Source organism: Thalassotalea sp. HSM 43, from assembly GCF_004752005.1.
Lineage (GTDB): Bacteria > Pseudomonadota > Gammaproteobacteria > Enterobacterales > Alteromonadaceae > Thalassotalea_A.
Genome location: NZ_CP038493.1, coordinates 1,326,443 through 1,382,312, shown reverse-complemented (window position 1 = coordinate 1,382,312; position 55,870 = coordinate 1,326,443). Strand labels below are relative to the sequence as shown.

64 protein-coding genes (1 of these 64 only partly in view) are annotated in these 55,870 nt (G+C 42.9%); 39 read left to right on the top strand and 25 right to left on the bottom strand.

What is annotated here, in order from left to right:
* The 16 genes from rplE to E2K93_RS05790 form a co-directional block, all read left to right on the top strand.
* Window positions 1-406: the 3' portion of a 50S ribosomal protein L5 gene (gene rplE / locus E2K93_RS05865; protein WP_135438200.1), read on the top strand. Its footprint begins 134 nt before the window's first position; the window shows 406 of its 540 coding nt (coding positions 135-540); its start codon lies off the left edge, out of view; its stop codon occupies window positions 404-406.
* 11 nt (window positions 407-417) lie between these two features.
* On the top strand, window positions 418-723 hold the full coding sequence (gene rpsN, locus E2K93_RS05860; protein ID WP_135438199.1) for a 30S ribosomal protein S14: 306 nt from the start codon (window positions 418-420) through the stop codon (window positions 721-723).
* Window positions 724-733: 10 nt separating this feature from the next.
* Window positions 734-1,126: a 30S ribosomal protein S8 gene (gene rpsH, locus E2K93_RS05855; protein ID WP_135438198.1), complete on the top strand. Its 393-nt coding sequence runs from the start codon at window positions 734-736 to the stop codon at window positions 1,124-1,126.
* An 11-nt stretch (window positions 1,127-1,137) separates the two neighbouring features.
* Window positions 1,138-1,671, top strand: a complete 534-nt coding sequence (rplF, locus tag E2K93_RS05850; protein ID WP_135438197.1) for a 50S ribosomal protein L6 — start codon at window positions 1,138-1,140, stop codon at window positions 1,669-1,671.
* 9 nt (window positions 1,672-1,680) lie between these two features.
* A complete protein-coding gene (gene rplR, locus E2K93_RS05845; protein WP_135438196.1) occupies window positions 1,681-2,031 on the top strand; it encodes a 50S ribosomal protein L18 in 351 nt (116 codons plus the stop codon).
* Window positions 2,032-2,040: 9 nt separating this feature from the next.
* Entirely contained in the window at window positions 2,041-2,544 is a 504-nt protein-coding gene (gene rpsE / locus E2K93_RS05840; RefSeq protein WP_135438195.1) for a 30S ribosomal protein S5, read from the top strand.
* A gap of 6 nt (window positions 2,545-2,550) precedes the next feature.
* Complete coding sequence (gene rpmD / locus E2K93_RS05835; protein ID WP_135438194.1) at window positions 2,551-2,730, top strand: 50S ribosomal protein L30; 180 nt, start codon at window positions 2,551-2,553, stop codon at window positions 2,728-2,730.
* Between the two features lie 3 nt (window positions 2,731-2,733).
* Entirely contained in the window at window positions 2,734-3,168 is a 435-nt protein-coding gene (gene rplO / locus E2K93_RS05830) for a 50S ribosomal protein L15 (protein WP_135438193.1), read from the top strand.
* A 7-nt stretch (window positions 3,169-3,175) separates the two neighbouring features.
* Window positions 3,176-4,501 carry a preprotein translocase subunit SecY gene (gene secY, locus E2K93_RS05825; protein WP_135438192.1) on the top strand — a complete coding sequence of 442 codons (1,326 nt, stop codon included), beginning with the start codon at window positions 3,176-3,178 and terminating at the stop codon, window positions 4,499-4,501.
* 17 nt (window positions 4,502-4,518) lie between these two features.
* Window positions 4,519-4,635: a 50S ribosomal protein L36 gene (rpmJ, locus tag E2K93_RS05820; protein ID WP_074496180.1), complete on the top strand. Its 117-nt coding sequence runs from the start codon at window positions 4,519-4,521 to the stop codon at window positions 4,633-4,635.
* Between the two features lie 147 nt (window positions 4,636-4,782).
* On the top strand, window positions 4,783-5,139 hold the full coding sequence (rpsM, locus tag E2K93_RS05815) for a 30S ribosomal protein S13 (RefSeq protein WP_135438191.1): 357 nt from the start codon (window positions 4,783-4,785) through the stop codon (window positions 5,137-5,139).
* Between the two features lie 16 nt (window positions 5,140-5,155).
* Complete coding sequence (gene rpsK / locus E2K93_RS05810; protein WP_135438190.1) at window positions 5,156-5,545, top strand: 30S ribosomal protein S11; 390 nt, start codon at window positions 5,156-5,158, stop codon at window positions 5,543-5,545.
* Window positions 5,546-5,567: 22 nt separating this feature from the next.
* Entirely contained in the window at window positions 5,568-6,188 is a 621-nt protein-coding gene (rpsD, locus tag E2K93_RS05805) for a 30S ribosomal protein S4 (protein ID WP_135438189.1), read from the top strand.
* Between the two features lie 25 nt (window positions 6,189-6,213).
* Window positions 6,214-7,203, top strand: a complete 990-nt coding sequence (locus E2K93_RS05800) for a DNA-directed RNA polymerase subunit alpha (RefSeq protein WP_135438188.1) — start codon at window positions 6,214-6,216, stop codon at window positions 7,201-7,203.
* A 41-nt stretch (window positions 7,204-7,244) separates the two neighbouring features.
* Entirely contained in the window at window positions 7,245-7,649 is a 405-nt protein-coding gene (gene rplQ / locus E2K93_RS05795) for a 50S ribosomal protein L17 (RefSeq protein ID WP_135438187.1), read from the top strand.
* A gap of 322 nt (window positions 7,650-7,971) precedes the next feature.
* Window positions 7,972-8,874, top strand: a complete 903-nt coding sequence (locus tag E2K93_RS05790) for a phosphoribulokinase (protein WP_135438186.1) — start codon at window positions 7,972-7,974, stop codon at window positions 8,872-8,874.
* A 7-nt stretch (window positions 8,875-8,881) separates the two neighbouring features.
* Here the strand turns inward: E2K93_RS05790 and E2K93_RS05785 are convergent, their stop codons facing one another.
* Both E2K93_RS05785 and E2K93_RS05780 read right to left on the bottom strand, forming a co-directional pair.
* Window positions 8,882-9,553, bottom strand: coding sequence for a hypothetical protein (locus tag E2K93_RS05785; RefSeq protein ID WP_135438185.1), 672 nt, complete (start codon window positions 9,551-9,553; stop codon window positions 8,882-8,884).
* Window positions 9,554-9,732: 179 nt separating this feature from the next.
* Window positions 9,733-10,140, bottom strand: coding sequence for an OsmC family protein (locus E2K93_RS05780; RefSeq protein WP_135438184.1), 408 nt, complete (start codon window positions 10,138-10,140; stop codon window positions 9,733-9,735).
* 185 nt (window positions 10,141-10,325) lie between these two features.
* Here E2K93_RS05780 and E2K93_RS05775 point away from each other — a divergent pair, with 185 nt between their 5' ends.
* Entirely contained in the window at window positions 10,326-11,756 is a 1,431-nt protein-coding gene (locus tag E2K93_RS05775; RefSeq protein ID WP_135440417.1) for a carbon starvation protein A, read from the top strand.
* Window positions 11,757-11,865: 109 nt separating this feature from the next.
* On the opposite strand, the gene E2K93_RS05770 is transcribed toward E2K93_RS05775, so the two are convergent.
* The 7 genes from E2K93_RS05770 to E2K93_RS05740 all read right to left on the bottom strand — a co-directional run bounded on the left by E2K93_RS05770 (window position 11,866) and on the right by E2K93_RS05740 (window position 18,796).
* Window positions 11,866-12,666, bottom strand: a complete 801-nt coding sequence (locus E2K93_RS05770) for a DUF1338 domain-containing protein (RefSeq protein WP_135438183.1) — start codon at window positions 12,664-12,666, stop codon at window positions 11,866-11,868.
* Window positions 12,667-12,849: 183 nt separating this feature from the next.
* Window positions 12,850-14,319: a succinylglutamate-semialdehyde dehydrogenase gene (gene astD / locus E2K93_RS05765; protein ID WP_135438182.1), complete on the bottom strand. Its 1,470-nt coding sequence runs from the start codon at window positions 14,317-14,319 to the stop codon at window positions 12,850-12,852.
* Window positions 14,320-14,331: 12 nt separating this feature from the next.
* Window positions 14,332-15,348, bottom strand: coding sequence for an arginine N-succinyltransferase (gene astA / locus E2K93_RS05760; protein ID WP_135438181.1), 1,017 nt, complete (start codon window positions 15,346-15,348; stop codon window positions 14,332-14,334).
* Between the two features lie 21 nt (window positions 15,349-15,369).
* Window positions 15,370-16,587: an aspartate aminotransferase family protein gene (locus tag E2K93_RS05755; RefSeq protein WP_135438180.1), complete on the bottom strand. Its 1,218-nt coding sequence runs from the start codon at window positions 16,585-16,587 to the stop codon at window positions 15,370-15,372.
* 324 nt (window positions 16,588-16,911) lie between these two features.
* Window positions 16,912-17,253 carry a PilZ domain-containing protein gene (locus E2K93_RS05750; protein WP_135438179.1) on the bottom strand — a complete coding sequence of 114 codons (342 nt, stop codon included), beginning with the start codon at window positions 17,251-17,253 and terminating at the stop codon, window positions 16,912-16,914.
* Window positions 17,254-17,328: 75 nt separating this feature from the next.
* The gene (locus E2K93_RS05745) at window positions 17,329-17,910 is read right to left on the bottom strand and encodes an anthranilate synthase component II (RefSeq protein ID WP_135438178.1); all 582 of its coding nucleotides are present in this window, start codon (window positions 17,908-17,910) and stop codon (window positions 17,329-17,331) included.
* A gap of 52 nt (window positions 17,911-17,962) precedes the next feature.
* Complete coding sequence (locus E2K93_RS05740; RefSeq protein WP_135438177.1) at window positions 17,963-18,796, bottom strand: MOSC domain-containing protein; 834 nt, start codon at window positions 18,794-18,796, stop codon at window positions 17,963-17,965.
* Window positions 18,797-18,901: 105 nt separating this feature from the next.
* Between E2K93_RS05740 and E2K93_RS05735 the strand changes: the two genes are divergently transcribed.
* The 3 genes from E2K93_RS05735 (at window position 18,902) to E2K93_RS05725 (ending at window position 25,557) form a co-directional block, all read left to right on the top strand.
* Complete coding sequence (locus tag E2K93_RS05735) at window positions 18,902-20,098, top strand: multidrug effflux MFS transporter (RefSeq protein ID WP_135438176.1); 1,197 nt, start codon at window positions 18,902-18,904, stop codon at window positions 20,096-20,098.
* 723 nt (window positions 20,099-20,821) lie between these two features.
* Complete coding sequence (locus tag E2K93_RS17670; protein ID WP_189637862.1) at window positions 20,822-23,092, top strand: S8 family serine peptidase; 2,271 nt, start codon at window positions 20,822-20,824, stop codon at window positions 23,090-23,092.
* Window positions 23,077-25,557 (top strand): Ig-like domain-containing protein, encoded by a 2,481-nt coding sequence (locus E2K93_RS05725; protein ID WP_135438175.1) that lies wholly within the window; start codon window positions 23,077-23,079, stop codon window positions 25,555-25,557. Before E2K93_RS17670 ends, E2K93_RS05725 begins: the two co-directional genes overlap by 16 nt.
* 81 nt (window positions 25,558-25,638) lie before the next feature.
* Here E2K93_RS05725 and E2K93_RS05720 read toward each other — a convergent pair whose 3' ends face one another.
* The 7 genes from E2K93_RS05720 to cutA all read right to left on the bottom strand — a co-directional run bounded on the left by E2K93_RS05720 (window position 25,639) and on the right by cutA (window position 31,531).
* Complete coding sequence (locus E2K93_RS05720; protein WP_135438174.1) at window positions 25,639-26,256, bottom strand: PEP-CTERM sorting domain-containing protein; 618 nt, start codon at window positions 26,254-26,256, stop codon at window positions 25,639-25,641.
* A 315-nt stretch (window positions 26,257-26,571) separates the two neighbouring features.
* Window positions 26,572-26,739 carry an oxidoreductase-like domain-containing protein gene (locus E2K93_RS05715; protein WP_135438173.1) on the bottom strand — a complete coding sequence of 56 codons (168 nt, stop codon included), beginning with the start codon at window positions 26,737-26,739 and terminating at the stop codon, window positions 26,572-26,574.
* Between the two features lie 117 nt (window positions 26,740-26,856).
* Window positions 26,857-28,203, bottom strand: coding sequence for an acetyl-CoA carboxylase biotin carboxylase subunit (accC, locus tag E2K93_RS05710; protein WP_135438172.1), 1,347 nt, complete (start codon window positions 28,201-28,203; stop codon window positions 26,857-26,859).
* Between the two features lie 22 nt (window positions 28,204-28,225).
* Window positions 28,226-28,678, bottom strand: a complete 453-nt coding sequence (gene accB / locus E2K93_RS05705; RefSeq protein ID WP_135438171.1) for an acetyl-CoA carboxylase biotin carboxyl carrier protein — start codon at window positions 28,676-28,678, stop codon at window positions 28,226-28,228.
* A gap of 26 nt (window positions 28,679-28,704) precedes the next feature.
* Window positions 28,705-29,154, bottom strand: coding sequence for a type II 3-dehydroquinate dehydratase (aroQ, locus tag E2K93_RS05700; protein WP_135438170.1), 450 nt, complete (start codon window positions 29,152-29,154; stop codon window positions 28,705-28,707).
* Between the two features lie 235 nt (window positions 29,155-29,389).
* The gene (locus E2K93_RS05695; protein WP_135438169.1) at window positions 29,390-31,216 is read right to left on the bottom strand and encodes a protein-disulfide reductase DsbD; all 1,827 of its coding nucleotides are present in this window, start codon (window positions 31,214-31,216) and stop codon (window positions 29,390-29,392) included.
* Window positions 31,217-31,219: 3 nt separating this feature from the next.
* Window positions 31,220-31,531 carry a divalent-cation tolerance protein CutA gene (gene cutA / locus E2K93_RS05690; RefSeq protein ID WP_135438168.1) on the bottom strand — a complete coding sequence of 104 codons (312 nt, stop codon included), beginning with the start codon at window positions 31,529-31,531 and terminating at the stop codon, window positions 31,220-31,222.
* A gap of 175 nt (window positions 31,532-31,706) precedes the next feature.
* On the opposite strand from cutA, the gene E2K93_RS05685 reads away from it, so the two are divergent.
* The 5 genes from E2K93_RS05685 to E2K93_RS05665 all read left to right on the top strand — a co-directional run bounded on the left by E2K93_RS05685 (window position 31,707) and on the right by E2K93_RS05665 (window position 35,687).
* The gene (locus tag E2K93_RS05685) at window positions 31,707-32,240 is read left to right on the top strand and encodes an FxsA family protein (RefSeq protein ID WP_135438167.1); all 534 of its coding nucleotides are present in this window, start codon (window positions 31,707-31,709) and stop codon (window positions 32,238-32,240) included.
* A 142-nt stretch (window positions 32,241-32,382) separates the two neighbouring features.
* Window positions 32,383-32,673: a co-chaperone GroES gene (locus E2K93_RS05680; protein ID WP_135438166.1), complete on the top strand. Its 291-nt coding sequence runs from the start codon at window positions 32,383-32,385 to the stop codon at window positions 32,671-32,673.
* Between the two features lie 57 nt (window positions 32,674-32,730).
* Window positions 32,731-34,383, top strand: coding sequence for a chaperonin GroEL (groL, locus tag E2K93_RS05675; protein ID WP_135438165.1), 1,653 nt, complete (start codon window positions 32,731-32,733; stop codon window positions 34,381-34,383).
* 165 nt (window positions 34,384-34,548) lie between these two features.
* Complete coding sequence (locus E2K93_RS05670; protein ID WP_135438164.1) at window positions 34,549-35,079, top strand: DUF4136 domain-containing protein; 531 nt, start codon at window positions 34,549-34,551, stop codon at window positions 35,077-35,079.
* A 98-nt stretch (window positions 35,080-35,177) separates the two neighbouring features.
* On the top strand, window positions 35,178-35,687 hold the full coding sequence (locus tag E2K93_RS05665) for a DUF3016 domain-containing protein (RefSeq protein ID WP_135438163.1): 510 nt from the start codon (window positions 35,178-35,180) through the stop codon (window positions 35,685-35,687).
* Between the two features lie 29 nt (window positions 35,688-35,716).
* On the opposite strand, the gene E2K93_RS05660 is transcribed toward E2K93_RS05665, so the two are convergent.
* The 3 genes from E2K93_RS05660 to epmB all read right to left on the bottom strand — a co-directional run bounded on the left by E2K93_RS05660 (window position 35,717) and on the right by epmB (window position 38,035).
* Window positions 35,717-36,610, bottom strand: coding sequence for a transporter (locus tag E2K93_RS05660; RefSeq protein ID WP_135438162.1), 894 nt, complete (start codon window positions 36,608-36,610; stop codon window positions 35,717-35,719).
* Between the two features lie 82 nt (window positions 36,611-36,692).
* A complete protein-coding gene (locus E2K93_RS05655) occupies window positions 36,693-37,001 on the bottom strand; it encodes a hypothetical protein (RefSeq protein ID WP_135438161.1) in 309 nt (102 codons plus the stop codon).
* Between the two features lie 20 nt (window positions 37,002-37,021).
* A complete protein-coding gene (epmB, locus tag E2K93_RS05650) occupies window positions 37,022-38,035 on the bottom strand; it encodes an EF-P beta-lysylation protein EpmB (protein ID WP_135438160.1) in 1,014 nt (337 codons plus the stop codon).
* 88 nt (window positions 38,036-38,123) lie between these two features.
* Here epmB and efp point away from each other — a divergent pair, with 88 nt between their 5' ends.
* The 3 genes from efp to E2K93_RS05635 all read left to right on the top strand — a co-directional run bounded on the left by efp (window position 38,124) and on the right by E2K93_RS05635 (window position 40,267).
* Window positions 38,124-38,693 (top strand): elongation factor P, encoded by a 570-nt coding sequence (gene efp / locus E2K93_RS05645; RefSeq protein WP_135438159.1) that lies wholly within the window; start codon window positions 38,124-38,126, stop codon window positions 38,691-38,693.
* A 117-nt stretch (window positions 38,694-38,810) separates the two neighbouring features.
* Window positions 38,811-39,803, top strand: a complete 993-nt coding sequence (epmA, locus tag E2K93_RS05640) for an elongation factor P--(R)-beta-lysine ligase (RefSeq protein WP_135438158.1) — start codon at window positions 38,811-38,813, stop codon at window positions 39,801-39,803.
* 77 nt (window positions 39,804-39,880) lie between these two features.
* Window positions 39,881-40,267, top strand: coding sequence for a MerC domain-containing protein (locus tag E2K93_RS05635; RefSeq protein WP_135438157.1), 387 nt, complete (start codon window positions 39,881-39,883; stop codon window positions 40,265-40,267).
* 77 nt (window positions 40,268-40,344) lie between these two features.
* Here E2K93_RS05635 and glnG read toward each other — a convergent pair whose 3' ends face one another.
* The 4 genes from glnG to glnA all read right to left on the bottom strand — a co-directional run bounded on the left by glnG (window position 40,345) and on the right by glnA (window position 45,050).
* Entirely contained in the window at window positions 40,345-41,748 is a 1,404-nt protein-coding gene (gene glnG / locus E2K93_RS05630) for a nitrogen regulation protein NR(I) (RefSeq protein WP_135438156.1), read from the bottom strand.
* Between the two features lies 1 nt (window position 41,749).
* Window positions 41,750-42,862: a nitrogen regulation protein NR(II) gene (gene glnL, locus E2K93_RS05625; RefSeq protein ID WP_323368251.1), complete on the bottom strand. Its 1,113-nt coding sequence runs from the start codon at window positions 42,860-42,862 to the stop codon at window positions 41,750-41,752.
* 56 nt (window positions 42,863-42,918) lie between these two features.
* Entirely contained in the window at window positions 42,919-43,443 is a 525-nt protein-coding gene (locus tag E2K93_RS05620) for a DUF4124 domain-containing protein (RefSeq protein ID WP_135438155.1), read from the bottom strand.
* 200 nt (window positions 43,444-43,643) lie between these two features.
* Window positions 43,644-45,050 (bottom strand): glutamate--ammonia ligase, encoded by a 1,407-nt coding sequence (gene glnA / locus E2K93_RS05615; protein WP_135438154.1) that lies wholly within the window; start codon window positions 45,048-45,050, stop codon window positions 43,644-43,646.
* A gap of 404 nt (window positions 45,051-45,454) precedes the next feature.
* On the opposite strand from glnA, the gene typA reads away from it, so the two are divergent.
* From typA to E2K93_RS05600, 3 genes are all read left to right on the top strand, one after another.
* A complete protein-coding gene (gene typA, locus E2K93_RS05610; protein WP_135438153.1) occupies window positions 45,455-47,272 on the top strand; it encodes a translational GTPase TypA in 1,818 nt (605 codons plus the stop codon).
* A gap of 129 nt (window positions 47,273-47,401) precedes the next feature.
* On the top strand, window positions 47,402-47,869 hold the full coding sequence (locus tag E2K93_RS05605; RefSeq protein ID WP_135438152.1) for a hypothetical protein: 468 nt from the start codon (window positions 47,402-47,404) through the stop codon (window positions 47,867-47,869).
* A 74-nt stretch (window positions 47,870-47,943) separates the two neighbouring features.
* Window positions 47,944-48,414 carry a hypothetical protein gene (locus E2K93_RS05600; protein ID WP_135438151.1) on the top strand — a complete coding sequence of 157 codons (471 nt, stop codon included), beginning with the start codon at window positions 47,944-47,946 and terminating at the stop codon, window positions 48,412-48,414.
* 67 nt (window positions 48,415-48,481) lie between these two features.
* On the opposite strand, the gene E2K93_RS05595 is transcribed toward E2K93_RS05600, so the two are convergent.
* Window positions 48,482-49,066 (bottom strand): Fe-Mn family superoxide dismutase, encoded by a 585-nt coding sequence (locus E2K93_RS05595; RefSeq protein ID WP_135438150.1) that lies wholly within the window; start codon window positions 49,064-49,066, stop codon window positions 48,482-48,484.
* Window positions 49,067-49,406: 340 nt separating this feature from the next.
* Here E2K93_RS05595 and E2K93_RS05590 point away from each other — a divergent pair, with 340 nt between their 5' ends.
* Window positions 49,407-50,033, top strand: a complete 627-nt coding sequence (locus E2K93_RS05590) for a urate hydroxylase PuuD (RefSeq protein ID WP_135438149.1) — start codon at window positions 49,407-49,409, stop codon at window positions 50,031-50,033.
* A 62-nt stretch (window positions 50,034-50,095) separates the two neighbouring features.
* On the opposite strand, the gene E2K93_RS05585 is transcribed toward E2K93_RS05590, so the two are convergent.
* Window positions 50,096-50,305, bottom strand: a complete 210-nt coding sequence (locus E2K93_RS05585) for a hypothetical protein (protein ID WP_135438148.1) — start codon at window positions 50,303-50,305, stop codon at window positions 50,096-50,098.
* 72 nt (window positions 50,306-50,377) lie between these two features.
* Between E2K93_RS05585 and E2K93_RS05580 the strand changes: the two genes are divergently transcribed.
* From E2K93_RS05580 to E2K93_RS05550, 7 genes are read left to right on the top strand one after another with little or no spacing between them, the layout of a single operon-like run.
* On the top strand, window positions 50,378-51,238 hold the full coding sequence (locus E2K93_RS05580; RefSeq protein ID WP_135438147.1) for a virulence factor BrkB family protein: 861 nt from the start codon (window positions 50,378-50,380) through the stop codon (window positions 51,236-51,238).
* A gap of 33 nt (window positions 51,239-51,271) precedes the next feature.
* The gene (pip, locus tag E2K93_RS05575) at window positions 51,272-52,228 is read left to right on the top strand and encodes a prolyl aminopeptidase (protein ID WP_135438146.1); all 957 of its coding nucleotides are present in this window, start codon (window positions 51,272-51,274) and stop codon (window positions 52,226-52,228) included.
* A gap of 17 nt (window positions 52,229-52,245) precedes the next feature.
* Window positions 52,246-52,683, top strand: coding sequence for a D-aminoacyl-tRNA deacylase (gene dtd / locus E2K93_RS05570; protein WP_135438145.1), 438 nt, complete (start codon window positions 52,246-52,248; stop codon window positions 52,681-52,683).
* Between the two features lie 3 nt (window positions 52,684-52,686).
* Complete coding sequence (locus tag E2K93_RS05565) at window positions 52,687-53,577, top strand: bifunctional GNAT family N-acetyltransferase/hotdog fold thioesterase (RefSeq protein WP_135438144.1); 891 nt, start codon at window positions 52,687-52,689, stop codon at window positions 53,575-53,577.
* A 12-nt stretch (window positions 53,578-53,589) separates the two neighbouring features.
* Complete coding sequence (locus E2K93_RS05560) at window positions 53,590-54,438, top strand: NAD(P)H-binding protein (protein ID WP_189637861.1); 849 nt, start codon at window positions 53,590-53,592, stop codon at window positions 54,436-54,438.
* Window positions 54,431-54,664, top strand: a complete 234-nt coding sequence (locus E2K93_RS05555) for a hypothetical protein (protein ID WP_135438142.1) — start codon at window positions 54,431-54,433, stop codon at window positions 54,662-54,664. Before E2K93_RS05560 ends, E2K93_RS05555 begins: the two co-directional genes overlap by 8 nt.
* The gene (locus tag E2K93_RS05550) at window positions 54,661-55,815 is read left to right on the top strand and encodes a PQQ-dependent sugar dehydrogenase (protein ID WP_135438141.1); all 1,155 of its coding nucleotides are present in this window, start codon (window positions 54,661-54,663) and stop codon (window positions 55,813-55,815) included. Before E2K93_RS05555 ends, E2K93_RS05550 begins: the two co-directional genes overlap by 4 nt.
* Window positions 55,816-55,870: the final 55 nt, after the last annotated feature.

Below are 55,870 nucleotides of genomic sequence, written 5' to 3'. Positions count from 1 at the left end.
TGATAAGAAAGTGCTAGACAACGCTACTGGTGATCTTGCTGCAATCTCGGGTCAAAAGCCTCTAGTGACTAAAGCACGCAAATCTGTTGCTGGCTTTAAGATCCGTGAAGGCTACCCAATTGGTGCAAAAGTAACTCTACGCGGCGAGCGCATGTGGGACTTCTTTGAGCGCTTAATCTCAATTTCAGTTCCTCGTATCCGTGACTTCCGTGGCTTGAACCCTAAATCGTTCGACGGCCGTGGTAATTACAGCATGGGTGTGCGTGAGCAAATCATATTTCCTGAAATCGACTACGATAAAGTAGATAAAATTCGCGGTATGGATATCACTATCACTACCACTGCGGGTTCCGATGCGGAAGGTCGTGCTTTGCTGACTGCCTTTAACTTCCCGTTTAAGAAATAAGGTGTAGAGTAATGGCTAAATCATCAATGAAAGCACGTGAAGCTAAACGTGCAAAATTAGTTGCCCAGTACGCTGAAAAGCGTCGTGCACTAAAAGATATCATCTCTAGCCCTGAGTCTACTGACGAAGAGCGTTGGGATGCAGTATTGAAACTTCAGTCTCTACCACGTGACTCGAGCAGCAGCCGTCAACGTAACCGTTGTACAGTTACTGGTCGTCCACACGGTTACTTACGTAAGTTCGGCTTAAGCCGTATCAAGTTACGTGAAGCAACCATGCGTGGTGAAGTACCTGGTCTTAAGAAAGCAAGTTGGTAAGGAGTAAGCGATTATGATGACTGATCCTATCGCGGATATGTTCACACGCATCCGTAACGGTCAATCTGCAACTAAGGTTGCGGTAACTATGCCATCTTCAAAGCTGAAAGTTGCTATTGCAAACTTGCTTAAAGAAGAAGGTTACATTAACGACTTTAACGTAATGGACGGCAAAAAGCCGGAACTATCTGTTACTTTGAAGTACTTCGAAGGTAAAGAAGTTATCGAAACGATCAAGCGTGTTTCACGTCCTGGTCTTCGTGTATACAAAGGCAGCAATGATCTTCCACAAGTTCTAGCTGGTCTTGGTATTGCGATTGTTTCAACTTCTAAAGGTCTTATGACTGACCGCGCTGCACGTAATGCAGGTTTAGGCGGTGAGATCATCGGTATCGTAGCGTAAGGAGCAAGAATATGTCTCGTGTTGCAAAAGCACCTGTGGCTGTACCTGCTGGCGTTACTGTTACGTTATCTGGTCAAGAGATCACAGTTAAAGGTCCTAAAGGCGAACTTTCTCGCTCTATCAATGCTCTTGTTGCAGTTTCTCAAGAAGAAAACTCAATCAAGACTGGTGTAGCTACAGAAAGCAAAGCTGCTTGGATGCAAGCCGGTACTGCTCGTGCACTAATCAACAGTATGGTTGTTGGTGTGAGCGAAGGCTTCGAAAAACGTCTTATTCTTAACGGTGTTGGTTACCGTGCAAAAGCTGCTGGTCAGAACTTAAACCTATCTTTAGGTTTCTCTCACCCAGTAGAGCACGCTATCCCAGCAGGTGTTAAGTGTGAAACTCCTAGTCAAACTGAAATCGTACTTACGGGTGCTGATAAGCAGGTGATTGGTCAAGTTGCTGCGAACATTCGCGCTTACCGTAAGCCAGAGCCTTATAAAGGTAAAGGTATTCGTTATAGCGATGAAGTTGTTCGTCGTAAAGAAGCTAAGAAGAAGTAGGGTAATACAATGGATAAGAAAACATCTCGTTTACGTCGTGCAAAACGCACGCGCGCAAAAATCAGCGAGTTGGGTGCGAATCGCTTAGTTGTACACCGTACTCCTCGTCACATTTATGCTCAGCTAATCAGTGCTACATCTGAAGTACTTGCTTCTGCATCTACTTTAGATAAAGAAGTACGTGAGCAAGTTAAAGCTACTGGCAATAAAGACGCCGCTGCTGCTGTAGGTAAAACTATCGCAGAACGCGCTGCTGCCAAAGGCATTGAATCAGTTGCTTTCGATCGTTCGGGTTTCTTATACCACGGTCGAGTTGAAGCTCTAGCTGAAGCAGCTCGTGAAGCTGGCCTTAAATTCTAGGAGTAGATAATGGCTAATGTAGAAAACACACAACAAAGTGAATTCGCTGAAAAGCTAATCGCTGTTAACCGCGTATCAAAAGTGGTTAAAGGTGGTCGTATCTTCAGCTTCACTGCACTAACTGTCGTTGGTGACGGTAACGGCCGTGTTGGTTTTGGTTACGGTAAGGCACGTGAAGTTCCTGCTGCAATCCAAAAAGCAATGGAAAAGGCTCGCCGTAATATCGTAAACGTAGACCTTAAAGGTACTACCTTGCAGCATGCTGTTAAAGGTAAGCACTCAGGTTCTAAAGTTTACATGCAACCTGCTGCTGAAGGTACAGGTATCATCGCCGGTGGTGCGATGCGTGCAGTACTAGAAGTTGCGGGCGTACAGAACGTATTGTCAAAAGCATACGGTTCTACTAACCCAATTAACGTTGTTCGCGCTACTATCGGCGCTCTGGCAAATATGAAATCGCCAGAGTCTGTTGCAGCTAAGCGTGGTCTAAACGTTACTGAAATACTGGGGTAATGAACAATGGCTAAGACTGTTAAAGTAACTCAAGTTAAAAGCTCAATTGGTCGTCTTCCGACGCACCGTGCGACTTTGAAAGGTTTAGGTTTACGTCGTATCAATCATACTGTAGAGTTAGAAGATACTCCATCAGTACGTGGTATGATCAACAAAGTTCATTACATGATTAAGGTGGAGGACTAAACAATGCATTTAAACACATTATCCCCTGCACCTGGTTCTAAATCAGCTAAGAAACGTGTTGGTCGTGGTATTGGTTCTGGCCTAGGTAAAACCGGTGGTCGTGGTCACAAAGGTCAGAAGTCTCGTTCTGGCGGTGGCATACGCGTAGGTTTTGAAGGTGGTCAGATGCCACTTAAGCAACGTTTGCCTAAGTTTGGTTTCACTTCTCGTAAGTCTTTAGTTCGCGCTGAAGTACGTTTACACGAATTGAATACTATGACTGCAGATGTTGTTGACATTCACGCGCTAAAAGAAGCAGGCATCATCTCTCGCAACATGGAAACTGCAAAGATCATGTTGTCTGGTGAGATTAACCGTAAGATTACGGTTCGTGGCCTAGCAGTAACTAAAGGTGCACGTGCAGCGATTGAAGCTGCCGGTGGTACAGTAGAGGAATAGTACTAAAATGGCTACACCAGGAATGGAAAATAAAGGCGCAGGCGGTTTGTCTGAGCTGAAGCAAAGATTGTTGTTCGTACTCGGCGCACTTATCGTGTTCCGTTTAGGTTCATTTGTACCAATCCCTGGTATTGACGCCGCTGTACTAGCTCAGTTGTTTGATCAACAAAAGGGCACCATTGTAGAAATGTTTAACATGTTCTCTGGTGGTGCACTTGAGCGAGCCTCTGTATTGGCTCTTGGTATTATGCCGTACATCTCAGCCTCGATTATCATGCAAATTTCGACTCACGTCGTACCGAGCATGATGGAATTGAAAAAAGAGGGTGAAGCTGGACGTCGTAAGATCAGTCAATACACTCGCTACGGCACACTGCTTCTGGCAACAGTTCAGTCAATTGCGATTGCGAAAAGTTTACCTGGTATGATGCCTGGTCTTGTGGTTAACACAGGATTTGGTTTCTACTTTACTGCGGTAGTATCTCTAGTAACCGGTACCATGTTCTTAATGTGGTTAGGTGAACAGATTACTGAACGCGGTATTGGTAACGGTATCTCAATCTTAATTTTCGCTGGTATTGTTGCAGGCATGCCATCTGCAGTTGGTCAAACTGCTGAAATGGCGCGTCAAGGTGAACTGCACCCACTAGCATTATTGTTTATTGGTGGTATCGTTGCTGTTGTAACCTGGTTTGTGGTATTTGTAGAGCGCGGCCAACGCCGCATTGTGGTAAACTACGCCAAACGCCAACAAGGTCGTAAGGTGTTTGCCGCACAAAGCACGCATTTACCATTGAAAGTAAATATGGCGGGTGTAATCCCACCTATCTTTGCTTCAAGTATTATCTTGTTCCCTGGAACCATCGCAAGTTGGTTCGGACAAGGTACAGGCCCGGTTGCTGACTTCTTGCAAGAGATTTCTCTAGCGATGTCTCCAGGTCAACCTTTGTATGTAATGCTATATGCTGCAGCAATAATCTTTTTCTGCTTTTTCTACACGGCTCTTGTTTTCAACCCGCGTGAAACAGCAGATAATTTGAAGAAATCTGGTGCGTTTATCCCAGGCATTCGCCCTGGTGAGCAAACCTCTAGGTATATTGATAAAGTAATGACCCGCCTTACTCTGGCAGGTGCACTATACATTACTTTAATTTGTTTGGTTCCTGAGTTTATGATGATATTCATGGACGTACAATTCTACTTCGGTGGAACGTCTCTACTAATCATAGTAGTTGTTATCATGGACTTTATGGCGCAAGTACAAACTCATTTGATGTCTCATCAATATGACAGCGTACTGAAGAAAGCCAATCTTAAAGGCTATGGTCGATAAGACCAACGGAGTATAAAATGAAAGTTCGTGCATCCGTTAAAAAGATTTGCCGTAACTGTAAAGTTGTTAAACGTGCTGGTGTCGTTCGTGTAATTTGCAAGACCGACCCTAAACACAAACAACGTCAAGGTTAATTCTCGGTTAATCTTTTATTCAAGTGTCACAGGTTGTAATATAATGCAATTTGTGACACTTTATATTGCAAAAATGTTGCTGGTTGAGTATCCTTACGGGCTTTTCAACCGGTTTTCTTTTAACCCTAATTTATAGGAGATGTGTTAGTGGCCCGTATAGCTGGCATTAACATCCCTGATCGTAAGCACGCAGTAATCGCCATTACTGCAATCTACGGCATCGGCGCAACAAGAGCAAAGGCAATTTGTTCAGGCGCAGGTATTGCTGAAGATACTAAGATCAGTGAACTAGACGAAGCTCAAATCGATTTGCTTCGCGCAGAAGTGGCTAAATTTACCGTAGAAGGTGATTTACGTCGTGAAATTTCAATGAACATCAAGCGTCTGATGGACCTTGGCTGTTATCGTGGTTTACGCCATCGTCGCAGTCTTCCTCTACGTGGGCAACGCACTAAAACTAATGCGCGCACTCGTAAAGGTCCTCGTAAGCCGATTAAAAAGTAGATCGAGGTAATTAGACATGGCTAAAACACCAACTCGCGCTCGTAAGCGCGTGAAAAAACAAGTTGCTGATGGCATGGCTCATATCCATGCTTCTTTCAACAACACAATCGTAACTCTTACAGATCGTCAAGGTAATGCGTTATCTTGGGCAACTGCAGGTGGTTCAGGTTTCCGTGGTTCACGTAAATCTACTCCATTCGCTGCACAGGTTGCTGCTGATCGTGCTGGTAAAGTAGCACAAGAGTTTGGTTTGAAGAATATTGAAGTGTTCGTTAAGGGTCCGGGTCCAGGTCGTGAATCTGCAATCCGTGCTTTAAATGCTGCTGGTTTTAAAATCACCAACATTACTGACGTGACACCTATTCCTCATAATGGTTGTCGTCCTCCTAAGAAACGTCGCGTTTAATTAGGATAGTTGGAGAAAGAAAATGGCAAGATATTTAGGTCCTAAGCTTAAGCTTAGCCGTCGTGAAGGTACTGACTTATTCCTTAAGTCTGGTGTTCGCGCGATCGATACTAAATGTAAAATCGAAACTATTCCTGGTCAGCACGGCGCGCGTCGCGGTCGTTTATCTGACTATGGTGTTCAGCTTCGTGAGAAGCAAAAAGTTCGTCGTATCTACGGTGTTCTTGAGAAACAGTTCCGTAATTACTATAAAGAAGCTGCTCGTCTAAAAGGTAACACAGGTGAAAACTTGTTACAGCTTTTAGAAAAGCGTTTAGACAACGTTGTTTACCGTATGGGTTATGCGTCAACTCGCGCTGAAGCTCGTCAACTAGTTAGCCACAAAGCTATCGTAGTTAACGGTCAAGTTGTTAACATTCCATCTTTCGCTGTTAAAGCAGACGATGTGATCTCAATTCGTGAAAAAGCGAAATCTCAAGCGCGTATTGTTGCTGCACTTGAAATCGCTGATCAACGTGAGAAACCAGTCTGGGTTGAAGTTGATGGTAAGAAAATGGAAGGTACGTTTAAACGTCTACCTGACCGTTCTGACCTATCAGCCGAAATCAACGAACAGTTGATTGTCGAGCTTTACTCGAAATAAAGCTGAACTTTAAGAGAGGACAATAATGCAGGGTTCTGTAACCGAATTCCTTAAGCCGAAATTGGTAGGTATTGAAAACGTATCTGACACTCGTGCTAAGGTAACTTTAGAACCACTTGAACGTGGTTTTGGTCATACTTTAGGTAACGCACTACGTCGTATCCTTTTGTCATCTATGCCTGGTTGCGCAGTGACAGAAGTAGAAATTGACGGTGTATTGCATGAATACAGCTCTAAAGAAGGTGTTCAAGAGGACATCATCGAGATCTTGTTGAATCTAAAAGGTTTGGCGGTAGGTTTAGAAGGCAAAACTGAAGCGGTTTTAACTTTAACTAAGTCGGGTGAAGGCCCTGTTACGGCAGCTGATATCCAACACGATGGCGATGTTACTATCGCTAATCCAGAACATGTTATCTGTACTCTTACTGGTGACGGTTCTATCAGCATGCGCATTAAAGTAGAAATGGGTCGTGGTTACGTTCCAGCATCTACTCGTCGCAACGCCGAAGAGGAAGAGCGCGCAATTGGCCGCTTGCTAGTTGACGCTTCTTTCAGTCCTGTTCATAGAATTGCTTATGATGTTGATTCAGCACGTGTTGAGCAACGCACTGACTTGGATAAGCTAGTTATCGACATGGAAACTAACGGTACGTTAGATCCTGAAGAAGCTATCCGTCGTGCATCAACAATTCTTGCTGAGCAACTAGATGCATTTGTTGACTTACGTGACGTTAAAGAAGAAGAAGTTAAGGAAGAAAAACCTGCGTTTGATCCTATTCTTCTGCGTCCAGTTGACGATCTAGAATTAACAGTTCGTTCAGCTAACTGTCTAAAAGCAGAAGCGATTCAGTATATTGGTGACTTAGTACAACGTGCAGAGGTTGAGCTTCTTAAAACACCTAACTTAGGTAAGAAGTCTTTAACTGAAATCAAAGATGTTCTAGCATCTCGTGGCTTATCTCTAGGCATGCGCCTAGAAAACTGGCCACCAGCTAGCATTGCTGATAACGACTAAGTCGATCACATTAATAGTTTATAGAGAAGAAGGATTAACTTATGCGCCATCGTAAAAGCGGTCGCCAGTTAAACCGTAATAGCAGTCATCGTCAGGCGATGTTCCGCAATATGGCAAGCTCTCTAGTTAAGCACGGTACTATCAAAACTACCGTTGCTAAAGCTAAAGAACTACGTCGCGTTGTTGAGCCATTAATCACTTTGGCAAAAACTGACAGCGTTGCAAACCGTCGTTTAGCGTTTGCTCGTACACGCGATCAAGAAGTAGTAGGTCTTTTATTCAACGAACTTGGTCCTCGTTACCAAGAACGTCCAGGTGGTTACACTCGCATTCTTAAATGCGGTTTCCGTACTGGTGATAAAGCTCCTATGGCTTACATCCAGCTAGTTGATCTACCAGCAGTTGAAGAAACTGTTGAAGTAGAAGAGACTTCAGCTGAAGCTTAATTGAAAGCTTAAATATTAAAAAAGGCACCTTCGGGTGCCTTTTTTATTTTTAAGAGTAAATTCATTTTCTCTCACTCTCTGTTTCGCAGTGTTAGAAAAATAGCACCGTCACCGCCATAAAACATTCATCCATGAATCTGCTGGCATTCGTATGTCCTTATACGTCATCCCATCATGTTGTTGGATGGGAGCTCTTTAATAACCGAAGTGACTTCACACTTCGCACTTCGCACTTCGTACCTCAGCTAGAGGCCGCTAACTTGACCTAAAACCCAATACCCCGTATAAAAGTAGATTGTATTAATAACCTATTAGCCCATTAATGTCTGAACGTAATCCAATTATTGCTGTAACCGGTTCTTCTGGCGCAGGTACTTCTACCACGTCGGAAGCGTTTGCTCATATGTTCCGTAGTTTGGACATTAACCCTGCTATGGTCGAAGGCGATAGCTTTCATCGTTTTACTCGTCCAGAGATGGAGCTAGAAAAGCGTAAAGCCAAAGAAGGCGGTCGTGCGGTCAGTTATTTTGGTGATATCGCCAATGACTTTAGTGCGCTGGAAAATCTGTTTAGGGATTTTGGTGAAAAAGGTGAGGGCACCATACGTCGCTATTTACACACCTTTGATGAGGCGGTGCCATATAACCAGATGCCAGGTACGTTTACACCTTGGGAGCCGATAGGAGCTGATTCTGACTTGTTATTCTATGAAGGCCTACATGGCGGTGTCGTCACTGAGCAGAACGACGTTGCGCGTCACGTAGACCTACTTATTGGCTTGGTACCGATTGTTAACTTGGAATGGATCCAAAAAATCGTTCGTGATACCAATCAACGTGGCCATTCTCGTGAAGCGGTAAACGAAAGTATCGTCCGTTCTATGGAAGACTACTTTAGCTTTATCACCCCGCAGTTTTCGCGTACCCATATTAACTTCCAACGCGTACCGACTGTTGATACCTCAAATCCGTTTTCTGCAAAAGCAATACCGACCGCGGATGAAAGTTTTGTTGTGATTCGCTTTCGTGAAAATAAGAACGTCGACTTTCCTTATTATTTGCGCATGATAGATGGCGCATTTATGTCACGTATTAATACCTTGGTGGTACCAGGCGGTAAGATGGGTTTGGCAATGGAGCTTATTTTAACGCCGCTTATCGAGCAGCTGATGGAAAAAAAGCAAGCCGCAAGTCAGCAAATGGATTGGATGCAAACCTATAAGTAGTCTGCCGTTAGGCGTAAAAGCTATAGGTCACCGAAAATAGACCGGTTATTAACATGATTTTCTTGGTTGGCAGCTTCAATACTCTGACTAACCAAGACATGGGTATCATAATATAAGGCATTATCCAGGCGAACACGACGAGTAATAGCACCGACAATGGCGCAATATAAAAGCCCAGGAACACCAAAAAGCCCAACATACTCAAATATAGGGCGAACTCTGTATAGGTACCATTGATGGTCAACAGTACGCCTATGCCGAGTAACGTCACACCAATACCAATAATCGTGCTTGAAAAAAAGCAGCAGTAATAGGCGAGCTTTTGCGAGAAAGGCAGTTCCGCACTATATAAGGCTTTAAGTAGTTTGTGCTGATCCGTATTGGTGCGATTTCGAATACTATGAAAATGGCCTTTGACAATATTCTTTTTAATTTTCTTTACACTGGTAATGGCTTTACCGCTGAGTTGTTTCGGTTTTTTGCCTAATTGGAATAGTTTATTTTCTCTAGATGGCGCATTTAAATCGGCGAGACTGCGCAAAAATACTTTAGCCCCACCTTTTATTTTATCCGGTGCACTGGTGCTCAATTCAATTATGCAGCGCTCAATCAGCAACACTGACCAACGCCAGGAAAATAAGAAACATATAACACCAACCACTAAGAATAGGTTGTTCATTTTCTCACCAATAGATTACTTGCTTAGAGTATGGTGTAGATTTGCAAAAAGTCTACTGTAGGGCAGTTATCGCAGCGGGTTAGTGGGCAATCGACGTCGAGTTTTGCGCTTGAAGATAATCGTAAAAGAGAATAAATGAAGCAGTCAACGGGGTGCTGACTGCTAGGTAATCGCCAATATTAAGACGCTTGCTCAATGGCAAAGTCGTGGCTGATGTTAACCGCTTTGTTTAACATTAACGCCACCGAACAATACTTGTCTGCCGATAACGCAACCGCGCGCTCAACATGCTTTTCAGCGACATCGGTTCCTGTGATAACAAAATGTAGATGGATATCGGTAAATAAGCGCGGTACAGAATCTGCACGTTTTGCTTCGATCTCAACTACACAATCACGAACGTTTTGACGCGCTTTTTGTAGAATGCTCACCACATCTACTGAAGAACAGCCACCTAGAGACAATAAAACGTTTTCTAATGGGCTAACCGCATTGTTACCGCCATTGGCGTCCATTAACATGCTATGACCACTTTCTGACGTGCCCATAAACATTTCGTCGCCAACCCATTTCACTTGTGCTTTCATGTTGAATCCTTAATTTATTTAACGGCGCTATTTTACCTAACTAATTTGTATTAACCAAGGCGCTAAATGCGATTGTTTGTGTATAAAAAGTGTGCAAAATTCACCTGAAAAATAACATTGGATAACAGATTTAACATTCGATTAAAGATATTATCAGCGCGTTAATGGCAACTGGTAATTTTACTATGCTCTATTTTTTGCTCGCAGTAGGTTTGCTTATCGCCGGTTATTTTATCTACGGTAGCTTTGTAGAAAAAGTATTCGGTATCAATCGCAATCGTCAAACCCCAGCACATACCCACACCGATGGGGTTGATTATGTGCCAATGTCGAAATCCAAAGTTTATCTGATTCAATTACTTAATATCGCCGGTGTGGGGCCAATTTTTGGTCCAATTTTAGGTGCCTTATATGGTCCAGCGGCAATGCTTTGGATTGTCATTGGTTGTATTTTTGCCGGTGCTGTTCACGATTATTTTTCTGGTATGATTTCCGTTAGGAATGATGGTCAGTCGGTACCCAACCTTGCTGGTAAATATTTAGGCAAAGGTGCCAAGCACTTTATGAATGTGTTTGCCGTGATCTTATTACTGCTCGTTGGTGTGGTATTTATCTCAGCACCAGCAGGTTTGTTAAACAAACTAACCGGCGTTGATGTTGCTGTCTTCTTAGCGATTATTTTTGTTTATTACCTCATTGCAACTTTACTGCCCGTGGACAAGTTAATCGGCCGCTTTTACCCGTTCTTCGGTGCCATGTTGGTGTTTATGTCCGTCGGTTTAACTTTAGCCTTGGTGTTTTCATCAGACTATTCGATGCTACCGGGTGTTACCAGTGCTGACTTCTTTAGCAATTTGAACCCTAATGATATGCCACTGTGGCCAGCATTATTTATCACTATCGCCTGTGGCGCTGTGTCTGGTTTTCATGCAACACAATCACCGCTGATGGCTCGCTGCGTCGAAAACGAACAAAATGGTCGTTTCGTGTTTTACGGCGCGATGATCGGAGAAGGTATTATTGCCCTTATTTGGTGTGCGTTAGCCTTGTCTTTCTTTGGTGGTGTTGATGCCTTAAACAGTGCCATGAACGGCAATCCTGCCAATGTCGTATATGACGTATCGAATGGTTTGCTTGGTGCTGTTGGTGGTTTTATGGCTATTTTGGGTGTTATCGTACTACCCATTACCTCAGGCGATACTGCGTTTCGTTCAGCACGACTGATTTTAAGTGAATTTTTTGATATGCCACAGCAAAAGATCAGTAAACGCCTTTTGCTAGCCCTACCGTTATTCGCCATTGGTGCTGCTTTAACGCAAATAGATTTCGGTATTATCTGGCGTTATTTCGGTGTTGCTAATCAGGCGACGGCAGCGCTTATGTTGTGGACTGCAGCAGCGTATCTATTGAGACAGCAGAAGTTGCATTGGATCTGTACGCTACCAGCAATGTTTATGACAACAGTGGTGTTTGCATTCTTATTAAGCTCAACCACTTTAGGCTTTGGTTTACCTATTCAATTGTCGACCATTGCAGCAGCGCTTGCGACCTTAGTGATCACCGTTATGGTGTTACAACTGGGTAAAAAGCCAATACCTGTATTGGAAAAACTATAGGCATCAATGTCTGATAAACATAAAAAAGGCACCTTTAAGGTGCCTTTTTTATTTACCGTGTCATACCTGTATAAGTACAGATTTAAGCCCTTGTTTAAAGAAAGCTTAGTTATTTGCCGTTGTTGGTGCTTTCAAAAATTTTGTCAGCGGATGCGGCAACAAACCCCGTGTAAATTTGGCCATTTAACTTAGGGTAGCGTTTAGCAAATTCATAAAAGCAGCTTGGGATTTCCACCATACCTTCTTTAAAGCGAACCTGGGCTTTATCGGCCATAGTCGATGATTGCTCAAGCATTACCGTTTCATCACCTTTAATTTCACCACCAACGTTATTTAAGCGGAAGCCACCATCTTTAATCGCTTGGTTGACTTCTTTTATACAATTAAAGTCGTTTAAGTGATTAATGCTGACGGTAAAATGATTGGCTCTAAAGCCCCAAGCCGATAACCAAGCGGCATATTCGCTTTCTTTCGCTAACAGTTGATATTCGTCGTGACTAATATCCCAAATACGACCGGCATAAAGGATGTTGGCATCATCCATAAGCTTGTGATCAATATCAGCAACAATGCGATTAATAATGATTTGTGCTTCAGGTGATAACTTCTCGACTAATAACTCACTGATAAACACCTTAGGTAAAGTGCTATCTGCGTGTTCAAAATGTTTGGCATAAAGCTTTTTTGCTTCGAAATGGTATTCGCCGCATTCTTTATAACCGAGCTCAATTAAATGGTGAGCTAGAGTGTCTAAGTTGACCTTAGATAAGTTAAAGGTACGGTAGGCAACATGGTCATTAATGACTTCTTTGCCATTGGCTAATAACGCGTGCACGCGTTCAGCTGATGGTGTCACTTCGACGTATTGGTTCCAAATTTTTTCGAATAATTGTTTGACGTTGGTGCTCATAGTCTCCCCCAAATAGGCAAAATATATATAGGCAATAAAACAAATTTGGCGAAGATGCTCAGGCGAGTTAATACAAATTAACAGGCGAAGGTGAGCCCCTTCGCCTGTTAAATTAAAGGTTATCGACGGCTTTAAAAAAGCCGGGTCTGATACTAGCTACTTGGAGCTGGTAACTCAGTCGCATTAGATGCTTAAACCTGGGCTTAAGTTTTCAGGCAAACTGACTTTTTCAGCTTCAACAGATGCTACTGGGAATGCACAGTAGTCAGCGGCATAGTATGCGCTCGCTCTGTGATTACCACTATCACCAATACCGCCAAATGGCGCGGCGCTGCTGGCACCGGTAATTGGTTTGTTCCAGTTAACAATACCGGCACGAATGCGTTTGAAAAAGTGCTGGTAAGTCGCTTCACTGTCACTAAGTAGGCCCGCAGACAAACCAAAACTGGTGTTGTTTGCTTCGTTGATGGCAAGATCAAGGTCATCGTAGCGATAGACTTTCAATAGAGGACCAAAGTGCTCTTCATCAGGCAGCTTGTCGATATTGCTGACATTAATAATACCTGGCGTGACAAAACCTTGGTCGGCGTTTGGTTGGCTAAGTTCAACTAACACTTCACCACCAAGTTCAACGATTTTTTGTTGTGCTGCAACCATACCTGACGCGGCACGGCTACTGATCATTGAGCCAATAAACGGTTGTTCAGCATCATCGTAATGACCAATCTTAATCGCTTTTGTCGCAGCAATTAGTTTGTTCAAGATGGCGTCACCATTGGCATTGTTTTTAATAAACAAGCGACGAGCACATGTACAACGCTGACCGGTAGAAATAAATGCTGACTGGACAATATCATGAACAGCAGCATCAACATCGGCCACATCACTGACGATAAGTGGGTTATTACCACCCATCTCTAGGGCTAATATTTTACCGGGCTGACCGGCAAATTGTTCGTGCAATAGCTTACCTGTGGTTGAGCTACCGGTGAAAAACAAACCATCAATACCCGGATGTGAAGCCAAGGCTTTACCGGTTTCGACTTCACCTTGAACCATGTTAATAACACCTTCAGGTAAACCGGCTTGTTGCCATAGTTTCATGGTCAATTCGGCAACCATCGGCGTTAATTCCGACGGTTTAAATACCACGGTATTACCAGCAATGAGTGCTGGCACGATATGACCGTTTGGCAAATGACCAGGAAAATTATATGGACCAAATACTGCAACCACACCATGTGGCTTATGGCGAATAAAGGCTTTGGCACCTGGCATTGGGTTTTCAACCGTACCTGTGCGGTCTTCATAGGCCTTAATCGAAATATTGATTTTACCAACCATAGCACCAGCTTCAGTACGGGTTTCCCATAATGGTTTACCTGTTTCTTGGGCGATGGCGATTGCAATATCTTCTTTGTTGTCAGTAAGCACTTGCGCAAAACGAGTCACTAACTCAAGACGTTCTGCAACACTTAGAAAACCCCAAGTTTCAAACGCGCGTCTGGCGCTTGCAATAGCGTCATTGACCTGATCTGGTGTCGCGGTTTGACCTTGCCAGATAACGTCATTAATCGCAGGGTTTAGTGATTGCATGTCAGTACCTTGACCGGCAAGCCACTGATTATTTATAAATTGAACCTTATGTGTCATAACTTCTCCACATTATGCTTTAGCAAGACGCACTGTATCACCGGCTTCAATTTGCAACGCTTTTGCAGCATCGGCGGTCATTGTGGCAATACGAGTGTCTTTATTAATGTTGATACTTTGGTAAACGGCACGGAAATCGCGAACATCTTGGTTGATTATCATTCGACGTTCGCCATCAATAACATCGCCAATGGCAACTTGATATTGCGCTGAGTTACGTACCGTTTTGATGTTTTCCAGCTCGCATTCAACGGTAGGGCCGGCATCAAAGATATCTACGTAACCACGACTTACAAAACCTTCACTATTAAGGAGACGCAACGCTGGCACGGTATCTTCATGAACTTTACCAATAACTTGTTGGGCTTCTTTACTTAACAAGTTGACGTAGATAGGGTACTTAGGCATTAATTCTGCAATGAACGATTTTTTGCCTATACCGGTTAAATAATCGGCAGTCGGAAAGTCCATAGAGAAAAAGTGCTCTTCTAGCCATTGCCAAAAGGGTGAATCGCCGTTTTCATCAGAAACACCACGCATTTCAGCGATCACGGTATTATTAAAACGCGCTTTATGTTCCGCCATAAATAAGAAACGGAATTTCGATAAAAAGCGGCCATTATTATTGGCGCGATAATCGTTGCGTAAAAATAAGGTACACAGTTCAGTTGTGCCGGTGTAATCGTTGTTCAGCGCCAGAATTTCAACATTGTTGTATATGTTTAATTCTCTTGATGAGTGCACGACTTTGCCAACATGATAGTGATAAAACGCATCATGTAGGCCAACCGCTGCTTCGATACCACTGGTACCAACAACTTCACCGGTTTCACTGTCTTCCATAACGAATAAATAGCTTTCACTACCATCAAAATTAGTTTCTTGATGAAATGACTGATTGGCACCATTAATACGGTTTAACAGCAGCCCTTCATTAACAGGCAAACTGGTAAATCCATGCCCAGATTCTACAGCGATTTGATGTAAGGCATCATAATCACTGCTACGAATTGGTCTGATAATAATCATAGTTGCGTCCTGGCTCGTTGATTAACCGTTTACGATGGCATCTACCGCCTTTTCAAAACGGTTCATACCTTCCAGAATATCTGCATCTGGAATAACCAATGATGGCGTGAAACGAATAATGCTAGCACCGGCAACCAGTGTCATTAAACCGTGTTCCATAGCCGCATTCAAAAAGTCTTTACTACGACCTTGGTATTCATCGTTCAGCACCGCACCGATAAGTAAACCTTTACCACGGATTTCTTTGAACACGTTGTATTTTTCATTCACTGCCGCTAGAGCTTGCTTGAACATCGCTTCTTTGGCTTTAACGCCTTGCAATGTAGCTGGGTCATTTACTGTGTCAAATGCCGCTTCGGCAACCGCACATGCCAATGGGTTACCACCGTATGTACTGCCGTGGGTACCAATTTTAAGATGCTTAGCAATGTCGTTAGTCGTTAGCATGGCACCCACTGGGAAACCACCACCTAAAGCTTTCGCCGTCGTCATAATGTCAGGTGCAACACCTAAACCCATGTAGGCGTATAATTCACCGGTACGGCCAACACCTGTTTGCACTTCATCAAAAATAAGTAGCGCGTTGTGTTTGTCACATAATGCACGAACACCTTCAGCAAATTCTTGTGTTGGTGATACGATTCCGCCTTCGCCTTGCAGTGGCTCCATTACAACGGCACAGGTGTTATCACTGATTAACGCTTCAAGTGATTCTAGGTTGTTGTATTCAGCGTGTTCGATATCACCTGGTTTAGGACCGAAACCATCTGAATAGGCTTCTTGACCACCAACAGTTACGGTGAAGAACGTACGACCGTGGAAACCTTGTTTGAAAGAGATTATCTGTGATTTGTGTTCACCGTATACATCTAATGCCCAACGACGCGCCAGTTTAAATGCCGCTTCGTTTGATTCAGCACCTGAGTTGGCAAAGTAAACTTTTTCAGCGAAGGTGTTATCAACCAATTTTTTAGCTAGGCGCAAGGCCGGCTCATTGGTCATCACGTTCGATAAATGCCAAAGCTTTTCGCCTTGAGTTTTTAGGGCTTCGACTAGAGCTGGGTGACAGTGACCCAAGCAGCTAACCGCGATACCACCAGCAAAATCGATCAGTTCATTGTTGTTTTGGTCCCAAACACGTGAACCTTTACCACGTACAGGAATAACAGCAGAAGGTGAATAGTTAGGCACCATCACGTGATCAAATAATTCGCGATTTACTGAAAATTGCTCAGTCATATTCGAAATCCTCATTCTAAAATGCAAGTTAGTGAACCTTGTAGTGCATCGCACTTGCTCTTGTTTTACAGCGGTTCTACTAAAAAAGAGACAATATTATGTCAGAATTTAACCATTTTGTCTTTAGCGAAATTCGCTGAAAGCCAATAAAAATAAGGGGTTGCAGGGTTTTATTCAGTTTGAATGCATAACTATTTTAGCCGTAGTGGGACGAACTCAGTTGTTAACGGCGATTGAATAAAACGATAAAGACTTGCTCCAAAGTATAGGGCATGCGGTTATTTTCGTTGCGATAAGTTGAACAATTAATCGGCGATTGTGGATTTAATCTGTGCTTAGTAGCTGTTGTATTAATTTTGTATGCTCAAGGCTGTTATTCATAAACTTAATGCCGAGTAAAAAATCGTTATGGGAAATGCGACGATTAACCACTAAACGGCAATGAAACGATAAGTCAGGGTGACCATCAAAACACAAATCAAAATGAACAGGGCGTTGCTCTTGTTGCAACAGATGATCGACAAGAGCTTTGTCTGCTGAGATTTGAATACCAGACAAAGATAGGTTTCGGCTTGACGTTGTTAAGCGAACATCATCACCTAAAAGCATGACGTCTACGTCAATTTCAAGCTCTTTACGAGGATAAATGCGTCTATCTGAAAACATGTTTTTTTATTATTGTTATGTGTTTTTCTATAATTTACCGAATTTGACGACAGATGTCACTGATTTGTATAGAGATCAATACTTGTTAATGAAATTAGCCAGTAGTTGGTGGCCTTGCTCCGTCAGTATCGATTCGGGATGAAATTGAACGCCCATAATGGCTAAGGTGTTATGTTCTATAGCCATAATTTCATCAAAATTACCTTGCGCATCTTCGGTCCAGGCGGTAATTGACAAACATTCAGGCAGGCTGCTTTTATTGACCACCAATGAGTGATAACGGGTTACCTGCAATGGCAAATTTAAGTCGGCAAATAAATTACGTTGGTTATGTTGGATAAGGGATGTTTTGCCATGCATAACCTGTTTTGCTTTTTCGACCACTCCGCCAAAATGTTGAGCGATACATTGATGCCCTAAGCAGACACCTAAAATAGGGATTTTACCGGCAAAACTGGCAATGATCTGCAACGATAGGCCGGCCTTGTCGGGATCACATGGGCCGGGAGAGATGACAATTTTCTGCGGTTGCATGGCGCTAATATCATCTATGGTAATTTCATCATTACGGGCAACAACCACTTCTTCGTTTAAGTGCTGAAAATAGTGCACCAAATTGTAGGTAAACGAATCGTAGTTATCGATCATCAATAGCATAATGAATTTTCGCTGAGGCTATAAAGGTCGCCATTATACCGTGTCGTTTTCGCTAAACAAATGCTAATGGCGTTTGCGTGCTTATGATTTCAACTTTGTCACCACGTTTTATCTCTCCCGCATTTAGTGGCACCAGATTTTGACCAAAATAGATTTGCTTATCGGCCGCCTTGCGATAACTCGCTAATGTGTTTAACGGCTCGCGTTGCGGATCTCTTGCTGCTGTGCTGGCATCTACTGTGGTAAATATGCAACGACTACACGGTTTAGCAAGTTCAAACAGCACCTCACCAATTTTAATTTGATGCCATTGGTCTTCTCTATAGGCTGGGCAATTATCGACGACAATATTGGGACGAAATTGAGCCATGGTTACGGCTTGGCTGGGACGTTGGCTGAGGCGTTGATTTAGATCGTCTAACGATCCTTGAGATATCAATAATACAGGGTAACCGTCGGCATAGCTTAATTTGTTCGGGTAATCTTTTAGTGGTCTGTTTGATTGTGTGCCGAGAAAATATAAACGGCATGGCTGGCCAAGGTACTGACTAAACCACAGATTCGCCTGCTCCGATGTTTGTTGCCCAGCAATTTCATCTTGCCAAACCTGCACTGTATCATAGGCGGGTGTAAACTCATTTAATCGTAAATGCAGTGCCGGCATATTCGCAGCGGTAATGGTGATCACATCTTGCTCAATCCAACTTGACACTTTTACCAGCTTTGATTTGGTGCGTCCGGTAATGAACTTGCCCTCGGTATCGGTAATGACAAAGTGACGATCAAATATAAGTCCATGCTCGCTGACTGCTGAGGTGGTTAGTTCAATGCCGGCGGTAGACTTAATTGGATAGGTGTATAAATTACTAATTGATGGCTGTGTCATGACTAAACCTGTATTAAAACAACGTTATTTTCTAACTAAAATCCGTTATACTGTAACATCTAGAATAACTTAATTTCATTCAAACCGTTAGGTGCACCCCCAAGCATGTCCCAAGTCGCTTTTGAGCAATCTTCTCCACGCATGGCGATATTGCTGCCGTTGCTCGCATCGATTGTCGCTATTACCCCGCTTGCTTTAGATTTGTATTTGCCTGGCATGTTAACCATCGCTAAGCATTTCAATACATCTATTGCCATTATTCAAAACTCATTAAGTGTGTATTTGGCTGGTTATGCGATGGGTTTATTGTTGTTTGGCCCTATGGTGGACAGTATTGGCCGACGTGGTTTGGCTTTGATTGGTTTATTTACCTTTAGCATCTGCTCTTTGTTATTGCCTTTGGTTGAAACTGCGCAGCAATTTAATATGTTGCGCTTCTTGCAAGCCTTTTGTGGCAGTGCTGCGACTGTTGTTGTGCCTGGAGTCATTCGTCAATTTTATGGCAAAGATACAGCCAAAGGCATGTCTTATGTCTCCATGATCATGATGTTGGCACCGCTCATTGCTCCGACCCTTGGCAGCCTAGTCATGTATTTCGTCAACTGGCAGGCAATGTTTTATTTTCTCTCTGGCTACGCCTTGCTTATATTTATTGGCAGTTATTTAAAGCTACCGGAAAGCACAGCACAAGAAACCGGCACCCGTAAAAAAATCGATATCATCGGCAGCTACAAAATTGTCTTGGGCTCTAAAGAGGCGCGTAAATACATTATTACCTCAATGCTGGTGTCGCTATCATTTTTTGCCTATCTCACGGCGATACCTTTTGTCTATCTAGAGATTTACCAAACCAGTGAGTTTGTGTTTAGCTTCTTATTCGGTATTAATGTTGTGTCTTTGATGATGGCGCAGTTTTTTAATAGCCGTTATGTATCAAGGCTAGGTTCAGAACGCATTCTTGTTGTTGCCTTTTATTTAGGCGTCTGCGCGGCAAGTGTCCTGGTGTTGGTGAATATCCTGCAGATGTCATTATTTTGGACTGTGATCTCTATCCTGCCGCTTATGGGGGCGATTTCATTGATCGCTGTTAATTCGGACTCACTTATTTTGATTGCCTTTGCTAATAATACCGGTACCGCGACCGCCGTCATTGGTACTTTAAGGTTTGGTATCGGCGCTTTGGCGGGGCCGATATTAACATTCTTTCATAATGACACGGCTTTGCCGTTTACTTTATTGATGTTTTCGGCCTTGATTTTAATAGGTATTTTTCAGTGGCAAAACATCAGAAAAGGCCTGTAGGCCGCGTGTTTGCTGCTATTTTTAACTATTTTGTTAATATTTTGTTTGAAAACCTCCATTTTGGGCTAAAACTCCGCTGGAGGCCTTATGTTTCATATCTTTTACAAAAAAAAATTAAATTTTTTTTTCTCCTTCCTAAACTTATTACGCCTTGAAAATTAATGACTTACCGAACCCTGTGTTCTGTAAGTTACGAACGAGTTGTTAACGACTGTATAATAACTGTACAAGTGGTTTGACTATTTGTTAATCTTTGCTTTATTGTGTTGCTGACAATAAAAACAATAACAAATGCGCTAATAATGCTTGGTGCGTAGAGATCATAAGGTCTCTATGCTTTTTTTTATCATTGAATAAGAGAAAGCGTACTCAACATTTTCAAATGAATTGTATAAGTAGTTAATTTGTTTTTAATTGGATGTCTACGATAGCTTTCCTAGTTTGCAGGGTGTTCTTTATTTTTGGTGTTACGTCGCCGTTAGTTTTAACGGTATAAACATAAGAATAATAGACAAATAATGCGTTAGGTTTTGTGTTGTGGGCTCCTCCTTTGGAGTCTGAATGATTAATTTATTTTCGCGCTCTCCGCGCAGGCCTCGTTTCGTGACTAAAAGGCGAGGTTCTTCATCATTATCAGTGTCAAAGCTGATTTTCTCCTTAGTCGTTATAGGAAGTTCAACTCAGGTCGCAGTAGCGAAACCTGACAACAGTAGATTGGACGTTTTGTTTAAGGCAAAAGCTGGCGTTAGTGACAAGCAAGTCAAAAAGCTGCTTAAGAAATTGCACGTTAAACAACTGAAAAAGTTCTCTAATATTAAAGCTGAGCTTATTTCAGTAGAGCAACAAAACGCTGAAGAAATCGTTTATCAATTAAATCAAAGTGAATTAATTGATTACGCAGAACTTGATTTGCCTATTAAAAATAGCGAAATCACTGCCAACGATACTTATTACACTAATGCTTGGCATTTACCTAAAGTGAATATGCCAGACGCATGGAGTATCTCAAAGGGCGACAATATCGTCGTCGCTGTCCTCGACTCAGGTGTTGACTCAAGTCACCCAGATCTTGCCGCTAATATGATCAGTGGTCGTAATGTCGTGGATGATAATTCAAATACCTCTGATATCTTCGGTCACGGAACCAAGGTAGCCGGTGTAGTTGCTGCTGCAAGTAACAACAGTCGCGGTGTTACATCTATAGCCTGGGACGCACAAATTATGCCGGTACGTGTAAGTACCGCCAGTAATGGTGTCGCTTATACCAGTCATATTGTTGAAGGCCTTACTTGGGCTGCCGAAAATGGCGCAGATGTCGTTAACATCAGTTATGATGCCGCTGATAGCACGTCTTTAGCTGACGCTGCTAATTACCTACGCTCGAAAGGTGGTTTGGCGGTGGTTGCTGCGGGTAACAACGGCAAATTACGTGACTGGAAAGATAATGCTAATTTAATCGTTGTGTCAGGCACCGATAGTAGCGATAACAAGGCCTCTTGGTCTAATTATGGTGACTATATCGATATTGCCGCTCCAGGTAATGGCATCTACACCACCAACTTAAGTTCTGGCGGTTACGGCAAACACAGCGGCACGTCGTTTGCGACTCCTGTCGTTGCGGGCGCTTTGGCATTATTAAAGTCATATGATACACGTGCTTCGGCTAGTCAAATCGAGTCTGCTTTATTTGCCGGTGCTGATGATTCAGTCCATTCAGGCAGCAAGTCTCAAGAATTTGGTCATGGTCGTCTAGACGTTTACGCATCGCTACAAAAACTTGGTGCAAACGGTCCAGCACCGGATCAAGAACCGCCTCAAGTAGATATCGTAAACGTAACTGACGGTCAGGAATTTGACCAAGATTATAAGGTTGTCGTATCGGCAACAGATAATGAAGAAGTTGCCTCAGTAATCTTATATGTCAATGGCGCATCTATTGGTACAGATACAAGTGCACCGTATGAATTCATTATTGAGCAAGAAAAATATCAAGATAGCACCATTGATCTTGAAGCCTTAGCGACTGATGCCTCAGATAACCAAGCAAGTTCAGATACCGTTCGCGCTCACGTCATCATTACAACGCCTACCGATAGTGATGGCGATGGTGTTCCTGATGATGAAGATGCGTTCCCTAATGATCCTGATGAAAGCAAAGATACCGATGGCGACGGTGTCGGTGATAATGCTGACGCGTTTCCAGAAGATCCAAATGAAACTAAAGACTCAGATGGTGATGGTGTAGGCGATAACGCTGATGCCTTTCCAAATGACCCGAAAGAACAACAAGATTCAGATGGTGATGGTGTAGGCGACAATGCTGATGCCTTTCCAAATGATGCAAAAGAAACAAAAGATTCAGACGGTGACGGTGTAGGCGATAACGCTGACGCATTTCCTAATGACCCGAATGAGCAAAAAGATTCAGACGGTGATGGTATCGGCGACAATGCAGACCCATACCCTAATGATCCTAGCAAGCCTAGCGATCCAGAGCCAACGCCTGAGCCAGAGCCAACGCCTGAGCCAGAGCCAACGCCTGAGCCAGAGCCAACGCCTGAGCCAGAGCCTAAGCCTGAACCAGAGCCAACGCCTGAACCAGAGCCAACGCCTGAACCAGAGCCAACGCCTGAACCAGAGCCAACGCCTGAACCAGAGCCAACGCCTGAGCCAGCGCCAGAACCAGAGCCAGCGCCAGAGCCTACACCAGATCCGGGCAATGGTGGTGTTGTCACACCAACACCTAACCCTGGTAACGGTAACACCAATCCAGATAATGGTGGTGACAATACCAATCCGAACAACGGTGGAGAAAATAACGGTGCCGACGATACCGAACCAACTGAGGGGACAGGTGGTGAAAATAGTCAACCAGATAATGGTGGCACAAACGATGACGACGGCCTACGAGAAATCGATGTAGGTGCCGGTAGTCTTTATTACTTACTAACATTATTAGCGCTATTCAGAGGACTAAAATGGCTACGAAAATAATAACTAAATTGCCTTGTACAATAACATTATTGTCGAGCTTGATTGCAGGCTCAGTATTAGCAAAAGATAAGCCTTTTGCTGAAGGGGAACTACTTATCGCACCTAAAGCAGGTGTTTCAGAAAAAGACTTTCAAGAAGTCATCGGCGGCAAAGGTGGCTCTGTTTATCGCAAACTAAAGCTACATAAACAGCAGATTGCCCGTATTAAAGTTCCAAAAGGCCAAGAAAAGAAGTTGATGGCTGAATTAAGCGAAAATCAACTCATCGATTTTGTTGAACCAAATTATTTGGTTGAAACATCAGAAGTAACACCTAACGATAACTATTATTCTAACGGCTGGCATTTATCGACGTTAGGTATGAGCCATGTATGGGGTCAAACGACCGGTCAAGGCATAACCGTTGCGGTACTTGACTCTGGTGTTATGAATAATCATCAGGATTTATCTGGTCAGGTATTGAGTGGTTATAACACCGCTAATAATACCACCGATACATCACCGATTACCGATCATGGTACCAAAGTTGCTGGTGTTATTGCGGCATTAAGTAACAATTCTCAAGGTGTCACGTCAATTGCGTGGGACAGTAAAATTCTGCCGGTACGTGTGACTAACGCAAGCAATGGTGCTGCTTATACCAGTGATATTGCTGAAGGTCTTATCTGGGCCGCTGATAACGGTGCTGACATTGCTAATATCAGTTACCGTATGTCTGATAGCAGCAGCTTTCTTAACGCTGCGAAATATTTTTACGATAAAGGCGGTATTGTCAGTGTTTCGGCTGGTAATGATGGTAACCATCTAAGCTGTAGTGAAAACCCACACATGCTTAAAATTTCCGCTACCGATAAAAATGGTAATCTAGCGTCATGGTCAAATTATGGTAACTGTATTGATGTCGCAGCCCCTGGTGTAGGCATTTATACCACCAAGCTATCACACGGTTATGGTTCAGTTAGTGGTACATCTTTTGCCGCGCCAGTTGTATCTGGTGTAGCCGCGGTGTTAATGGCAAAGAACCCACATTGGAGCAACGCTGATATCGAAGAAGCTATCAAGCAAACCGCTGATAAGTCTTCAAACAGTGGTAATTTTGATCCTAAGTTTGGCTACGGAATCATTGATGCGCAAGCAGCGCTTGCGTATAACAGTTCGGGCTCGGGCTCTGGTGACCAAACGGCACCTGAGGTGAGTATCGTTACTCCGACTAAATGGCAAACGGTTAACGGCATGGTCTCAGTTGAGGTTGATGCATCAGATAACGAGTCAATGGCTAATGTTGAATTACGTGTAGGTAACGAAGTTATCGGTACAGACAGCACCGCACCTTACGAGTTTGTGTTTGATAGTACTGAATTTAACAATGGTAGCTGGCAATTAACAGCAACAGCCAAAGATTCTACTGGTAACGAAGCTCAATCACAGGTTGGCGTTAACATTAATAATGACGACTCTGATCCAGAGCCAACACCAGACCCAGACCCAGATCCGGAACCAAATCCAAATGATAATGTCGCTCCTGAAGTGAGCTTTATTACCCCAGCTCGTTGGGAAAAAATCAGTGGCCATGTTCCAGTGAAAATCGCTGCAACGGACAATAACGATATCGCTAAAGTAGAGCTTAAGATTGGTAAAGAGGTTGTTGGTACCGATACCAGCGCGCCGTATGAGATGTCTTTAAACAGCTACAACTATAAAAATGGTAGCTGGTACTTGACGGCAATCGCGACGGATACCGCAGGTAATACGTCAGAAGTTCAAGTTGGTGTGAATATTAACAATGATGGTTCTGAACCAGAGCCTGAGCCGGATCCAGATCCAGATCCAACACCAAACCCAGATGATAATGTTGCCCCTGAAGTAAGTTTTATTACGCCGACTCGTTGGGAAAAAATCAGCGGTAGCGTACCAGTAAATGTTTCTGCGACAGACAACCATTCGATTGCTAAAGTTGAATTTCGAATTGGCGGCGAATTGGTAGGTACTGATACCAGTGCACCATATTCATTCACTTTGAATAGTAATGACTATAAAAATGGTAGCTGGTATTTAACGGCAATTGCGACGGACAGCGCAGGCAATGAATCTGAAGTTCAAGTTGGTGTCAACATCAATAATGATGGTTCACAACCTGATCCAGATCCGACGCCAGATCCTGATCCAACACCAGATCCGGGTGGAGATGATAATATCGCGCCAGAAGTTAGCTTTGTTACACCAACACGTTGGCAAAAAGTCAGTGGCACGATCACTGTCAAAGTTAACGCATCAGATAATGATTCAATGGAAGATGTCGAATTACGTATCGGTAAACACTATATTGGTACGGACACAAAAGCACCGTATGAATTTGAAGTGGATACCAATGATTTTGTAAACGGCAGTTGGTACTTAAAGGCAACCGCAACAGATGCCTCTGGTAATGCAACGGAAGTGCAAATGGGTGTGAATATCAATAACTAATCATTTGATTTTAAACATCAGATATAAAAAAGCCCCACTTATGTGGGGCTTTTGTTTATTTATTTCGTTCTAATGCTGAGACTATAGTTTCGCTGCGATCTTTTTGCGAGATATCAAACCCAGCAAAGCAAGTGACATTATAACCAATGAGCTTGGCTCAGGCACTTCGGTAGGTGGTTCTTGACACTCAGATAGCGGTTGTACTGAATCGTTGTCACATAATGGCGCGCCACTCCAAATCGCAATATGCGAAATAGAATTGTTCTCAGGCCAGAAGTTTCTCATCACGATATCCATCATGCCATCCCAACCGGTAATATCAAATAGATATCTAGCAGGGTCGCCGCTACCGCCTTTCACCTCGAAGAAACAACCATTGTCTTGGCAATTCGCTGCATCGCCACCATCAAACGACACGGTGCCGCCTTCAGGGTCTACAGCAGGATTGTATACCGTTGAATAGTAATCGGCATAGCTGCCTTCATCACTACCACCGACGTTGCTCTTATATAAAAGTTCATCAACTTTTACACCGAATAATTCATAAATATCTTCGGGCTTGTTACCACTATTGTCATCTGACGTGGCACAGAAACTAGATCCTGTCTCACAAGCTGCTGGGTCTAAAATTAACTCAGCATAAGCCTGGCTGGTGAAAGCCGTCAAAATAAACAAGGCCAGTAACCTTATTGTTTTCATAATTAACCTCTTTTCGGATTTATCTGTCTTTTAAGAGCAAATATCAGACCAGAAATATAATTACCTTAAATATCAATGCATTAAGGCGTCGTTTTCTATGTGTTCTTTTGTATCTGTAAAGAAAGCTGACAGTAGAAAAGTCGCTGAAAAACTTAGCTTTTTTTAGCTGTAAATTAATTATGGTAGGTATTTTTATAAAGCGCCAATAAAGGCGACAAGTAAAAACTAGCCAACACCAAATCTGCAATATTTTACGGCGTTGACTAGAGTGTTGATTTTCAGAGGGATTAAAGCGAGTGCAGGTATTTAGTTGAACTAGCTATCAGCTTGTTGCTGGGCTTTAAGTTCGGCTTGTTGAACACGCCATTGTTGTAATTCGGCGTAATAACGATCCCATACACACGGGTTACAGGCACCGCTTTCACAACATTCTCCATCTGCGGGAGGGTAAGGTTTCTCGACAATGTTTATTTCATTAGACATTTTATAACCGCTTGTCTGTTTGTCATAGCTGATGTATCTATAATAACCTGTCTATTAAACAGAAAAAACCCTGCCAAAGCAGGGTTTTTATCAATTTATCAACAACAGGAATTGGGCTTATTCAATTTCAGCCAATTTCTTTTCAAGGTAATGGATATTCGCACCGCCGCGGCCAAAACCAGCGTCAGCCATAATATCTTCTTGTAGTGCGATATTGGTTTTAATGCCATCGATAACCAATTCATCCAGAGCATTTTTCATGCGGGCAATAGCCACTTCGCGGGTCTCACCGTAGGTGATCAGCTTACCAATCATAGAATCATAGTGAGGCGGCACTGAGTAATCCGTGTACACATGTGAATCCCAACGCACGCCCATACCACCTGGTGAATGGAAGCGAGTGATTTTACCCGGTGAAGGAATAAAAGTACGTGGGTCTTCGGCGTTAATACGACACTCAATAGCGTGACCAGTTACTTTGATATCGTCTTGAGTAAGCGTAAGTTTTAGACCAGAGGCAACACGTAATTGCTCTTTGATTAAATCCACGCCAGTAACCATTTCCGTAACTGGGTGTTCAACCTGAATACGGGTATTCATCTCAATAAAGTAGAATTCACCGTTTTCAAATAAAAACTCAAACGTACCGGCGCCGCGATAGCCAATTTCAACACAGGCGTTACAACAACGAGCACCAATTGCCGCACGAATTTCTTCTGTGATGCCTGGTGCAGGCGCTTCTTCAACGACTTTTTGATGACGACGTTGCATAGAACAATCACGCTCACCTAGGTGAATCGCACCGCCTTGTCCGTCAGCCATAACTTGAATTTCAACGTGACGTGGGTTCTCAAGGAATTTCTCCATGTAAACGACGTCATTGTTAAAGGCAGCACGTGCTTCTGCTTTGGTCAATTGAATAGACTCAAGCAAATCTGCTTCTTCGCGCACAACACGCATACCACGACCACCGCCGCCACCAGATGCTTTGATGATAACAGGGTAACCAATACGACGACCATGAGCTAAATTAGCTTCTTCATCTTCGGTTAACGGGCCATCTGAACCAGGTACACAAGGAACACCAGCTTTCTTCATTGCTTCGATTGCTGAAACCTTGTCACCCATTAAGCGAATAGCGTCAGCTTTTGGACCAATAAATGCGAAGCCTGAATCTTCAACTTGCTCGGCAAAATCAGCATTTTCTGCCAAAAAGCCGTAACCTGGGTGAATACCATCAGCGTCAGTTACTTCAGCAGCAGTGATGATACGTGGAATATCCAAGTAGCTCTCTGTGGCTGCAGGTTTACCGATACAAATGGTTTCATCTGCTAATAGAACATGTTTAAGGTTTCTATCAGCTGTTGAGTGAATAGCAACCGTTTTGATGTCTAGCTCTTTACAAGCGCGTAAAATACGCAGAGCAATTTCACCACGGTTGGCAATAACAACTTTTTTTAACATGGAATCAATCTTCCCTTGTTGTTTATTCGATTACGAATAGTGGCTGATCAAATTCAATAGTGTCTTCGTTTTCTGCAAGAATCTGTTTGATCACGCCAGACTTATCAGCTTCAATTTGGTTCATCATTTTCATTGCTTCTACGATACAAAGTGTATCGCCAGCATTTACGTGTTGACCAACTTCAACAAAGTTTGCTGTTTCAGGAGATGACGCTGCGTAAAAAGTACCAACCATTGGAGAACGCACAACGTGACCTGATAATGCGTCACTTGCTGCAGGTGCTTCAGCCGCTGGAGCAACTGGTGCAGCAGCAGGCGCTGCTACTGGAGCAGCCATCGGAGCAGCCATTGGAGCAGCTACCATAGTAGCGCCACGGCTGATGCGTACTGACTCTTCACCTTCAGCAATTTCCAGTTCACTGATACCTGAGTCTTCAACCAGCTCGATTAGTTTTTTGATTTTACGAATATCCATTGGTACACCTTTAATAATGTTTTTATCTAATTTTTATTCAAAGTTTGATGCGCGTATTGCAGTGCATAGTGATAACCCGATGCACCCAATCCACATATAACCCCGTCAGCAATATCTGACAGGAATGAATGATGTCTGAATTCCTCGCGTGCATGAACATTGGATAAATGCACTTCAACAAACGGTATGTTGACGGATAACAAAGCGTCTCGCAGAGCCACACTCGTATGCGTAAATGCCGCTGGATTGATGATAATAAAGTCGACCTGATTAAAGGCGCTATGTATCGCATCTATCAATTCATGTTCAGCATTGCTTTGCGTGTGCAACAATTCAATATTTAAGTTGTCGGCACTGGCCTGCAATTGATTGACAATGTCAGTTAACGAGTGAGAACCGTATACTTCTGGCTCACGTTTACCCAACATATTTAAGTTGGGGCCATTTAACAGCAAAACTTTAAACTTTGTCGTCATTTGCAGAGAAATCCCTGTTATTTTTTGTTATTGGAAAATTCAGTCTATTTTATATACAAAAGTTTGCTTAATTTCTTAATAAATCGCAACTTTTTTCCAAGATTGCGCACATTATAGTTATTTTCGAAGAAATTAGCAGCAAAATACTGGTCTAATCACTCAGTTAGGTCGCCGCAAAGAAAAAAGCTCTGCCAATTATTATCTGACAGAGCTTTTGCTTGAATGGTGCTTAAATTTAATTAAAAATTCGATTTATATGAGCGGCAAATTCATCCGCGCCCATAAATCCGGTTACTCTTTGTTGTGTTAATTCATTACCTTGTTTGTCAAAAAACAAAATAGAAGGTAAGCCAAACACGTCAAAATGTTCCATAAGTTCAATGCTTGAATCGGTGCCGGTATCCGTCAAATCTATTTGAATCATGACGGTGTTATGCAAAGCTTGTTGCACATTATTTTTTGGAAAAGTGTACTTTTCAAACTCTTTACAGGCGATACACCAATCAGCATAAAGGTCGACCATAACCGTCTGTCCTTCGCTGTTCGCTATTGCAACTTGTTGATTTAGCTCGCTCAGAGTCGATACCTTAACGAATTCTTTGTGTGCTGCTGCGGCACTATGCTGCGGCGTAAATACCGTTTGATAGGCCAAATTGGCACCAAAAAACAACATCACAAAAATCGCTAGCGAGCGCAGTCCAAACCAAAATCCTTTGGCGTCATTATTGGTGTTGGAATTAACCACATAAAAATACGTCGCGGTGGCCAACAGCAATGCGGCCCATAGTAGCTGACTCGCGACCACTGGCAAGAAGCGCTCTAACAAGAATACCGGTACAGCTAACAGCAAGAAACCGAAGATGTTTTTAATAACCGTCATCCAATTACCAGCTTTCGGCAACAACTTACCGCCTGAACTACCTAGCACCAATAACGGTAAGCCCATACCTAAACTTAATGCATACAGCGCAGATGCACCGACGATGACATCCCCTGATTGGGCAATATAAATTAACGCGCCGGTTAACGGGGCCGTGGTACAAGGCGAGGCAACCAAACCTGATATTGCCCCCATTGAAAACACCGATGACATGGCGCCGCCTTTTTGGCTATTGCTGAGCTCTGTCAGTTTATTTTGCCAAGACGCAGGTAGGGCCAAATTAAACACACCAAACATCGACAGTGCTAAAAATATAAACAGTAAGCTCAGCACGATTAATACGATAGGGTGCTGAAAGGCGGCCTGAAATTGCGCACCAGCTAGGGCTACAACGACACCTAATATGGTGTAGGTGATGGCCATACCTTGTACGTATGAAAATGACAAACTAAACGCCCGACGCGTGGTTAGTCCTTCACCTTGACCGACTATGATACCGGTCAATATTGGGTACATAGGAAACACACACGGCGTAAATGACAGCAATATACCCAAACCAAAAAAGGTTAATAACACCCAAAATAAGTTGTCCGAATCTAAGCTTGCTGCCAGCGTGTCTTGTTCACTCACTTGAGTGGTTAGGCTGTTATCGCTAAGTTTGGTCGACGTTAGTGGTTGATTGCCGCCACTGATACTATCAAGTACCGCGGCAGCAGGTTGCTCAGTAAAGGCATCGATGGGTACTTGCTTTTTGGTTGGTGGATAACACAAACCTTTTTCAGCACAGCCTTGGTAGGTGATGCTAAGCTGTGCATCGCGACTAACCGAGGTTAAATCAATAGTGAATTTCAGTTGTTGGTAATAAACCTGTTGAACGCCGAAGTACTCGTCTTCATGTTCTTCACCTTGAGGCAAAGTCGGCATTGTAAATTCAGCATTGTCAGCGCTAAATTTAAATTTATCACGGTAAATATAGTAGCCTTCTGCGATAGAAAAATAGACTTCCAGCTTTTGCTCGTGCTGATTAAAGTCAAAGCGAAATGCTTCATCTACCGGTAGAAACTCTTGATCATTGGAGAGCAGATTATCGACTGCGGATGTATCAAAGATTGAGTCTTGTCCCTTCACATTAGCGGAGGTGACAAGCAATAAAACAGATAATATTAAACTTATTAGGCGCATGGTTTACTTCACAGATTCGTTTATCCAAGCCAAGTATTGTTGGCTCCCTTGCGTGATATCCAAAGCAATTATTTCTACGACATCGTAGGGGTGTAGTGCCTTGATAGTCGACTCGAGTTCACTGAATAAGCAAGATTTGCTTTTTATAATCAGCGTAATTTCGTCGTCTTCTACTATATCACCTTGCCATTGATAAACCGATTTTACATTGGTCATTATATTAACACAGGCGGCAAGTTTATCATGTACCAAGCGCTTGGCAATCTTTGATGCCACCTCGTTATTGGGGCAATTACACAATACAATTTGATACATTATTCCTGTTACTCCATGTTGTACGTATTAACTATTGATTTTACTCACCAAAATGTCATTTTGGTAATGTTTTTCGTTACTACTTTTATCGCATGTCCTTGCTTGTTGCTTGAAAAAGACCCGAAAAGCCCAATATTAGTTTCATAGATTTATTTTTTGAGTGAAGTTGCACACCATGTTTAGAGTGTTGTTTTTGTTATTTATCATCATGCCGATTATCGAAATTATGGTATTGATGAATGTCGGTGCCTTGATTGGCGCATTGCCAACCATTGTTCTGGTTATTGTTACCGCTTGGCTTGGTGCCAAAATGGTGCGCCAGCAAGGATTAGCAACCTATCAATCGGTACAACACAAACTTGCTCAAGGACAAATGCCATCAGATGAAATCATCGCGGCCTTATTGCTGCTTGTTGCCGGTGTGTTGCTGCTGACACCAGGTTTTATTACTGATGGCTTTGGTTTGGCGTTACTGTGGCCTGTGTCACGCGGGGCTATTGTTAAGCTGGTGCAGCAACAATTAGCAAAATCGCAAAAAAATGGTTCGGCGTTTTTCTATACCAATGTCAATCAACAACAGGATTTTCAAGACTTTTATCAACAGCAAGGTTCGCAAGCCAACCCATTCCAACAAAATGATGACGTTATCGATATCGAAGCCGATAGCAAGACTATCGATGCGGATAAAAATAACAAGCGTATAGAATAATTGCAGTAACGCTTCTGATTGAATGGCTTGGCTAAAAAAATTGCAAATTTTTAGGCCTAGCCCTTGAAAAGATGGCGACCAACCCCTATCTGCTTTAAACATAAATACTTAAAAATTCTCAAAAGAATATCAGGAGAAATAAATGAGCATTCGTCCTTTACATGATCGTGTGATTATCAAGCGTAAAGAAGTTGAAACCAAATCTGCTGGTGGCATTGTCTTAACGGGTAGTGCGGCTGAAAAGTCGACTCGTGGTGAAGTAATTGCCGTTGGTAACGGTCGCATTCTTGAAAGCGGTGAAGTTCGTCCTTTGGATGTGAAAATCGGTGATCAAGTGATCTTCTCTGAAGGTTACGGCGCAAAAACCGAAAAAATCGATGGTGAAGAAGTTCTGATCCTAAGCGAAGCCGACATTTTGGCTATCGTAGAATAAGCCTAAACTCATTTATACATCCCTTTGCGGATAAAAAAGATTTAAAGGAAAATAAAAATGGCAGCAAAAGACGTTTTATTTGGTAATGACGCACGCACTAAGATGCTAAGCGGCGTAAACATTCTTGCAGATGCAGTTAAGGTAACATTGGGACCAAAAGGTCGCAATGTGGTATTGGATAAGAGCTTTGGTGGTCCAACAATCACTAAAGACGGTGTTAGCGTTGCAAAAGAAATCGAACTTGCAGACAAGTTTGAAAACATGGGCGCGCAAATGGTTAAAGAAGTTGCTTCTAAAGCCAATGATGAAGCGGGTGACGGTACAACAACCGCAACCGTGTTAGCACAAGCTATTGTAAACGAAGGTTTAAAATCAATTGCTGCCGGCATGAACCCAATGGATCTTAAACGTGGTATCGACCAAGCAGTTATCGCTGCCGTTGCCGAGCTAAAAGATCTATCTACGGCATGTGCTGATAACAAAGCGATTGAGCAAGTTGGTACCATTTCAGCTAACTCTGATACTACTGTTGGCTCTATCATCGCTACGGCAATGGATAAAGTTGGTACAGAAGGTGTTATTACCGTTGAAGAAGGTCAAGCCCTTACTGATGAGCTAGACGTTGTTGAAGGTATGCAATTTGACCGTGGTTACCTATCGCCATACTTCATTAATAATCAAGAAAACGGCAGTGTTGAACTTGAAAGCCCGTTTATCTTACTTGTTGATAAGAAAATTTCTAATATCCGTGAATTGCTAACAACCCTTGAAGGCGTTGCTAAAGCGGGTAAGCCATTGCTTATTATTGCTGAAGACGTTGAAGGCGAAGCCTTAGCAACTTTAGTTGTTAACAACATGCGTGGCATTGTCAAAGTGGCTGCGGTTAAAGCACCTGGTTTTGGTGACCGTCGTAAAGCGATGTTACAAGATATCGCTGTGTTGACAGCTGGTACTGTTATTTCTGAAGAAATCGGTATGGAGCTTGAAAAAGCAACATTAGAAGATCTTGGTCAAGCTAAGCGCGTGGTTATCTCTAAAGATAACACCACTATCATCGATGGTATCGGTGAAGAAGCTGAAATCAATGGTCGTGTCACGCAAATTCGTGGCCAAATCGAAGACACAACGTCAGACTACGATCGCGAAAAACTGCAAGAGCGTCTAGCTAAATTGGCTGGCGGTGTTGCGGTAATCAAAGTTGGCGCGGCGACTGAAGTTGAAATGAAAGAAAAGAAAGCCCGTGTTGAAGATGCATTGCATGCAACACGTGCCGCGGTTGAAGAAGGTGTGGTTGCCGGTGGTGGTACAGCCCTTGTTCGTGTTGCTGACAAGATCAAAGATCTTGAAGGTGCTAACGAAGATCAAACCCACGGTATCAACGTGGCTCTTCGTGCCATGGAAGCACCCCTTCGTCAAATCGTAAGTAACTGTGGTGATGAAGCATCCGTGGTTCTTAATGAAGTGCGCAATGGCGAAGGTAACTATGGTTACAACGCCGCTAACAGCACCTACGGTGATATGTTGGAAATGGGTATCCTAGATCCGACCAAAGTAACTCGTAGTGCACTTCAGTTCGCAGCCTCAGTAGCAAGTTTGATGCTAACTACCGAAGCTATGGTGACCGAAGCGCCACAAGATGCAGCAGCTGCACCTGCAATGCCTGATATGGGCGGCATGGGTGGCATGGGCGGTATGGGCGGCATGATGTAATCTGCGCCACGCTATGTGCTGAAAAAGCCTCGTCTTAGACGGGGCTTTTTTGTGAGTTACAGTCAATAACAAATTAATAGCAAAGGGCTACACATAATCATTACGCAAATTGTAAAGTTATTGTTATTATTGACATAAGTAGCAAACTTAGCCGAGATAATAATAATGCGTAATATTCTAATTTTACTTTTTGTCACCACCCTAGCTGCCTGTGTTCAGGTTACCGATGAAGAAGCAATGGCAGAAAGACAACTAGCTATTTCCAGCAGTCACGATAAAGACCTAGTGCTGGACAGTAATACCACCTACGCCTTTACCCCATTACAAGAAACCGATCATGGCCAGCGCTTTCCAGCGTTTACCGCAGAAATTGAGCGCTACCTTAACAGCCAAGGATTTCGCCAAGTTGAAGCCGATCAACAGCCAACGTTTTTTATTGGCTATATTCTCGAACGTGAAGAAGATTTCAGTGATGAACAGTTATCTGAAACATTTGGTTTAAATCCAGGATTACCTGACTTGCCAAATCTAGAAAAAGGCACAATGTTGATGTTCGTGTTAGACGGTGAAACCAAACAATTTGCATGGCGCGGTGCGGCGCAAGGGTTTGTTATCGACGATATTGATGAACAAGAGCGCCAACACCGTATTCAGATTATTGTTGGCTCTATGTTAAGACAGTTTGTAGGCAATTAATTACCATACGACAACGAACTATTACAATTTCGATTAAACTTTACTAAACAAGGTGTTGTCTACTTATTAAACGCTGATGTAAAGATAAGGTGATAGAGATGAAATTAGTGAACAAGTTTATTTCGGTTATATGCGCAACCATGCTGGTATCAACCTATGCGATGGCTGGACAGGCCAAAGTAAATTGGGTTGACCCAGACAGTTATACCGACATTGAACCAGGCGATGAGCCACGTAGCCGTTTTGAGGCACGAGTGTTTAAAGAACTGGAAGAGCATATTGCGGAACTCGCGGCAAAGTTGCCAGAAGGGCAAACGCTAACAATGGACATTACCAATGTCGATTTAGCCGGTGATGTGCGCTATATGGTTGGACCAAATAACGCGACTATTCGTGTGATTGAAGATTTGTATTTCCCGAAAATGCGTTTTAAGTACCAGCTAACCGATGCCAGCGGTGCAAAGCTCAGCTCAGGTGAAGAGCATATTAAAGATATGGGCTTTTTTAACTCACCAGGCAGCGGTATGCATCATGAGAATTTCAAGTATGAAAAAGTCATGTTAACGGACTGGTTTAAAGAAACGTTTATGCGAGATACGAAACAATAATACTCAATAGGTGGCGATAGCCACCTTTTTTATTGCCAACGATACGCCCACGCGACAGCGACCACATCAACATCATTACCTCGCTTGGTGGTAATGCCTTTATTGGCTATAAACTTAACACTGTGTTGCGAATTTATTGCGTAGCTGTAGGTTATACCGCCACGAAAATTGCCGGTTTTATCCGCTCGTTTATCACCATCGACATAGGTATCACCACCGAAATAGTAATTGGCATTAAAGGAGATCCAGTGGCCGGGTTGAAAGTCGTAGATAAGGTGAGACTGAATATTATAAACCGGGTCTTGTTCAAAAGTTTGATCGTATAACAGCTCGGTATTATTGGTAAAAAACTTAGCTGAGACGGCAGCGTCGAATTCCCAATTACCAAATGGGATGGACATGCCTATTTCCGGTTTAAAGAACCAACGATTAGAGCCGATGTTGAGTACATATTGCTTGTCGTAAGCGCCGGTTGGTATACCAACTTGTAAACTGGCGCCAATAACCATGGTTTTTGGTTGTTTAACAAATTCTGATAATTCCATGGCTTTGGCACCATAGAAGTTGTAATTGAGGCGCATAAAGGTGTCAGTCATGCCACAGTAACGACGTTCAACCCGATCACCGAGATATATCGCTTCACCGTCAGCACATGCTTGTCCGCCGGCGATATCAAATTTACTGGCATTGCCAAACATTGAAAAGGTATAAGCATAGGCAACCCCAGGACCGTCAATGTCTAGGGTTAAGTCTTCGACCGGCACGTCCGGTGTGGTATACACATCACCTTTGGTTTTTATGTATAAAGCACCAATAAAATTTTGATCGATAGGGATGTTTATGTACGAGCGAGGATCCAGTTCCTTAGCAAAGGATTGCTGACTGACAGCGAGTAAAGGTAGCAGCCAAAACCGACGACACATGCTCATAATTTCCTGAGGTTTTATATTATTGTTAACCCCAGTATGATCGCTTTATCGTCGATTTTGCAACTTTAAGTCTGCTTTATTGTTGTTGGTACAAAGATTCAAATTTACCAATCAGTGAATACAACAACTCAATCTTTTTCACCATGGTCGCTAGTAATTCATTGTTTTGCGTTTGTTGCCACACCAACAACTCATTGGCGATCTCTTCGATATACGGCTGAAAGGTGTCGGCCTTTACCGTAAAGTCGCCGTTTTGGGGAAAGATGGATTGGAAGTTGGCCTGTTTATCCGCACGTAATTCTGTCAGCGTTGCATCGACTTTTAAAGATCGCTTTAGTAACTGTGAGATGTTTTCAATCAGGTGTTTTTCAATCGATTTGTTCATAAAAATATACTTTTCTTTGTCTATAAATTCAGTGGGGTTTTATTGGCTTCACCAGCAAGTTCCTGCACAACTTTAGGCATTAAAAAGCCTGGCAAGTTGGCCATCATTTTTTTGGCTATTGATTTCGCTTGGTGTAAGTCTACATGAAAATGGGCAGCGCCTTTCACCGGATCGAGTAAGTGCAGATAATACGGCAAAATATCGACACTAAATAGCTTTTCCGACAAGTCACATAATGTTTGCGCATCATCATTAATACCTTTTAATAACACGCTCTGATTGAGCACCAAAATATCGTGTTGCTTTAACATCATGACCGCTCGGCTCAAATCATCACAAATTTCATTGCTGTGATTAATATGCAACACCATTATTATGCGCAAGCGGGATTCACTTAATGTAGAGAGTAATGCTGGATTGATTCGACTGGGTATTACCACCGGTAGGCGCGTGTGGATTCGCAGTCGAGTGATATGAGCAATGTTATTTATTTGCTCAATTAACCACTGCAAATGACTGTCTTTTGCCATCAGTGGATCGCCGCCGGAAAAAATCACTTCATTGATTTCTTCGTGCTGCTTAATGTAATCGATAGCCTCTTGCCAACGTTGTTTATTGGGGCTGTTATCTTGATAGGGGAAATGACGGCGAAAACAATAACGACAATTCACCGCGCAACCGGCCTTAACAATCATTAGCACACGGTTTTTGTATTTGTGCAATAACCCTTCAGCCACGGTGTCGTGTTCTTGCAATGGATCACTGACAAAACCCTCGACATCGCTAAACTCTTCACTGCGCGGCATCACTTGTTGCAGTAGAGGATCTTCGATGTTGTTTTTCTGCATTTTTTCGATAAACGGTCGCGGTACTCGCACCGGAAATAACTTTCTTGCTGGAAAGTGTGAACTGTATTTGTTCTCGTCTATATTTAGCATAGACAAGAGTTGTTTGGGGTCGGTGACAACATTCGCCAACTCTTTTTCCCAAAAGCTATGCACATTGTCTTCAATTCGGGTTATTATTTGCGTCATCAAAAATCTCTACGGGTAAATACCTTGCGTATTTATCTTGGTGACAGATTTTAATCTATTAGAGAACACAAATACATAAGAGAACACTATGGGCAATTATAGTACTAATGAATTTAAAAATGGCCTTAAGTTAATGATTGACGGTGAGCCATGCAATATTCTGGAAAATGAGATTGTAAAGCCAGGTAAAGGTCAGGCCTTTAACCGCGTTAAAATCCGTAAATTAATATCAGGTAAAGTTTTAGAAAAGACTTTCAAATCAGGTGAATCTGTTGAAGGTGCCGATGTGATGGAAACGGATTTAGGCTATTTATATGCCGATGGCGAATTCTGGCACTTTATGAACAATGATACCTTTGAGCAAATTGCCGCCGATGAAAAAGCGGTTGGTGATAATGTTAAATGGCTGAAAGAAGGTGACATGTGTACCATCACTTTGTGGGATGGCAATCCGATTTCAGTTACCCCACCTAACTTTGTTGAATTGGAAATCATTGAAACCGATCCTGGTCTAAAAGGTGATACTGCAGGCACTGGCGGTAAACCAGCGACCTTGAGTACAGGCGCTGTGGTTCGTGTTCCTTTATTCGTGCAAATTGGCGAAGTGGTTAAGGTAGATACACGCAGTGGCGAGTATGTATCTCGCGCTGGTAAGTAATTACTTACATATCATAAAGCAAATACCAAAGAGGTTAGCATAAGGCTAACCTTTTTCATTTGTGTCATTAGCGTACGTGGCACAAGGTGACGGCAAGATAAAATTTGGAACAAGGCTATGGCAAGCAATAACCCCCATGATTGGCAACCAAGTGCGACTCGACAAGTACTGAAACAACGCGCCGAGCTAATGGCAAAAATACGTCAATTTTTTGCCGAGCGTGATGTTATGGAAGTGGAAACGCCAAGCTTGTCAGCGGCAACGGTAACCGATGTTCACCTTGAAAGTTTTAGCACCGAATTGCTCGCCAGTGCACACCAAAGTAATGATGCACAAACTTTGTATTTACAGACGTCGCCAGAATTTGCCATGAAACGCTTACTCGCTGATGGCAGTGGTTGTATTTACCAAATCTGTAAAGCGTTCCGCAATGAGCTTGCTGGTCGTTTTCATAACCCAGAATTTACCATGCTTGAATGGTACCGTGTTGGTTTTGATCATTTTCAATTGATGGCGGAACTTGATCAGTTAATGCAAACGGTGTTGTCTTGCCAAGCGGCGCAATCTTTGACTTATCAGCAGGCGTTTATCGATTATGTTGGCGTTGATCCATTAACTGCCGATATCGAGCAACTTAAGCAGCAAGTTAATCGACATAACTTAGATGCCGACTGGATATTGGCTGAATCTGATTTCGATACAATATTACAATATCTATTTGCCGAGTTAGTTGAGACCAATATTGGTCAAAAAAGCCCTTGTTTTATTTATAATTTCCCTGCATCTCAAAGTGCTTTGGCACGAATTGATGACCAAGATGAGCGTGTCTCGAGGCGCTTTGAGTTGTATTTTAAAGGCATTGAATTGGCGAATGGGTTCCATGAATTGACCGACGCTGATGAGCAAGCAAGGCGCTTTACTAAAGACAATGCTTGGCGTAAGCAACATGGCCTAGCAGAAAAACCTATCGATGATCGTTTATTGGCGGCATTACAATCCGGTTTGCCCGATTGTGCTGGCGTTGCATTGGGGCTTGATCGGTTGGTAATGCTGGCGCTACAACAAACACATATTGACAACGTTATTAGCTTTTCCGTTAACAAGGCGTAACAAAAAATACCTGTTATACTGTTCAAGTTGTGATATTATCACTTTTTTAAAATTCACGTTCTTAATGGGTAGACAATATGTTGGACAGACTTGGCATTACAGCGACATCACTTTGCGCACTGCATTGTATTTTGTTGCCTGTGTTATTGCCGGTATTGTCATTGTTAGGACTTGAAGCGTGGGCCTCTCACGAAGCAGAGCATATGTTTCTGTTTGCTACCTTGGTTTTGGGCTCAGTAGCGTTGTTTTCGGGTTTTAAACGTTATCACCGCAAAATATACCCTTTTTACCTGTTGTTCCTTGGTGGTTTCATCTATTGGCATAAGCACAGTGTCGACGAAAGCGTGCAACCGTTGATGATCATTGTCGGCGCAGTATTGTTGGTCGCAGCGCATGTCGTTAATTTAAAACTGTGTAATAACTGTCGCAGTTGCAGTGACCATGAATGTGGCGCACAAAGTTAGTCGAAGCAAACGCAAATGAATTTCAAAAAAGGGGAAGCTTAGCTTCCCCTTTTTGCGTCTATTATTGCCGTCGTAGGCTAATACAATTCTTTTAACTTACGAGTTAAGGTGTTGCGACCCCAGCCTAATTTCTTCGCTGCTTCTTGTTTATGGCCATGGGTAAAGTTCAATGCTCTGTCTAAACAAATTCGTTCAAATTCAGGTACCGCATTGGCGAGGATATCACGTTCACCACTTTGCAATTGTTTGTCGACCCAAATAGATAATAGCTGTTGCCAATCACCAATACCGTTGTCGTCGCTTTGCACTTGCGGTGCGGCAGAGATTTCCGCTGGCATGTCACTGACTAGGATTTCCTTACCACTGGCCATAACGGTTAAATAGCGACAGGTATTTTCCAGTTGGCGCACATTACCTGGCCAATCACATTGCTGCATAAACTTAATGGATTCTTTGGCGATAGACTTACTTTCAACACCAAGTTCACTTGCCGCTAGGCTAAGAAAATGCTTGGCCAATTGTTCAATGTCCTCTTTACGTTCACGCAAACTTGGCAATTGCACACGTATGACGTTTAAACGGTGGAATAAATCTTCACGAAATTCACCTTTTGCCACTCTGTCTTCTAGGTTCTGATGAGTCGCGGCAATAATACGTACATCGACTTTGATCGGATTATGACCACCGACTCGGTAAAACTCACCGTCCGCTAATACTCGCAATAAACGAGTTTGCACGTCAATCGGCATATCGCCAATTTCATCAAGAAACAAGGTACCGCCATGGGCTTGCTCAAACCGCCCTTGGCGCACAGAATTGGCGCCAGTAAAGGCGCCTTTTTCATGACCAAATAATTCCGATTCAATCAAATCTTTCGGTATCGCCGCCATATTCAATGGGATAAAAGGTGCATTTTGGCGCGGACTGTGTGAGTGCAAGGCATTGGCTACCAGCTCTTTACCTGTGCCTGATTCACCATTAATCAACACGCTGATGCTAGAGCGTGACAAGCGACCTATGGCACGAAAAACCTCTTGCATGGCCGGTGCTTCACCGATGATGCCAACCCCAGCAGGTTTGCTGGTTGACGCACTTTTCTTGGCGCTCTGTTCTTGTACGTGATCGAGTGCTCGCTGCGATAATGACACTGCTTCATCAATATCAAAAGGTTTTGGTAAATACTCGAATGCGCCACCTTGATAGGCGTTTACCGCACTGTCTAAATCGGAATGGGCGGTCATGATGATGACTGGCATATCTGGGAAAGCATCATTGATGCGAGATAATAATGTCATGCCATCCATATTAGGCATACGAATGTCAGAAATAATCACTTGCGGCTGACTAAAGTCTAGCGCCGATAGTATGTCGTTTGCGTTACTAAATGAGGTACAACTGATGTCAGCACTTTTTAAGGCTTTCTCCAATACCCAGCGAATTGAGCTGTCATCATCTACAATCCATACTTGTTCTGCGTTCATCTTAGGTTCTCTTAGGTAAAGGTAAAATAATGGAAAATTCGGTACGGCCTGGGTAGCTGTGGCACACCAGTTTGCCATGATGTTGGTGCACAAGCGTTTGCGCTATCGATAGACCTAAACCAGTACCATCACTGCGTCCTGACACCATGGGATAGAATATGGTGTCTTGAATGTCGGCAGGAATGCCTGGACCATTGTCGATTATCGATAATTTCACCGCTAATTTGATCTTCTTACCATTAACGGTTTGATTGGTCGCTATGCGTGTTTTGATTTTGATTTTGCCGTTTTCGGGTAATACTTGAATGGCGTTACCAATAATGTTGAGCAATGTTTGTTGTAGCTTTTCCGTATCGATTTCAATATCTGGAATCGACGGATCATAGTCACGAATAAATTCGATATTTTTATCGTTATCAAGACTGACCAACTGATGCACTTTTTCGGCTATTTCATGGATATTATGCAGACTCAGAGTGGGTAATTGATTTGGGCCAAGTAGCTGGTCAACAAGATTGGTTAAGCGATCCGCTTGCTCGATGATCATTGCCGTGAACTCGCGTTGTTCTGGCAGAATTTCTTTATCCAACAATTGTGCCGCGCCGCGCAAGCCGCCTAACGGGTTTTTAATTTCATGAGCTAGGCCACGTATCAAATCTCGTGCTGCTTCCCATTGTTGCTCTTGAAATACTTCAAGAGAAATCTCTTTTTGCTTATCGATACGACGACATTCTAACAACAGGTGTTCTTGATCATTAAAGAGAGCGACTGAGGCGGTGACTTCGACGGTAATGTGATGACCTTCGATAAATTCAAATACCACATCTGAATCAGTAAAGTCTTGTCCGCTGCTTAGCACTTGCTGCAGGCGTTCGTCGGTGACGCTGCAATGGGTGAATACCTCAAGAACTTTTTGTTGATAGAGCCTGTTCAAGCTTTTACTAAGTAATGCTTCAGCGGCGGTATTGAGGTATTGAACCTTGAGATTTTCGTCAAGCACTATCACAGCGGTAACCATCTGCGATACCATCTGATTGGCGTAAAATTGACGTATTTCTTTTAAACTGTTGTTGGTAAACAAGGTTTTCTCCATTGCACCAATGTGGTGCGGCATTTATTGTAGTGTAATAAAATGCCTAGGCTTTTGCACCTAAATGGAAGAGTAAATGGTTAATTTACCCTTGCACGGTGCAAATAAACGGTTCTTTCCTTGGATGATGCAATAACCTTGCCTTGATTGTTCAATAGTTCTAATTTTATTTTGTGCTCGCCACGATCAACGTCACGCAGAATAAATACCGAACGGGTTTGCGGTTCACCATAGACTTCGCCATTAAATATCAGGCGTACAGAGAAGCCTCGTTTAAAGACTGGTGCTACTCGACCTGAAATATAGATAGATCCTGAATTGTCGCGAATCGTTGCATGATCTTCAGGTTGTGATATTTCAACCTGATACTCTTCTTCAACAACGCGAGGACTGATGTCGAGTACCGAGGTATCGACAGATGAGATGATGGTTTGCTTGTTATTAACTTCGATTTCTTCAGCAACTTCTTCAGCACCTGGCTTTGGGCTATCTGAAAACACTAAATCACCGTTTTCATTGCGCCACACGTAAACCTTGTCCGCTGCGTCTACGAGAGGCGCAATGGCGGCAAACAACAGGGCGAATAACAATGCATACCTAAACATTTACTTTCCTTTGTATGAATGCGCTTTTCACTTCATTAGCGCGTTGGTCGTTATTGTACCTATCCTATAACAATAACGATATTTCTAATTTAACCAAATATTTAGCGAGACGCCAGTAAATTTTATTGGCGACCGCGAGGATTAAATATGTGCCCCACAAAAAAGCCCGCAGAAGCGGGCTTTTCTAAAGGAGTAAGCGATTAAACGCTGTAGTACATTTCGAACTCAACTGGGTGAGTTGTCATGTTAAGTTGCTCAACTTCTTCACGCTTAAGACCAACGTAAGCGTCAATCATGTCGCTGTCCATTACGCCACCAGCAGTCAAGAATTCTTTGTCAGCTTCTAGAGCGTCAAGAGCTTCTTCTAGTGATGATGCAACTTGTGGGATAGCAGCTGCTTCTTCAGCTGGTAGGTCGTACAAGTCTTTGTCCATAGCGTCGCCAGGGTGAATCTTGTTTTTGATACCGTCAAGGCCAGCCATAAGCATTGCAGTGAATGCTAGGTATGGGTTACCAGTTGGATCAGGGAAACGTACTTCGATACGACGTGCTTTTGGTGAAGGTACTACCGGGATACGGATAGAAGCAGAACGGTTACGAGCAGAGTAAGCTAGCATAACTGGTGCTTCGAAACCTGGAACCAAACGCTTGTATGAGTTAGTCGACGCGTTAGTAAATGCGTTGATTGCTTTAGCGTGCTTGATGATACCGCCAATGTAGTAAAGAGCCGTTTCAGACAGGCCGCCGTACAAATCACCAGAGAAAAGGTTAACACCGTCTTTAGCTAGTGATTGGTGAACGTGCATACCAGTACCGTTGTCACCAACTAGTGGCTTAGGCATGAAAGTCGCTGTTTTACCGTATGCGTGTGCAACGTTGTGAACAACATACTTGTAGATTTGAACTTCATCAGCTTTGTTAACCATGGTGTTGAAACGACAAGCAATTTCGTTTTGACCAGCGGTTGCTACTTCATGGTGATGCGCTTCAACAACAAGACCCATCTCTTCCATTACAAGACACATAGCTGAACGCAAGTCTTGTGATGAATCTACTGGAGCTACTGGGAAGTAACCACCTTTAACGCGAGGACGGTGACCGTGGTTGCCATCTTCGTATTCGGTAGCGCTGTTCCAGTGAGCTTCTTTATCGTCAATGCTGTACATTGCGCCAGCCATGTTAACGCTGAATTTAACGTCATCAAATACGAAGAACTCTGGCTCTGGACCAACAAGGATGCTGTCAGCAATACCTGTAGAGCGCATGTACTCTTCAGCGCGCTTAGCTACTGAACGAGGGTCACGGCTGTAACCTTGCATGGTTGCAGGCTCTACGATGTCACAACGGATGTTAAGAGTAACTTCTTCAGTGAACGGGTCAAGAACTGCAGTAGATGCGTCAGGCATCAATACCATGTCAGATTCGTTAATACCTTTCCAACCAGCGATAGAAGAACCATCGAACATTTTACCATCTTCGAAGAAGTCTTCATCAATTTGATGATAAGGAAGAGAAACGTGTTGCTCTTTACCTTTTGAATCAGTGAAGCGCAGGTCAACGAACTTAACGTCGTTTTCTTTGATTAAATCTAAAACTGCTTGTGACATGGAAGTCTCCGTATTTATTGCAGGTTAATTATTAAAATAACTTGTTAGTCGATTAACGACCGGATTGGCTAAAGATAAGCTAAATTCGTGCCAACTTTTTAACGCCTTAATATATAAGGGTTTAGCAAAATCACCATAATTTACACTAATTATAATGGATCTTTCTGGTGCGGTCGCGCACTAATATGGTGCGTCGCCCGTATTCGGTGCATAGTGTTGTTGATGAGGGCAATTATACCTGTAGTTGCTGACAGTTTCATTACGCTGTTTGTACACTTTTGTTATTTTGCCGACCATGTAACAAAAAACTTCGGCTTATTGCAAGGATTTAGTTTATAATACGCGCCAATTTTATTTGTAAGACATTAAAAGCCCCGAACCGGGCTACATTAAAGGCGAATACAGTGTTAGATAAACTACGTAATATTGCGATCATCGCTCACGTTGACCATGGTAAAACTACCTTGGTTGATAAACTTCTACAGCAATCTGGTACTTTGGATTCTCGTGCCGATCTAGACGATCGCGTAATGGACTCTAACGATATCGAGAAAGAGCGTGGTATCACCATCTTGGCAAAAAACACTGCCATTAACTGGAATGATTACCGTGTAAACATTGTAGACACCCCTGGCCATGCTGACTTCGGTGGTGAAGTTGAACGTGTTATGTCAATGGTTGACTCTGTATTGCTTATCGTTGATGCGCAAGAAGGTCCTATGCCGCAAACACGCTTCGTAACCAAGAAAGCGTTTGCTCAAGGTTTGAAGCCTATCGTTGTTATCAATAAAATCGACAAGCCTGGTGCTCGCCCTGATTGGGTAATGGACCAAGTATTTGATTTATTCGACAACCTTGGTGCAACCGATGAACAATTGGATTTCCAAGTTGTTTACGCATCGGCTATCAATGGTTGGGCATCTCACGAAGAAGGCGAAGTTGGTACCGACATGACGCCTTTATTTGAAACCATCATTGACTCAGTGCCAGCGCCAGATGCTGACGTAGACGGTCCTTTCCAGATGCAGATATCACAACTGGATTACAACTCATACGTTGGTGTAATCGGTGTTGGTCGTGTAACTCGTGGTACGGTTAAGCCTAACCAGCAGGTTACGATTAATGGTGCCAATGGCATTATTCATAATGGTAAAGTGGGTACCGTATTAGGTTACCTAGGTTTAGACCGTTACGAAGCCGAATCTGCGCAAGCAGGTGACATCATCGCCATTACCGGTCTAGGTGAGCTTAAGATTTCTGACACCATTTGTTGTCCAAACGAAGTTGAACCTCTTCCTGCTCTTTCTGTTGATGAGCCAACGGTTACCATGACGTTCCAAGTAAACACCTCGCCGTTTGCCGGTAAAGAAGGTAAATATGTAACGTCACGTAATATTCTTGACCGTCTAGAAAAAGAATTGGTGCATAACGTTGCCCTTCGAGTTGAGCAATTAGACGATCCAGATAAGTTTAAAGTATCCGGTCGTGGTGAGCTTCACTTAGGTATCTTAATTGAAAACATGCGTCGTGAAGGTTACGAGTTAGCCGTATCTCGTCCAGAAGTTATCATGCGCGAAGTTGATGGTCAGGTTCAAGAACCATATGAAACAGTAACCATTGATGTTGAAGAAGAGCATCAAGGTTCTATTATGGAAAAATTAGGTCTACGTAAAGCAGAGCTAACTGATATGTCTCCAGATGGCAAAGGTCGTATTCGTATGGACTTTATCATGCCGAGTCGTGGTCTTATCGGTTTCCAAACTGAATTTATGACACTAACCTCTGGTTCAGGTCTAATTTACCACACCTTCTTACAGTACGGTCCGCACAAAGGTGGCGAGATTGGTCAGCGTATTAACGGTGTTCTTATTGCTAACGCAACAGGTAAAGCATTAACCAACGCACTGTTCAACTTACAAGAACGTGGTCGCCTAATGATTGGTCACGGTGTTGAAGTCTACGAAGGTATGGTTATTGGTATTCACTCGCGTGACAACGATCTTACGGTTAACGCCCTTAAAGGTAAGCAGTTAACAAACGTTCGTGCATCGGGTACTGATGATGCGCAAGTATTGTCGCCGCCAATTAAAATGACACTTGAGCAAGCGCTAGAATTTATCGATGATGATGAGTTAGTAGAAGTGACTCCTGAGAATATTCGTATACGTAAGAAGTTCTTGTCAGAATCAGATCGTAAGCGTGAATCTCGCAACAAAAAGTAATAAATATACTTTCTGAACACGCTATTAAAACGCCAGCATAATGCTGGCGTTTTTGTTTTTGTGTGCTATTTACTTTTGCTAAAAACAGCGGCATCATACTAAAAAATCAATAATAAACAGGGATGTAAAATGAAATCATTAATCACTCTATTGCTGTGTTTTTCATTAGCAGCATGCATGACCACCTACCGTATCTCAGCCGACGAAGAAAGTAAGCCTCTAGCCAATAACGAAGGTTATTTTGGCCTGGTTTTTAATACCCTTGATCCATTGAAGAACATTCAATTTAAAAACAAGGAAACCGGCGAAGAGTTTTATGAAGGTCGTGTTGAAAAAGGTATCCATCAGTTAACCATGCGCGTACCAGAAGGCGAGTATTGCTTGATTGGTTTTGATGTATATAACTGGCGAGTCGATTATAAAGAGCAAGGTTTTTGTACCTATGTCGAAGCTGGTGAAGTCAATTATTTTGGTGAGTTTTTGGTGCGAGATCCGGTGACTGTCGCCAATGATAACTATCCTCGTTATGTTCATTTACTAGCGAAGCAGTTCCCACAACTTTGTCAAAACTACATTGGCGAAGAGTGCCAGTTATAATGCGTTTACTGGCCACGTTATTATTTATATTCAGCTTTGCCGTGTTCGCTGAATCAAGCAATCCCTGTCAGGATATGGAACAATTTTTTCCATACAAGGCAGGCATTCAAGCACAGCAAGACGAGCGTCACGAAGAGGCGTTTGATATCTTCTGTCAATTATCGTTTAAAGGCGATTATCGTGCCCAATTTCAAATGGCGCAATATTTTGCTGTCGGTGTGACAGATTATATTGAGGCGGACCCTGTATTTGCCGTGCTGTGGGCTGACTTAGCCAACAGTCGTAAAAAAAGTGTTAAGCGTCAACGCTTTATTGATACCACCAAGGCCACGCTGACGGATGAGCAGCACAAAGTGTTTATCACCTTGCTACCTAGATTCTTGCAAAGTGTGCCAACAGGGCAACGGATTGATATGCAATTTGAGCCACTGGATCTGAATAAGTTGTATCAAGAATATCAAAAGGCTAGAGAGCCGCAAGAATATACTGGCAGTCGTATTAAGCGCGACAAACCACCAATAAACGTTAACTCAATTAATTTTTAATTCTGTTAATTTGCGGCAACAAAAAAGGCGACTTAAAGTCGCCTTTTTAATTGGTTATTTGCGCAGATTATGCCGCGAAGTTTGCGTTAGCAAAATCCCAGTTAGCCAATGCCCAGAACGCTTCCATGTAGCTTGGACGAAGGTTACGGTAATCGATATAGTAAGCATGTTCCCACAAATCAACCGTGATTAGTGGAGTTACACCGTCTTCAGTAAGAGGTGTTGCTGCATTTGATGTGTTAACAATCGCTAAAGAACCGTCAGCGTTTTTCACTAACCAAGTCCAGCTTGAACCGAAGTTGTTAACAGCACTGTCGTTAAACTTAGCTTTGAACTCGTCGAATGAACCGAACTGAGCGTCAATTGCTGCAGCTAATTCACCGCTAGGAGCGCCTGCACCGTTAGGCGTTAGTGAGTTCCAGTAGAAGGTGTGGTTCCAGATTTGTGCAGCGTTGTTAAATACGCCACCTTCAGAGCTCTTAACGATCTCTTCCAAAGATTTTTCAGCTAGCTCAGTGCCTTCGATTAAACCGTTTAACTTCACAACGTAAGTGTTGTGGTGTTTGCCATAGTGATACTCAAGAGTTTCTTGTGAAATGTGTGGTGCAAGAGCATCCATTGCATATGGTAACGCTGGTAATGAAATAGCCATAGTTTTCTCCGGAAAAATATTTTTTAGGTTAATCAGGATTTTTGTCCCGAATTGGCGGATCATTTTAACGGCTATAGCGGGTTTTTCCAGTGACTTTTTAGATCTTTTCGTTGTTTTTTATAGATTATTTTATAAAAGCAAACAAAAAACCTCAAAATGGCAGGCTTTGTTAGCAAATAGCACATCTGACCAATGGCTATAAGCTGCGGAAATTATTGAATAAATTTCAGCCAAAGAGTAAGGTGGACAAGATAATAATAAATAGCCATACGTATTGCCTATGCTGGCGTAGGGTGAATAACAATAATAACGATAAATATTGAGGTGTGTTATGAATACGATGGAAATATTAAATTTCCTTGCTCGCTGGGGTCATGTACTTTTCGGGATAACTTGGATCGGTTTACTTTACTATTTCAACTTTATACAAGGTGGTTACTTTAAAAAAGCCACACCTGAAGCACTAGCGGATGCGAAAAAGAATTTGGCACCGGAAGCATTATGGTGGTTCCGTTGGGGCGCAATGATGACCTTCTTGACCGGTTTGATTTTGCTTATGGGTGTATCAAAGCTGAATGTCATGAATGACTACATCGTTATTGGTGCATTATTAGGTACGTTTATGTTCCTAAATGTTTGGTTAGTGATTTGGCCAAACCAAAAAATTGCTTTAGGTATGGTTGACGGTGACGCACCAAAAGCCGCAGGCAAAGCCTTATTGGCATCACGCACCAACACCTTGTTCTCAGGCCCAATGGTATTCTTTATGTTAGCTAGCCCGCATTTTTCTGGTGGTTACGGCCATGGTTGGGGCTCAACAGGCATGTGGGGTTGTGTTGTATTAATCGCCTTGCTTGAAGTCAATGGCTTAGTCGGTAAACAAGGCCCAATGGCATCAGTTCGTGGTGTTATTGTGTCAAGCTTAGTGCTAACTGGCGCGTTCGTCGCAGTGCTTAAACTTGTGTAAACGAATATTGAGTTAAATAAAAAAGGCCCGTACGGGCCTTTTTTTTGGCGATAAGAATTTAGCTAGCCTTTATAGCGAGCTGCATCAATGATCGCCCAAAGATGAAAGATTACGCCAACAAACCATAGAACGACAGTCCCGTATAATACGGCACAAAAAATGAAAAATATAATAGCAGCCATGATCCTGCCTTGAACCAATTGTCCTAAGCCGGGAATAAAAAAACTACATATTGCTGCGAGAACGTTGCCACCTGAACCTTGTCCTGCCATCAATTACTCCTTCGTGTTATTGCTAAAATTTAGTATAGTTTAATATAACCCAATATTAACAATGTGTTATAGATGAAATTGTCACAAATTCTTACACGCTATCGAAAGCTCGCCCCAGTACTGCGTTTCGGCAAGTATTTTGTTGAACGTTGCCAGCGTGATCAGATTCAAGTGTCAGCTGGTTATTTATCCTATGTCACCCTGATGTCCCTAGTGCCATTGGTGATGGTGATGTTTTCCATTGTCACTGCGTTTCCTATCTTTGGTGAGTTGCACAAAGATATTGAAAAATTTGTGTTCAGTAACTTTGTCCCTACCGCCTCAGAAACAATACAAGATCATATCGATGGCTTTGTTGCCAATGCATCACAAATGTCAGCCACGGCAATCTTTGCATTGTTTGTTTTAGCCATGATGTTGATTTATGCGGTCGATAAAGCCCTCAATCGGATTTGGCGAATTCATAAACATCGTAAAGTAATCACCTCATTTGCGATTTATTGGATGATTCTAACTCTCGGACCGGTATTGATGGGGGTGTCTATTCTTGCCACCAGCTACATCGTTTCATTGGTGTCGTTTGGCGGCCAAGACGTCAACAGTTTGTTGTTACGGGGGTTACCGTTTATTGCATCCTGGGCCGGTTTTATTGTGTTGTACATGTTAGTGCCAAACACGGAAGTAAAATTTAAGTACGCCTTAGCTGGCAGTATGTTCGGCACAATACTGTTTGAAGTGGCGAAGAAAGCGTTTGCTGCCTACGTGACCCATTTACCATCATACGAGGCCATTTATGGTGCGTTAGCAACCATCCCTATCTTGTTTGTTTGGGTTTATGTCAGCTGGTTGGTGGTGTTTATTGGTGCTGAGTTTACCGTATGTTTGCAAGAATTAGCGGAAGATAAACCGCAAACAGATGAAAAAATAGACTAAAATTAGCAGCAGTTGCTCTGATGCGGAGATATAGTGCGCCCCCTATACCCAAACATTAAGCCAAATCGAGAAGAATTTATTGAGCTCGGCGAGCATAAACTCTATATCGAAGAAAGTGGTAATGCCAATGGCATTGCCGTCATTTATTTGCACGGTGGTCCGGGCGGCGGCTCTAGCCCCAGTCACAGGCGCTACTTTAACCCTGAAAAGTATCGCATTATTGTTTTTGATCAACGCGGTGCAGGTCAATCGACGCCGCACGCCAGTCTAATAAACAACACCACACAAACCCTTATTGAAGACATGGAAGAGATTCGTGAGTACCTCGCCATTGACAAGTGGTTGGTAGCCGGTGGCAGTTGGGGAACAACCCTCGCGTTGGCCTATGCTCAAGCCCACCCACAACGGGTACTTGGTTTTATTTTACGCGGTATTTTTCTAGGTACTGACAGCGAGATTGATTGGCTTTATGGCCCGAATGGCGCAAGCCATATTTTTCCTGAGCATTATCAGGACTTCCTAGAGCCCATTCGATCAATGCCGGGTAATGATGTCATCAGTAATTATCATAAAGTGCTAAATTCAGATAATGAAATCGCTAAGATTGCTGCCGCTAAAGCGTGGACGTTATGGGAAACGCGAATTTCAGCCTTGTATGTTGATCAGCATAGTATTGATAGCCCGGAGGAAACCCATAACGCCATTGCCATGGCGTGTATTGAAAACCATTATTTCGTCAATCAGTGCTTTATGAAACCGCAACAATTATTGAAAAACATGGCCAGCATTGCGCATTTGCCTGCGTATATTATTCATGGCCGCTATGACATGGTTTGCCAAATTCAGCATGCTTATGTATTGGCACAACATTGGAATAATGCACGTTTGCAAATCATTCCTAAAGCTGGGCATAGCGGCTTTGAAGAGGGAATAATTGATGCCATTATTCATGCATCTGATATGATGGCAGCCTTCCTCGAAGATAAATAACACGTAATAAAAATATCATGATTGCATTATTACAACGGGTAAACAGTGCCAGTGTTACCATCGACGGTAGAGTCAATGGTGAGATAGATAAAGGCTTGTTGGTTTTATTGGCTGTTGAAAAAGCGGACGACGTGCAAAAAATGCAGCGCCTTGCCAAAAAAGTCGCAGGTTATCGTATGTTTGAAGACCAACAGGGCAAGATGAACCTAGACGTGGGTCAAGTCGGCGGAGATATCCTAGTGGTGTCACAGTTTACATTGGCTGCCGATACCAATAGTGGCAAACGGCCAAGCTTTTCAAATTCTGCTCCGCCTGAACTTGGTAACCAGTTATATCTGGCATTTTGCCAAGAATTAAGATCTTTTGGGTTTCGAGTACCAACCGGCGAGTTTGGCGCGAACATGCAAGTGGCGTTAGTAAACGATGGCCCAGTAACCTTTTCACTTAAGGTTTAAGTCATGACCTATCGTATTGTTAAGCCGACAACTAAAGCGCAAATTGCCGCTTATCATCAATTGCGTTTTACTTTATTACGTCAGCCGTGGGGCCAAGAAAAAGGCTCTGAAATCGATGATTTGGAAGCAAGTTCAGTGCACCGTATGATTGTCGATGAGCAAGATAAGGTTGTCGCGGTTGGTCGTTATCACAAAACCGATTGTTATACCGCGCAGATTCGCTTTATGGCGGTCGATGACAGTGTACAAGGGCAGGGCGTTGGAAAGTTGATGTTAACCGCACTAGAGCAGATTGCGGCGCAACAAGGTGTCGAAGTTATTGAGCTCAATGCGCGAGAAAATGCAGTGAAATTTTATCAGGCATGTGATTACCAACTGGGTGATAAATCACATTTACTGTATGGTCAAATTCAGCATTATAAAATGCGTAAAATGTTGCAGCCGAGCACGACCGAATATAGCGATGCACTAACGCAGTTAAAACAGGTTTGGCATCAAACCATTTCAGTATCTAAGCATATGTTAATTCACCCAGCGAGTCTCATTGAAGGTGTCTTTACTGTATGTGCTGACCGCCAAGCCAATATTAATCTACACAACACCATGTTTGCTGGCAGCATTTATACCTTGGCGACGTTAACCGGTTGGGGACGAGTGCATTTATTATTGGAGCAACAAAACCTTAATGGTGATATTGTTTTAGCTGATGCCGATATACGTTATCACAAACCATTGCATGGTCAGCCATTGGCGCAAACGGTAGATCTTGATGGTGATGTCAGTGTGTTACAACGAGGAAAACGGGCGCGACTTAAGATACATGTTAATGTTCTCGATGGGGATACCATCGCGGCAAGTTTTAGCGGTAAATATGTGGTTCTACCTAAGGCATAAATAGGAATGATTATGGATAAAAAGCTGCCAAACAGTGTGGCTATTATCGGTGCAGGTTGGTTAGGTAAATCGTTAGCGAAATCATTATTAGCTAAGGGCGTTGATGTCGTGGTCAGTGCCACGTCGTCGCAAAAAGTCGCCAGTTTACAGGCAGAAAACCTGCCGGCGACCTTAGTGCGCGCACCGGATTGTCTAAGTGATAGTTTGTTGCAATGTCAGGCTTGGGTTATTTGTATTCCACCGGGATTGCGCCATGGTCGAACCGATTACCCGCAACAAATACAGGCATTAGCACAGTTTGCTCAACAGGCGTCGGCTAAGCCTAAGCATATTGTGCTAATCAGTTCGACAGCGGTATATAACGGCTTGCAAGGCGAGGTTAATGAAGCCAGCAAGCTAAACTTGAATGGCGATAAAGTAGCGGTATTACACGATGCAGAGAATAAGCTGTTAAATGCCGATATCGAGCATGCTACCGTGCTGAGATTGGCTGGCTTATTTGGCTATGATCGACAACCGGGGCGCTTTTTTAAAGACGGCCGGCTGATCAGTGAACCTGATTCGGTGGTTAATATGATTCACCGTGATGATGTTATTGCACTGATAGAGTGTTTGTTGCAACAAGCCGACAAGCCAGCCATTGTTAATGGCGTCAGCCCACATCATCCAACTCGTCGCGCCTTCTATAACAAAGCATTTGCCTCGTTAGGCAAAAGTACGGCAGAATTTGCAGAACAAAAACTGCCGCAAGGTAAACAGGTGCAAAGCGATTTTACAGCGACATCGGCATTTAACTATAAGGTCAACGATCTACTGGCTTACTTTGACAATCGCGCATCGCTTGAGGTTGAACATGGCTAGACTGACAACTCGCAAATTAGCGACCTTTGCCGGTATTCTATTTATTCATATCAGCTTATTAAATTTGTTTTTTGTCTCCTATTACGGCGTGGTATTTTTATGGGAGCAAAACCTCAGAATCAGTACCTTACTCTTGCATATTTTCACCGTATTAAGCGCATGTGTTATGCTACTGATAATCAACTATTTTTATAAAATCATTTGGGAAAAAAGAGAAAGTAAATGAAGCAACAATTAGCGAAAACTCTTGTGTTAAGTTCAATGGTTACCTTATTAGCAGCCTGTTCGGCATCTGATGGTAATTCTTCACAGCAAAGCGATGAGCAAAATAACGACGCTCAGGCGCAAGTGAAAGTAATGCCTACGCAAAGCGATGTGGTGATCCCGTGGGGTATGGTACAGCTGAGTAATGACGATTTGTTGATCTCAGAACGCACCGGCAAACTGCGTCTGATCCGAAACGGGGTTATGATTGACGAAGAAATCACCGGTTTACCTAGCATTGTTGCCAATAATCAAGGCGGTTTATTGGATATCGCATTGCACCCTGACTATCAACAAAATGGTTGGATATATTTCACCTTTTCCAGTGATAAAGGCGACGACGAAGGTAGCAATACAGCATTGATTCGTGCCCGCCTAAAAGAGTTTGCACTTGTCGATCTTGAATGGTTGTACAAGGGGGCAGAAAATAGCGAGAAGGGGCATCATTATGGTTCTCGTATCACCTTTGATAAACAAGGTTTTGTTTATTTCTCTATCGGTGATCGTGGCCAACGCGATGCATTGCCTCAAGACATCAGTGTTGATGGTGGTAAAATTTATCGCTTACATGATGACGGTCGTATCCCTGCGGACAACCCATTTGTTAATGTGGAAAACGCTAAGCCAGCCATTTTTTCTTATGGCCATCGTAACCCACAAGGGTTAACGACTCATCCAGTCACTGGGGCTATCTGGTCACATGAGCATGGCCCTAAAGGCGGTGATGAAATAAATCTAATTGAACCGGGTAAAAACTATGGCTGGCCAGTGATCAGTTACGGTGTTAATTACAGTGGTACATCATTTACCGACATCACCGAAAAAGACGGCATGGAACAGCCTAAATTGTATTGGGATCCTTCGATTGCACCATCGGGTTTGATTTTCGTGACCTCCGATAAATACCCTGAATGGCAAAATAAAATGCTATTGGGCTCAATGAAGTTTAATCACTTGGTGTTGGTTACATTAGACGGCGACAACGTTGTTAAGCAACAAAAATTATTGGAAGGTATTGGTCGCGTACGCAATGTCTACCAAGGTCGTGACGGTTTTATCTATGTAGGTATCGATGGTCAAGGCATTAAAAAGCTGGTACCAGAGCAAGAATAAGCCAATTAACGCTATATTTTACTCAGCCCCGTGAATCTAATTTTACGGGGCTTTT

Bases quoted from the DNA above. Each gene is read 5' to 3' on its own strand.
- E2K93_RS05590 (WP_135438149.1), top strand. From the start codon at position 49,407: ATGGAAATATTAAATTTCCTTGCTCGCTGGGGTCATGTACTTTTCGGG.
- groL (WP_135438165.1), top strand. From the start codon at position 32,731: ATGGCAGCAAAAGACGTTTTATTTGGTAATGACGCACGCACTAAGATG.
- E2K93_RS05665 (WP_135438163.1), top strand. From the start codon at position 35,178: ATGAAATTAGTGAACAAGTTTATTTCGGTTATATGCGCAACCATGCTG.
- E2K93_RS05595 (WP_135438150.1), bottom strand. From the start codon at position 49,066: ATGGCTATTTCATTACCAGCGTTACCATATGCAATGGATGCTCTTGCA.
- accB (WP_135438171.1), bottom strand. From the start codon at position 28,678: ATGGATATTCGTAAAATCAAAAAACTAATCGAGCTGGTTGAAGACTCA.
- glnL (WP_323368251.1), bottom strand. From the start codon at position 42,862: ATGCCGCACCACATTGGTGCAATGGAGAAAACCTTGTTTACCAACAAC.
- rpsK (WP_135438190.1), top strand. From the start codon at position 5,156: ATGGCTAAAACACCAACTCGCGCTCGTAAGCGCGTGAAAAAACAAGTT.
- rpsN (WP_135438199.1), top strand. From the start codon at position 418: ATGGCTAAATCATCAATGAAAGCACGTGAAGCTAAACGTGCAAAATTA.
- E2K93_RS05560 (WP_189637861.1), top strand. From the start codon at position 53,590: ATGGATAAAAAGCTGCCAAACAGTGTGGCTATTATCGGTGCAGGTTGG.
- E2K93_RS05750 (WP_135438179.1), bottom strand. From the start codon at position 17,253: ATGTTTTCAGATAGACGCATTTATCCTCGTAAAGAGCTTGAAATTGAC.
- accC (WP_135438172.1), bottom strand. From the start codon at position 28,203: ATGTTAAAAAAAGTTGTTATTGCCAACCGTGGTGAAATTGCTCTGCGT.
- E2K93_RS05695 (WP_135438169.1), bottom strand. From the start codon at position 31,216: ATGCGCCTAATAAGTTTAATATTATCTGTTTTATTGCTTGTCACCTCC.
- E2K93_RS05740 (WP_135438177.1), bottom strand. From the start codon at position 18,796: ATGACACAGCCATCAATTAGTAATTTATACACCTATCCAATTAAGTCT.
- E2K93_RS05775 (WP_135440417.1), top strand. From the start codon at position 10,326: ATGCTCTATTTTTTGCTCGCAGTAGGTTTGCTTATCGCCGGTTATTTT.
- efp (WP_135438159.1), top strand. From the start codon at position 38,124: ATGGGCAATTATAGTACTAATGAATTTAAAAATGGCCTTAAGTTAATG.
- epmB (WP_135438160.1), bottom strand. From the start codon at position 38,035: ATGACGCAAATAATAACCCGAATTGAAGACAATGTGCATAGCTTTTGG.
- E2K93_RS05585 (WP_135438148.1), bottom strand. From the start codon at position 50,305: ATGGCAGGACAAGGTTCAGGTGGCAACGTTCTCGCAGCAATATGTAGT.
- E2K93_RS05670 (WP_135438164.1), top strand. From the start codon at position 34,549: ATGCGTAATATTCTAATTTTACTTTTTGTCACCACCCTAGCTGCCTGT.
- rplO (WP_135438193.1), top strand. From the start codon at position 2,734: ATGCATTTAAACACATTATCCCCTGCACCTGGTTCTAAATCAGCTAAG.
- E2K93_RS05725 (WP_135438175.1), top strand. From the start codon at position 23,077: ATGGCTACGAAAATAATAACTAAATTGCCTTGTACAATAACATTATTG.
- rpsE (WP_135438195.1), top strand. From the start codon at position 2,041: ATGGCTAATGTAGAAAACACACAACAAAGTGAATTCGCTGAAAAGCTA.
- astA (WP_135438181.1), bottom strand. From the start codon at position 15,348: ATGATTATTATCAGACCAATTCGTAGCAGTGATTATGATGCCTTACAT.
- E2K93_RS05580 (WP_135438147.1), top strand. From the start codon at position 50,378: ATGAAATTGTCACAAATTCTTACACGCTATCGAAAGCTCGCCCCAGTA.
- aroQ (WP_135438170.1), bottom strand. From the start codon at position 29,154: ATGACGACAAAGTTTAAAGTTTTGCTGTTAAATGGCCCCAACTTAAAT.
- E2K93_RS05735 (WP_135438176.1), top strand. From the start codon at position 18,902: ATGTCCCAAGTCGCTTTTGAGCAATCTTCTCCACGCATGGCGATATTG.
- E2K93_RS05635 (WP_135438157.1), top strand. From the start codon at position 39,881: ATGTTGGACAGACTTGGCATTACAGCGACATCACTTTGCGCACTGCAT.
- E2K93_RS05605 (WP_135438152.1), top strand. From the start codon at position 47,402: ATGAAATCATTAATCACTCTATTGCTGTGTTTTTCATTAGCAGCATGC.
- E2K93_RS05800 (WP_135438188.1), top strand. From the start codon at position 6,214: ATGCAGGGTTCTGTAACCGAATTCCTTAAGCCGAAATTGGTAGGTATT.
- rpmJ (WP_074496180.1), top strand. From the start codon at position 4,519: ATGAAAGTTCGTGCATCCGTTAAAAAGATTTGCCGTAACTGTAAAGTT.
- E2K93_RS05720 (WP_135438174.1), bottom strand. From the start codon at position 26,256: ATGAAAACAATAAGGTTACTGGCCTTGTTTATTTTGACGGCTTTCACC.
- epmA (WP_135438158.1), top strand. From the start codon at position 38,811: ATGGCAAGCAATAACCCCCATGATTGGCAACCAAGTGCGACTCGACAA.
- cutA (WP_135438168.1), bottom strand. From the start codon at position 31,531: ATGTATCAAATTGTATTGTGTAATTGCCCCAATAACGAGGTGGCATCA.
- E2K93_RS05550 (WP_135438141.1), top strand. From the start codon at position 54,661: ATGAAGCAACAATTAGCGAAAACTCTTGTGTTAAGTTCAATGGTTACC.
- E2K93_RS05785 (WP_135438185.1), bottom strand. From the start codon at position 9,553: ATGAACAACCTATTCTTAGTGGTTGGTGTTATATGTTTCTTATTTTCC.
- glnG (WP_135438156.1), bottom strand. From the start codon at position 41,748: ATGAACGCAGAACAAGTATGGATTGTAGATGATGACAGCTCAATTCGC.
- E2K93_RS05685 (WP_135438167.1), top strand. From the start codon at position 31,707: ATGTTTAGAGTGTTGTTTTTGTTATTTATCATCATGCCGATTATCGAA.
- E2K93_RS05655 (WP_135438161.1), bottom strand. From the start codon at position 37,001: ATGAACAAATCGATTGAAAAACACCTGATTGAAAACATCTCACAGTTA.
- E2K93_RS05680 (WP_135438166.1), top strand. From the start codon at position 32,383: ATGAGCATTCGTCCTTTACATGATCGTGTGATTATCAAGCGTAAAGAA.
- secY (WP_135438192.1), top strand. From the start codon at position 3,176: ATGGCTACACCAGGAATGGAAAATAAAGGCGCAGGCGGTTTGTCTGAG.
- E2K93_RS05620 (WP_135438155.1), bottom strand. From the start codon at position 43,443: ATGTTTAGGTATGCATTGTTATTCGCCCTGTTGTTTGCCGCCATTGCG.
- E2K93_RS05790 (WP_135438186.1), top strand. From the start codon at position 7,972: ATGTCTGAACGTAATCCAATTATTGCTGTAACCGGTTCTTCTGGCGCA.
- rplQ (WP_135438187.1), top strand. From the start codon at position 7,245: ATGCGCCATCGTAAAAGCGGTCGCCAGTTAAACCGTAATAGCAGTCAT.
- dtd (WP_135438145.1), top strand. From the start codon at position 52,246: ATGATTGCATTATTACAACGGGTAAACAGTGCCAGTGTTACCATCGAC.
- astD (WP_135438182.1), bottom strand. From the start codon at position 14,319: ATGACACATAAGGTTCAATTTATAAATAATCAGTGGCTTGCCGGTCAA.
- E2K93_RS05770 (WP_135438183.1), bottom strand. From the start codon at position 12,666: ATGAGCACCAACGTCAAACAATTATTCGAAAAAATTTGGAACCAATAC.
- rplR (WP_135438196.1), top strand. From the start codon at position 1,681: ATGGATAAGAAAACATCTCGTTTACGTCGTGCAAAACGCACGCGCGCA.
- rplF (WP_135438197.1), top strand. From the start codon at position 1,138: ATGTCTCGTGTTGCAAAAGCACCTGTGGCTGTACCTGCTGGCGTTACT.
- rpsD (WP_135438189.1), top strand. From the start codon at position 5,568: ATGGCAAGATATTTAGGTCCTAAGCTTAAGCTTAGCCGTCGTGAAGGT.
- E2K93_RS05715 (WP_135438173.1), bottom strand. From the start codon at position 26,739: ATGTCTAATGAAATAAACATTGTCGAGAAACCTTACCCTCCCGCAGAT.
- E2K93_RS05745 (WP_135438178.1), bottom strand. From the start codon at position 17,910: ATGCTATTGATGATCGATAACTACGATTCGTTTACCTACAATTTGGTG.
- glnA (WP_135438154.1), bottom strand. From the start codon at position 45,050: ATGTCACAAGCAGTTTTAGATTTAATCAAAGAAAACGACGTTAAGTTC.
- E2K93_RS05755 (WP_135438180.1), bottom strand. From the start codon at position 16,587: ATGACTGAGCAATTTTCAGTAAATCGCGAATTATTTGATCACGTGATG.
- rpmD (WP_135438194.1), top strand. From the start codon at position 2,551: ATGGCTAAGACTGTTAAAGTAACTCAAGTTAAAAGCTCAATTGGTCGT.
- E2K93_RS05780 (WP_135438184.1), bottom strand. From the start codon at position 10,140: ATGAAAGCACAAGTGAAATGGGTTGGCGACGAAATGTTTATGGGCACG.
- E2K93_RS05555 (WP_135438142.1), top strand. From the start codon at position 54,431: ATGGCTAGACTGACAACTCGCAAATTAGCGACCTTTGCCGGTATTCTA.
- E2K93_RS05660 (WP_135438162.1), bottom strand. From the start codon at position 36,610: ATGTGTCGTCGGTTTTGGCTGCTACCTTTACTCGCTGTCAGTCAGCAA.
- E2K93_RS05565 (WP_135438144.1), top strand. From the start codon at position 52,687: ATGACCTATCGTATTGTTAAGCCGACAACTAAAGCGCAAATTGCCGCT.
- E2K93_RS05600 (WP_135438151.1), top strand. From the start codon at position 47,944: ATGGAACAATTTTTTCCATACAAGGCAGGCATTCAAGCACAGCAAGAC.